A 57,671-nucleotide genomic window follows, 5' to 3' on the forward strand; every position below is an offset into this window, starting at 1 on the left:
CTGGGTTCATGACAGGATTAAAACCAGATGTGTTAGATCCGATGATTGATTTTGTAAAGGATGTAGAGCCTGGATATAGTAGTATTTTAGCGGTTTCAGAAGTAGAGGCTGCGATGCGTAAGACGAAAGTTAATAAAACAAAAACAGTTTGTACATTTTGTGGTGTCGGTTGTTCCTTCGAAGTATGGACGAAAGATCGCCATATATTAAAAGTGCAACCTGTTTCAGATGCACCGGTTAATGGTATTTCTACATGTGTAAAAGGTAAATTTGGATGGGATTTTGTAAATAGTGAAGATCGAATTACGAAGCCATTAATTCGCCAAGGAGATATGTTTGTTGAAGCTTCATGGGAAGAAGCATTAGAAGTTGTTGCTTCTAACATGCAGCATATTAAATCTGAATACGGTAGCGATGCATTTGGATTTATTTCTTCTTCAAAAGTAACAAATGAAGAGAATTACCTTATGCAAAAACTAGCTCGCCAAATATATGGCACGAATAATGTAGACAACTGTTCTCGTTATTGTCAATCTCCAGCAACAGACGGTTTATTTAAAACTGTCGGTATGGGTGGGGATGCTGGAACAGTGAAAGATATAGCTGAAGCAGGTCTTGTCATTATCGTTGGTGCGAATCCAACAGAAGGACATCCTGTACTTGCGACGAGAGTAAAACGTGCTCATAAATTACACGAGCAAAAACTGATCGTAGCAGACCTTCGTAAACATGAAATGGCAGAGCGTGCGGATTTATTTATTCATCCGCGCCAAGGTACGGATTACGTATGGCTTGCTGGTATTACGAAATATATTATTGATCAAGATTGGCACGATAAAAAGTTTTTAGCTGAAAATGTGAAGAACTTTGATGAATACAGCAAAATGTTAGAAAAGTATACGCTTGATTATACAGAAGAAATTACGGGGATTTCAAAAGAAAAACTGAAAGAAATGGCTCGTATGGTATATGAAGCTGATGGTACTTGTGTACTTTGGGGAATGGGTGTAACGCAAAATACAGGAGGAAGTACAACATCTGCAGCAATTTCAAATTTACTGCTTGTTACGGGTAACTATCGTCGTCCTGGTGCAGGTGCATATCCATTACGTGGACATAATAACGTACAAGGTGCTTGTGATATGGCAACATTACCAAACTGGCTTCCTGGTTATCAAGCAGTATCAGATGATACGCTTCGTGCGAAGTTTGAAAAAGCATACGGCACAACTATTCCGAAAGCACCAGGATTAAACAATATTGCAATGTTACTTGCGGCAGAAGAAGGAAAACTACGTGGTATGTATGTCATGGGTGAAGAAATGGCTTTAGTCGATTCAAATGCGAACCATGTGCAACATATTTTAGCAAACTTAGACTTCCTTGTTGTTCAAGATATGTTCTTATCAAAAACAGCTCGTTTCGCCGATGTTATTTTACCAGCGGCACCAAGTTTAGAAAAAGAAGGAACGTTTACGAATACAGAGCGCCGTATTCAAAGATTATATGAAGTATTGAAACCGCTTGGTGATTCAAAACCAGACTGGTGGATTTTACAAAAAGTTGCTCGTGCACTAGGCGGGGATTGGAATTACGAAAATCCAAGTGAAATTATGGACGAAATTGCGTCACTTGCACCGTTATACTCTCAAGCAACGTACGACCGTCTAGAAGGCTGGAATAGTTTATGTTGGGGTAGTCATGATGGTAGTGATACACCGCTATTATATGTAGATGGATTTAACTTCCCAGATAAACTTGCTCGTTTATCATTAGATGAATGGGTACCACCGGTTGTAGCGCCAGATGAGTATGATTTACTGTTAAATAATGGACGCATGCTAGAACATTTCCATGAAGGGAATATGACGAATAAATCAGCTGGTATTTTATCTAAAGTATCTGAAGTATTCGTTGAAATTTCACCTGAACTCGCTATAGAGCGCAATGTGAAAGATGGTGGTCTTGTAGAATTAGCATCACCATTTGGAAAAATTAAAGTACAAGCGCTTATTACTGACCGTGTAACGGGGAAAGAGCTATATTTACCGATGCATGCAACGATAAATGAAGAAGCGATTAATATTTTAACTGGGACGGCAACAGACTTGTATACGTGTACACCGGCGTATAAACAAACGATGGTGAAAATGCGTGTATTACGTGAGAAAGGAAACCGTCCGTTACCATCTTCAAACCCGCGAGATAAACAGCGTAATCCGCAAAATGGTGTTGAAATCGAGCAAAAATGGCAAAGAAAACAATACGTATCACTTGTGGACTAGGGGGCGGAGATAGTGGCGAAGGAAATTACGTTAATTAAAAAGAAAGTTGTAACAGAGGAAGAACAGAAACGGCAAGTAGCAGATGAACTTCTAAATGAGCTATCTAATAATCGTGAAGCAGTAGAAGAAACGATGCAGCTTTTAGCACAGTTGCAGAAGGCTGGTATATTAGATGCGGCGATTAGTTTACTTGCTGCGAAGGAAGATGTTTCAAAAATTGCTGTGGAGCAATTAAATCGTGAACCAGTTAAAAATGCACTCAACAACATGATGGGGGCGGGGGAAGCACTATCCGCAGTTGACCCAGAAGTAACGAAGCAAATCACATCGAGTTTAGTCACTGGATTGCAATTTGCAACAGATGAATTAAATAGTGGTAAAAAAACAAAAGTAATGGATTTCTTTAAAGTGTTAAAAGATCCAGATATCAATAGAGCCATTACATTCGGTTTTAGCTTCTTGAAAGCATTTGGACAAGGGTTAGAGAAAAAATAGAGTGAAATGAAAAAGTGATGGGAAGTAGCCATCACTTTTTTCATTGTATGTATAAGAGTGTTCATGTTAGGCGGAATATATTATTATTAAAAAGATGGATTAGAAATGGAAATATGGAATCCATCTCAAATATCGTTTTAGAATGTGGAGGAATATATGCAACACCGTAAAAGACTATCTATACCAGGAGTAATGAGACATTCCTTTCAAACTGTTAGATTTGCTTTTTGGAATGTGTTAACATTCCAACTTGCTTATAAATTGTTAGCAGCGATTGTGTTTATCCCACTTTTCGGTATTATTTTCAATAAGTTGTTGTACTTTGGTGGGTATGCAAATGCAACAAATGATGAGTTATTAGCATTTTTAAAAACACCATACGGGATTTTGGCGATTGTAATTTTATCTATATTGGCATTGTTTCTTATCTTTACAGAGTTTGCAGTACTTATTATCATTTCGTACTTCGCTCATAAAAGGCAAAAGGTGAGATTACGTCCAATTCTGTATAAAACAGTAACGTATTTACCTTCCCTGTTTACATATTGCTTACCTGGATTTGTTTTGTATGCAGTTGTACTATTACCACTATTAAGTATGGGGTATAAATCTGCATTGATTCCTGAAATTCAAATTCCTAATTTTATTACAGGTGAACTATTTAAGACAACGATGGGGCAAGTTGGGTATTATACATTCTTTGCTGTAGTTGCCTATTTAAATCTTCGTTGGATTTTTGTTTTACCTATTATTGTTTTAGAGGAAAAGCCGTTTCGCACGGCAGCACGCAAAAGCGCAAACTTAGTAAAAGAAAGCTTCTTTAAAGTATTGTTCTTTTTAGTAGGTTTTTTCATATCTGTAGGAATCGTCTTTCTTTTATGTGTAGGAATTTATTTGCTTTGTCTGTGGGGAGTATATGAATTTACAAACCCCGAAGGGACATTTGCACTACTAGCAGAGTCAACTATTTCAGTCTTCTTAACGAGTACATTGTATCTATTTAGCTTTATTATGACGCCGTTTTATATTATGGCGTTAACAAGGTTGTATTTACAAAAGGTTCCAGTTGAAGATGTTTTATTAGAAGAAGGATTAGATTATTCGAAAACAAAAGCAGATAAATGTTTCTTCCAAAAACATCGTTGGAAATTTATTGGTGTATATATTGTAGGAATTATTACGGCGGGAATGGTAGTTGCCTTCATTGTGACCTTTATTACAAACACATATAAAGAGCCAATTATTATGGCTCATCGTGGTTATATTTCAAAAGGTGTAGAGAATACGAAAGAAGCTGTGCAGGGGGCTATTGATGCGAAAGCAGATTATGCTGAAATTGATGTACTGCAAACGAAAGACGGTGAACTAGCAGTTATACATGATTTGAAGCTAAAACGTCTTGCTAATGCTAACGTTCATGTGTCAGATTTAACGATGGACGAGTTAAGGCAGCTTACTCTTAGTCAAGATGGTTTTTCAGGACAAATCAGTACACTTGATGAAATCATTAAGCTGGCAAAGGGTAAAATCAAACTCAATATTGAAGTGAAGCTTCATGGGGGCGAAAAAGACTTTGTAAACAAAGTATTAAAAGCGATTAAAGACAATGAATTTGAGAAGCAATGTGTCATTCAAACGTTACACTATCCGCTTATAAAAGAATTTAAGCGTGCAAATCCAAATATAAAAGTAGGATATATACTGTATGCAAGTAGAGCTCACTTAAAGAATGTGAAGGCTGATTTTTATGTAGCAGAAGAATATATGTTAAATAAGAAATTAGTAAAAGAAGCAAGGAAGTTAAACAAGCCAATTTACGTATGGACAGTAAATGATATGGAAAGTTTAAAGGGATATTATAAATTAAATGTAGATGGTATCATTACCGATTATCCTGAATCGGCACGTGAAACAATTAAGATGTTAAAAGAGCAAGAAGCGGAAGAAAGTGATCTGTTTGATAAAATTACTGAAACAACAGATGATTTATTTTCTAAGTTATTTATCAGTTACCCAGCTGCTGGCTAAATGCCCGCAGCTGTTTTTTTTATGAAAAGAATATATCCCTAAAGTATTGTGCAAATTAATAACTGTATATGTATACGGCATCATTGGTGTTTTTTACATTGTTACATTATTGTCGAATAATAAATGATTGAGGCGTATTTTTCAGGAGTATAATAAAAATAGAGTGATAGATAGTGAAATGTAACGAAGATGTTAATAGAATCAATGTTCCATATATTTACACTATTCTAAATATATAAACTTTAAAAAAATGATATGTTAGCGTTTTCATAACTTTTAAGTTATGCTAGAATAAGGACATAAGTTATTAATTATTACAAAAAGAAAAAAGACTTTCTTTTTTCTGTTAATTATAAGGGGGCATTTCATTATGCGTATTGGGGTACCAGCAGAAATTAAAAACAACGAAAACCGTGTGGCAATGACACCAGCAGGTGTTGTACATTTAATTCGTAACAATCACGAAGTATTCATTCAAAAGGGTGCAGGTTTAGGATCTGGTTTCACAGATGCTCAGTATGTTGAAGCAGGAGCAAAAATCGTTGATACAGCTGAAGAAGCTTGGAACATGGAAATGGTTATGAAAGTTAAGGAACCAATTGAAAGCGAATACAAACACTTCAGTGAAGGTTTAATCTTATTCACATACTTACACTTAGCTCCAGAGCCAGAATTAACAAAAGCATTAATCGAGAAGAAAGTTGTTGCAATTGCATATGAAACAGTACAATTAGAAAACCGTTCTCTACCATTACTTGCACCTATGAGTGAAGTAGCTGGTCGTATGGCTGCACAAATTGGTGCACAATTCCTTGAGAAAAACAAAGGCGGTAAAGGTATCTTACTTGCAGGTGTTCCAGGGGTTAAACGTGGTAAAGTAACAATCATCGGTGGTGGACAAGCTGGTACAAATGCTGCTAAAATTGCAGTTGGACTAGGTGCGGATGTAACAATCATCGACTTAAGTGCAGAACGTCTTCGTCAATTAGATGACATTTTCGGAAACCAAGTAAAAACTTTAATGTCTAATCCTTACAATATTGCAGAAGCTGTAAAAGAGTCTGATCTTGTAATCGGTGCAGTATTAATCCCAGGTGCAAAAGCGCCAAAACTTGTAACAGAAGAAATGATTAAATCAATGGAACCAGGTTCTGTTGTTGTAGATATCGCGATTGACCAAGGTGGTATTTTCGAAACAACTGACCGTATTACAACTCATGATAACCCAACTTACGAAAAACACGGCGTTGTTCATTATGCAGTTGCAAACATGCCAGGTGCGGTTCCACGTACATCAACTCTTGCATTAACAAACGTAACAGTACCATATGCAGTACAAATTGCTAACAAAGGCTACAAAGAAGCTTGCCTAGGCAACTCTGCGTTACTAAAAGGTATTAACACATTAGATGGCTATGTAACATTTGAAGCAGTTGCAGAAGCTCACGGTGTAGAGTACAAAGGTGCTAAAGAATTATTAGAAGCAGAAACAGTATCTTGCTAATAGAAGCATTATACAAAACAAAATCGAACAATATATAAACCAACATGATAAGAGCTAAGAGTGAATATCTCTTAGCTCTTCTTGGCAAAAGGGGGCATACATCGTGGCCAACCTATTTAAAAAGAAATCCGTTACGCAATTGTTAGGGGAAAGTAAAAGTAAAACTTTAACGAAAACGCTAGGGGCATTTGACCTAACAATGCTAGGGATTGGTGCGATAATCGGTACAGGAGTACTAGTATTAACAGGATTAGTAGCAGCAAGAGATGCTGGTCCAGCAGTTATTTTTTCATTCATGATTGCAGCGATCGTTTGTGGATTTGCAGCACTATGTTATGCAGAAGTTGCATCTACACTTCCGGTTTCAGGTAGTGTATACACATATTCATATGCGACAATTGGTGAGTTTATTGCCCACCTAATGGGATGGACATTACTATCTGTATATGTCGTAACAACTGCCGCAGTAGCTGGTGGATGGACAGGTTATTTCAATAACTTAGTGAGTGGATTTGGATTAGAAATTCCAACAGAGCTGTTAAAGATTCCATCACAAGGTGGGATTGTTAATTTACCAGCAGTCGTTATTACATTAGTTTTAACTTGGTTACTATCAAGAGGTACGAAAGAAAGTAAGCGTGTGAATAACATAATGGTATTAATTAAAATTGGTATCGTTGTTTTATTCATTGCAGTTGGTGCGTTTTACGTACAACCAGAAAACTGGACACCATTTATGCCATACGGTATTAGCGGAGTCTTTGCCGGAGGGGCAGCAGTATTCTTTGCTTTCTTAGGATTTGATGCATTAGCAACTTCTGCTGAAGAAGTAAAAAATCCACAACGTGATTTACCAATTGGTATTATTGCTTCGTTAGTTATTTGTACAATCATTTATGTTGTAGTTTGTCTTGTTATGACAGGTATGGTTTCTTATAAAGAATTAGATGTACCAGAAGCTATGGCATATGTGCTTGAGGTTGTAGGACAAGATAAAGTAGCAGGTGTAATCGCAGTTGGAGCTGTAATTGGTATTATGGCTGTAATCTTTGCTTACATTTATGCAACAACACGTGTATTCTTCGCGATGAGCCGTGATGGTTTATTACCAAAATCATTTGCGAAAATTAATAAGAAAACAGAAGCGCCAGTATTCTCAACTTGGTTAACAGGTATTGGTAGTGCTTTAATTGCTGGATTTGTCGATTTAAAAGAATTGTCAAATTTAGCGAATATTGGAGCGTTATTAACATTTGCGATGGTTGGTGTGTCAGTTATTATTCTTCGTAAAACACATCCGAATTTAAAACGTGGCTTTGTGGTACCACTTGTACCAACGCTACCGCTTATTTCAATCGCATGTTGTCTATTCTTAATGTTTAACCTACCGTTAACAACATGGATCTACTTCGGTATTTGGTTAGCAATTGGAGTAGTTGTATACTTTGTTTATTCGAAAAAACATAGTCATTTAAAAGACGATGGAAGTTCGCAGGATAATTTAGAACAAGCTAATTAAAAGCTTAATTAAAAGGGATATAAGTATAGTAAGCCTTGTGCGTCTAGGGAGCGCGCAAGGCTTTTTTCTTTTGGGTAAAATGTACATTCTTTTTTGTATGAGAATGTAATGGATGCGGAAAATATGTGTAAGCCTTATTAAAATGTGAACGAAATGTTCGAAAAAATGTATGAGATTTCATTGACACATATGAATGATCGCTCATATAATAAGAGTATAAGATATATGAATGATTGTTCATATGTTCAAATGAAGAGGTGAGCTATAATGGCTGGAAATAAAGTAGAAACACAACAAGAGACATGTTCTCAAACGATAATTCATGAAGAAGTTGTTGACCAAGTAAAACAAACAATTCCAACTGATGAAAGTTTAAGTAAAGTAGCAGAATTATTTAAAGTATTAGGCGATCGTACACGTACGAGAATATTACATGCGTTATTTGAAGCTGAAATGTGTGTTTGTGATTTGGCGTATTTATTAGGAATGACACAATCATCTATTTCACATCAGCTCCGTGTGTTAAAGCAAGCGAAACTTGTAAAGAATCGTAAAGAAGGAAAGGTCGTTTATTATTCGTTAGCTGACCAGCACGTAATTCATATCTTCGAGCAAGCGTTTGAACACGTAAACGAGGAAGAATAAAAAACGCGAGGAGGGAGAACGATGGCTGAAGCATTAGTGAAAAAGAAACTGATGTTAGAAGGTTTAGATTGTGCGAACTGTGCAATGAAAATTGAAAAAGGTGTTGGAAATATAGAAGGAGTAAATTCTTGCTCTGTAAATTTCGCGACAAAAACAATGATTTTAGAGACAGCACAAAATAAAGAAAGCGAAGTTGTTACAGAAGCAAAACAACTCGTTACAAAATTAGAACCGCACATTAAAGTACAAGAAGAAAAAAGCACAAAAGTAGCAAAAGAAGTGTTTATATTAGAAGGTTTAGATTGTGCAAACTGTGCGATGAAGATTGAAAATAAAGTGAAAGAAATGCCGACTGTTTCAGCAGCAACTGTTGATTTTGTATCAAAGAAATTACGAGTAGAAGTTGCGAATAAAAGAGAATTAGAAGCGACTGTAGCAAATATAATAAATGTCGTACAAAAGTTAGAACCAGATGTGAAAGTTGTTCGTGAAGAAAAAGGTGGTCATGACCACGGACATAGTCACGACCATGGTGAAGCTAATGTGAAAAAGATGATAGGGCGATTAGTAGTCGGTGGAATTTTGACAGGAATTGCTGCCTTAGCTGATTTACCACAAATGATAACAATTCCATTATTCGTCCTTGCGTATTTATTAATAGGTGGAGATATCGTTTGGAGAGCGATAAGAAACATAACTCGCGGCCAAGTGTTCGATGAAAACTTTTTAATGGCAATTGCAACTGTAGGAGCTTTTGCGATTCAGCAATATTCAGAAGCCGTTGCGGTAATGTTATTTTATCAAGTAGGGGAACTATTCCAAAGTATTGCGGTAAATCGTTCTCGAAAATCAATTACGTCATTAATGGATATTCGTCCTGATTATGCGAATGTGAAGATTGGGAATGAAACGAAACAAGTATCACCAGAAGATGTGCAAATCGGCGATTATATTATTGTGAAGCCAGGTGAGAAAGTACCATTAGACGGAAAAGTAGTCGAAGGAACATCGATGATGGATACTTCAGCGTTAACAGGGGAATCTGTACCACGTGAAGTAGAAGTTGGAAATGATGTATTAAGTGGTTTTGTAAATCAAAATGGTGTATTAACAATTGAAGTGACAAAAGAATTTGGTGAATCTACTGTATCAAAAATTTTAGATTTAGTACAAAATGCAAGTAGCAAAAAAGCACCAACAGAAAACTTTATTACGAAGTTTGCACGTTATTATACGCCGGTCGTAGTTATTACAGCAGCGATCATGGCGTTTATTCCACCACTTATTTTAGAAGGCGCTACATTCTCAGAGTGGATTTATAGAGCATTAGTATTCTTGGTTATCTCTTGTCCATGTGCGCTAGTTGTATCCATTCCTCTTGGTTTCTTTGGAGGAATTGGCGGGGCATCTAAAAGTGGTATTTTAGTAAAAGGAAGTAACTATTTAGAAGCATTGAATGATGTGAAGTATATCGTTTTTGATAAAACAGGAACATTAACAAAGGGTGTCTTTAAAGTTACGAAGATGCAGCCAAGTGAAGGTACTACGGCTGAAGAACTATTAGAATATGCAGCATTTGCAGAAGTGTATTCAAATCATCCGATTGCACAATCTATTCGAAATGCATACGGAAAATCAATCGATGAAAATGCTATTGAAGACTATAGTGAAATTTCTGGTCATGGTACGGTTGTAAAAGTACAAGGAAAAGAAATTTTTGCAGGTAATGCGAAATTAATGAGAAAAGAAAACATTACATTTAAGCAACCAGAAACAGTAGGTACACTTGTTCATGTTGCTGTAGATGGGAAATACGCAGGTTATATTGTTATCTCGGATGAGGTAAAAGAAGATTCAAAACAAGCAATTCAAAAGTTAAAAGAATTAGGTATTAAGAAGACAGTCATGTTAACTGGTGATGCAAAACCAGTTGGTGAAGCTGTAGGTAAAGAATTAGGTTTAGATGAAGTTCATGCAGAGTTGCTACCACAACAAAAAGTAGAAGAAATTGAAAAAATCGATGCAGCGAAGCATGGAAAAGAAAAAGTTGCTTTCGTTGGTGATGGTATTAATGATACGCCAGTATTAGCGCGTGCAGACGTCGGGATTGCGATGGGTGGTTTAGGCTCTGACGCAGCAATTGAAGCGGCAGACATCGTTATCATGACTGATGAACCTTCGAAAATCGCGACAGCTGTAAAAATTGCAAAACGTACAAGAAGCATTGTATGGCAAAATATTATATTTGCATTAGGTGTTAAAGGATTAGTTTTATTACTTGGTGCATTCGGTATTGCAACAATGTGGGAAGCGGTATTCTCAGATGTGGGTGTGACGTTAATTGCAGTATTAAATGCAATGCGTGTACTACGAGTGAAAGATTTATAAAAAAGAGGACGCAAACGCGTCCTCTTTTTTAGGTTATTTTGTTGAAATTGACTCAATAAAATAATAACAAATATTATTTTATAAATAAATAACGTAATATTAAAATTTACAAATAAAAAATATTTGTCTTATTACTTTAATATACTTTCCATAAAGATACATAAAGTATTGAAAAAACAGGGAAGAGGGAGCTTCTCTGTTTTTTCCCGCTTTAATGGGCAGTAAGACCCCCACCTCCAAATTCAGCGAAAGCAAAGAAGTTAGGTGGGGTCGGGCTGCCCATTAAAGTCCGATTGGTTCAACTAATAATCAGTGGGGGGGAAGAAAACCCCCACTGATTAAAGTTTCACTTTATTTTTGTATATTTTTTTCAACTTGTTCTCGAACAGTTTGAATGTAATTCATTTTATGATCCCAGCATTCTTGACTTAAATCGACAGGATACTCTTCGGGATTTAAAGTTCTCATATACTCTTCCCAAAATAGCGCGAGACTCTGTTCATTGTATTTTTGAATATCTAATATGTCTGGTAGTTCATATGTTCTTTCACCGTTAACGAAAATATCTTTATGCAGCTCGCGTGCTTCAAAGTTTGTTACAAATTTACTTATATACGTGTGAACAGGGTGAAACATTTTTAATCGTTCTTCTTTTCCTGGTTCTTCAGAATCTAATGCAATATAATCGCCTTCTGCATGATCATTAACTCGATTAATAATGCGATAAATTCGTTTCAGTCCTGGAGTCGTAATTTTTTCAGGGTTAGATGAAATTTTAATTGTATCATTTAACTTTCCATCAGTATCTTCAATCGCAACTAGTTTATATACAGCTCCTAACGCAGGTTGTTCAAAGGACGTAATCAATTTTGTTCCAACGCCCCATACATCAATTTTTGCTCCTTGGGATTTAAGGTGCATAATTGTGTATTCATCTAAATCGCTAGAAGCGATAATTTTTGTATTTGTAAATCCAGCATCATCAAGCAATTTTCTTGCTTTTTTTGATAAATAAGCCATATCACCACTATCAAGGCGAATACCATAAAAATCGATACGATCCCCAAACTCTTTCGCGACGCGAATCGCATTTGGAACACCTGATTTTAAAGTGTCGTATGTATCAACGAGAAAGACGCATTTTTTATGAGTTTCAGCGTACTTTTTAAACGCGATATATTCATCGCGATATGCTTGGACGAAAGAGTGGGCGTGTGTGCCGGCTACGGGTATTCCGAAGCGCTTCCCGGCCCGTACGTTACTCGTAGAGGAGAAACCGCCAATAAAGGCAGCGCGTGTGCCCCAAAGGGCTGCATCGAACTCGTGGGCACGCCGTGTGCCGAACTCTAAAAGTTCATCATTATTTGCAGCGTGCTTCATACGAGCTGCTTTTGTTGCAATTAATGTTTGGTAATTCACAATGTTTAACAGGGCAGTTTCAATAATTTGTGCTTCGCCGAGCGGTGCATCGACACGTAATAAAGGCTCGTTATTAAATACAACTTCACCTTCTTGCATACTTCGAATCGTCCCAGTGAATTTCATATTTTGTAAATACTGAAGGAATTCTTCTTCAAATTGTAATTCTGCTAAATAAGCGATATCGCTCTCTGTAAAGCTGAAGTTTTCTATGTACTCTACAATCTTTTCAAGGCCAGCAAAAACAGCATAACCGTTCTCGAATGGAAGCTTTCGAAAGTATAAATCAAACACCGAGCGGCGATTGTGAATACCATCTTTCCAATATGTATAAGCCATATTTATTTGATATAAATCTGTATGTAAGGCATAGCTATCGTCTTTATAATAAGTCATCGCGAAAACACCTCCATAATTTGGTTATAGTATACCAATTTTTCAACGCTCGTAGCAAAGAATGGATATGAAAGTATAGTCAAGAGGGAAAAAAATGAAATATTGCATATTTTTTAGAAAATTAACATTTATCAATTTATATTTCTCAAGATTTTATGTATTATTAGAGTAATGGGGGTAATGAGAATGGAGGAGGACAATGCAACAAACATTAGAAAAAATAGGCAAACAAGTCTTTTATAAACGGCTACAGCAAAAAATGACACAAGAAGAATTATGTCAGGGCATTTGTTCTGTCTCATACTTAAGTAAAATCGAAAACGGAAAGATCGAAGCATCAGAAGAAATTCTACAATTGCTCTGCACAAGGTTAGAAATTGCCGTGACGGATTTGAGAGATGTAGAGGAAGATGTGAAGGGGAAGCTGGATGAATGGCTAAATGCATTAATTCGTTTGGATAAGGCGCAGATTGAACGCATACGTAATGAATTGGAATATGATATGCAAAGTGTTCTAGATTTTGAAATCATAAATTATTATAAACTACTTAATATACGCTATTTACTGATGAAAAGAGATTTACCAGCAATCGCAGAAGAATTAGAGAAGCTTAAGAAGGCATATAAGAAATTTTCACCTTTTCAGAAGTTATTATATACGTATAGTAAGGGGTTATTATGCTGTTTACAATATAAGTGGAAAAAAGGATTAGAGGATTTACTTGAGACAGAGATCATGGCTAAAGAACTTGGATATCATGAGACAGGAATTTATTATAATATTGCACTTACTTATAGTCACTTGGAAATTCAGCATCTTACTTTACATTTTGCAAATATCGCATTAGAGGCATTTAGGAATGAGTATAAATTTCGAAATGTGATAAATTGTCAAATTCTCATTGCATTGAGTTATGCAGAGCAAGGGCAATATGAAGAAGCTTTAAAAATGTATGAGAATATATTGAGGGAAGCGGAGGCTTTTGCAGATAAAGATGTTCTGATGTCTATTACTCTAAGTAATATGGGCAATATATATTACAAAAAGAAAAAATATCAGCAAGCAAAAGAACACTATTTAAAGAGTTTACAACTTCAAAAACAAGTAGATTTAAATTATATAGATACATTATACGAAATGGCACTATCGTGTATTAAATTAGAACAATTTGAAGAAGCAAAAGAATGGATTAATAAAGGTGTTATTGCTGCTAAACGTGAAGAGCGTTTTAATACAAAATTGTATTCGATTCTTATGCTTCAACATAAGTATTTTGAAGAAGCGAAAGAGTACAAAGAATTTTTAGAATTAGAAGCGATACCTTTTTATAAATCAGCAGGAAATAAAATTGAATTAAAGAAAGTATATATAGAACTTGCAGAATATTTTTCTCAATCATTAAAATTTGAGCAAAGTAATCAATATTATAAATTAGTTATTGAAATGTTAGAAGATCATAAGGAGGATGAAAAATGAAAAAAGTAGTAGCTGGAATTTTAACATTGGCAGTAGTGCTCACAATTGTGGGTGGAGTACAATATACGAATAAACCAGATACTTATGCATTAGATGCTAATGCATCGCAAGAAGTAAATTTATAATATTGAAAAACCCCTTTCCAACCGGAAAGGGGTTTTTCAATATTTGTTCCTCAAAATTCTACAATACTTGAGAAAATAATTATTTGAATTTTTAGTATATTAATAGTGAAAACATAATGCTAATATGAAACTACTCTTTTTCAAAAAAATTTATTAGGGGGAAGGTTCATGAAAAAGAAAAGTTTAGCATTAGTGTTAGCGACAGGAATGGCAGTTACAACGTTTGGAGGGACAGGCTCTGCATTTGCGGATTCTAAAAATGTGCTCTCTACGAAGAAGTACAATGAGACAGTGCAGTCACCGGAGTTTGTTTCTGGGGATTTAACTGGAGCAACTGGCAAGAAAGCAGAATCTGTTGTGTTTGATTACTTAAACGCGGCAAAAGGTGATTACAAGCTAGGGGAAAAGAGTGCGCAAGATTCTTTCAAAGTGAAACAAGTGAAGAAAGATGCTGTAACTGATTCAACAGTATTACGTTTGCAACAAGTGTATGAAGGAGTACCTGTATGGGGTTCTACGCAAGTAGCTCACGTAAGTAAAGATGGTTCTTTAAAAGTATTGTCTGGAACAGTTGCGCCTGATTTAGACAAAAAGGACAAGTTGAAAAATAAAAATAAGATCGAAGGCGCAAAAGCAATTGAAATTGCGCAAAAAGATTTAGGGGTTACACCTAAATATGAGGTAGAACCAAAAGCGGACTTATATGTATATCAAAACGGTGAGGAAACAACATATGCATACGTTGTAAATTTAAACTTCTTAGAGCCAAGCCCAGGAAACTACTACTATTTCATTGAAGCAGATAGCGGTAAAGTATTAAATAAATATAATAAACTTGATCATGTAGCAAATGAAGATAAGTCACCAGTTAAGCAAGAGGCACCTAAACAGGAAGCAAAGCCAGCTGTAACAGGAACGAATAAAGTAGGAACTGGTAAAGGTGTATTAGGAGATACAAAGTCGCTTAATACAACGTTATCTGGATCATCTTACTACTTGCAAGATAATACGCGCGGAGCAACGATTTTTACATATGATGCGAAAAATCGTTCAACATTACCAGGAACATTATGGGTAGATGCAGATAATGTTTTCAATGCAGCGTATGATGCAGCGGCAGTAGATGCTCATTACTATGCAGGTAGAACATATGATTATTATAAAGCTACATTTAATAGAAACTCTATTAATGATGCAGGAGCACCATTAAAATCAACAGTTCATTACGGAAGTAAGTATAATAATGCGTTCTGGAATGGCTCACAAATGGTTTACGGAGATGGTGATGGTGTAACATTCACTTCATTATCTGGTGGTATCGATGTAATTGGTCACGAATTAACGCATGCTGTTACGGAATATAGTTCAGATTTAATTTATCAAAATGAATCAGGAGCATTAAATGAAGCGATTTCAGATGTTTTTGGTACATTAGTAGAGTATTATGATAATCGTAACCCAGATTGGGAGATTGGTGAAGATATTTACACGCCTGGTAAAGCAGGAGATGCGCTTCGTTCTATGAGTGATCCAACGAAGTATGGTGATCCAGACCATTATTCTAAGCGCTACACTGGTTCTGGTGATAACGGCGGCGTTCATACGAATAGCGGTATTATTAACAAAGCAGCTTATTTATTAGCGAATGGTGGTACACATTACGGTGTTACTGTAAGTGGTATTGGTAAAGACAAGGTAGGAGCGATTTATTACCGTGCAAACACGCAATATTTCACTCAATCTACTACGTTTAGTCAAGCTCGTGCTGGTTTAGTACAAGCTGCAGCTGATTTATATGGTGCTAATTCTGCAGAGGTAGCAGCAGTGAAGCAATCATATAGTGCTGTTGGTGTAAACTAAGGGTTTAAGGGAAATTATTAATAAAATACTTCAAAAATAAAGAAGGAGCCTATGCTCCTTCTTTATTTTTTTCTCCATTTTTTCCACAAATAATACAATCCAATACAACCTGCGATTGTTACAATCCACTTTGCCTCGTTTGTACCGTTTATAACATGGTATGCAGAATATACTTCAATCAATAAGGACGGTATTTTACCTATTGTACTGGCAATACTGAAGGATAGTAATGGCATTTTGCCTAGAGCCGCAAATAAAGTCACGATACTGGACGGAATGAATGGAATAAAACGAAAAGAGAGGACGAGTAGAAAGGCCTCTCTACCTTCTACGTAAAGAAGACGTTCTACCTTAGGATACTTATTTACTTTATCGTGAGTGAGTTTTTGAAGGCCTATACGATAAATATAAAACGAGATAATAGCACCTAAGGCTTCACCTATGATCGAAATAATGGTTCCGTTCGTTACGCCAAAGAGCTGTATGTTAATAGCGGTCAAAAAAATACTAGGGATAAAACCTAAAAGACTGATGATGATGTTAATTAAGATACTAAGTGGAATTGCGATTGAATAATAGTCTGTTAAGAAGTTTTGAATTGTTTCAGCCATCGTTTAAAATCCTTTATCTTTTTTTGCATTACACCATATTTCCATTGTATAGGCAAGTGCAAATTTACATAATGTAGAAAACGTCGATAAAACACCATTTATATACCTTATAAGGGTATTGGGTATATAAAATTGGGGGTATATTTTAATTTTTAATAAACCACCGAATAAACCTTTTAAATATAGGGTTTATTCGGTGGTTTTAGGGGTGGTTTAACTCGGGAAATAATTAGAAAAACATAGGGGTATATTTATGGGAAGGTCAAAAATAGTGGTTTCATGAAAATTGGTGAGGAATTTAAAAAATGTGTATGTTTTTTCGGTGTGAAATTGACTTTTAGTGGAGTTACGATAATAATCATGAAAGAGGTGATATGATGAAACGAATAAGTAGTCTTTTCTTGAGTAGTTTATTGGCACTAATGCTGATCTTAAGTGGATGTGCAGGAAAAGAACAAAAAACAGAGAAACAAACAGGGAATCAATCGACATCAGTAGAAAAAATTAGTGATAATATTTTAGATGAAATGGAAGGGCCACCTAAAAATGGTCATACGATTGAAAGACATGTAGGCAAATCAGAGGAAGATTTGAAGAATCGCTTGAAGACAGATAAAGTATCAGCGGCAAGTACATACTATGACAAGGAAACAGCAACGAAAGCTGTAAAAGATAGTTTGAAGCAGCATGATAAAGAAATTCAAGATTGGTTAAAAAATTCTAAAGAGGCTCGTCTCGTATTAAATGCAACGCATTCATTCCCGGTTGGAAAAACGGTAATAAAGAAAAATATGAATGTAAAAGACAAGTTAGTAAAAACTGTTACGGTTTTAGCGAGAGATAAGTCAGGAGATTTAGGGTATAAGATCATTACTTCTTATCCATCTGACAAATAAGAAGGGGGAGTACATATGTATACGACATTACAATACTTTCTTAAATCGTACTGTACGTTAAGTGTTCATGAGGATGAAATAGTAGGCGTGATGGAAGAGTTTATAGAGCAAGAAGACGAAGAAATTGTTTTGAAATTACGCGATGAATTACTATATATGAAGAAAAAGGATGCTTGGGAAGAGGCGTGCGTATTAGCTGCGAAGCAAGGGAATCGTATGTGGTCGTTAGAAGAAACGAAAGACCATCTTGCAAACTTTTTATTATTATTGCAAAAGAAAAAGGCGTGAGTAGATCACGCCTTTTTTGTTTTTGAATTTATCCCGCTTTAATGGGCAGTAAGACCCTCACCTCAAAATTCAGCGAGAGCAAAGAAGTTAGGTGAGGGATCAACTGCCCATTAAAGTCCGATTGGTGAGGGCTGATAATCAGTGGGGGATGAACAAAACCCCCACTGATTAAAGTTTCACTTTATCCGTTTGTTAGTGTTTTATTGTTTTGGAGCGCTTTTATATACGCTTTTTGAAATTTGTCCATTAGATATTACTTCACCGTTTTGTGTTACTTTTTTATACGTAACTGCTGTTATTTTATCGTTAGTTCTACTAATTACTTGAGAAGAAACTTCAACATTTTTACCAGTATTTGTACCGAAAATGCGTGTAGTAATACTACCTCCATTTGAAAATGCTTGAATATAAATATGATTGCCTGTATTGTTTTTAAATTTTAAATCTGGACCATAATCTGCCACTGCTGCATCTTGCCCTAGTGGTAAATAATTTACAGGCATAGAATGATTGCTTCGAGAAACAATTCCTAAATCCGCTCTTAAAGCAGCGCTATATAAAGTACTACTAACTTGGCAAACACCTCCGCCTGCACTTTGTATAACTTTACCTTGTGAAAATACAGCAGCGGATTTATAGCCATGTGCAGCATCAGTTACGCCAACGCGGCCATTAAAACTGAACGTTTCATCAGGTGCTACAATAACTCCACTTAAAGTATTAGCTGACTTATTTACGTTAAAGGATTGATTGCCATTACGGCCAGCCATTGGAGTTGAGTATTCAGCGATTACTTCTTTAATCCCCATTTTTTGTATATCTTCTGTAGAGCGTTCAGGTTTTATGAGTGTAACTGGTAATGTAACGTCTGATGTACCAGCAGTGATGGAATTTTTTGTTAATTCAGTTAATTTTCCTTTATCAATTTTTTCTCCATTTTGACTTTGGCTAATATTTACGGTAGAGCCTTCAACTTTTAATTCTGCATTAACAGGATTTTTTAATGTTTCATTATATTTATCCTTCATAAAGCTTTCGTAAGCAGTTGTATTTAATTGAGGTGTTAATTTATAGTCACGTTTTAATTCACCGTTCTCAGCTTGCTTCCGCATTTTGTAACGATTTATTGCGTTGCCTTCTTGTTCTTTAAAGATTTTGTTGATAATATCTTTTTCTTTATAATTTACCCCTAAATCTTTCCATGTGTAAGTTTGTTTATCGTTTTGGAATATGTAGGTAAGGGATTTTTGATCTAATTCAGTTATTTTTTGATTAATAATAGCTTGAATATCTTTTTTATTTTTTCCATCGAGAGAAATACCTTCAAATGTAGTATTGGGTAATGCAGTAGTATCTAATTGATTATTTAGTTTGGATACATATTGATATCCGCCAACACCGCCTACACAAAGTAATATGCCTCCAGCAATTGCAGAACCGATCAGTATTTTACTTAGCTTCATTTATTTCCCCCCAGAAATTTTGGTATAAATATATGTATTACATTTTTTGTATAAAAATGATGAAAATAACATTATGTACGTACTAGTATACTATTATTTTCACTATGTGTGTAATGTTTTTATAAAAAATGTTACACTGTTGTAATAATTGTCTCTTTTTGTCACAATGTGTACGAGAAATATGTTGAAAATTATAATAAAAAGGCTGTCTAGAAAAATCTAGCAGCCTTTTTATTATAATTTTTTATGTTCATTTTTATTCGTAACACCGAGATGTTCTTGTAGCGTTGTCGAAATATTATCGACGCTTTTTTCATTTGGAACGTAATAATAAATACCACCTATATATTTATCAGTACCTTCTACTTGCATTTTATCCATTTTTAAATTGGAATCCATTGAATTTTTTGCAATGGTCATCATATCATCAAAAGTTAAATTTGTTTTTAAGTCTTTATCGACAGCGTCTAATAGACCACCGATTTTATTAATGGAATTAAGAGATAGTGCTTTTTCAGCGATAGCTTCTAAAACAAGCTGTTGTCTTTGACCGCGCATATAATCACTATCGATATGACGAGTTCTAGCTAGTGCTAACGCCTCTTCTCCATTTAAATGTTGACGTCCTTTTTTCAGATGAATTGCATCTGGTTCGTCTTTACTATTTTGTTCTGTAAATTCAACCGGAACATCGACAGTAATACCACCAAGCGAATCAACAATTTTAATAAATGATTTAAAGTTGAATTTTACATAGTAATCAACTGGAACATCTAAAAAGTTTTCTACCGTATCAATTGTGCTATCCACACCACCGAATACGTGCGCATGTGTAATTTTATCGTATTTCTCACGTGATTTAATGTAGACACGTGAGTCACGTGGAATACTGACAAGCTTAACTGATTTATCGTTTTTATTAATTGTGGCAAGTAATAGCGCATCCGTGCGAGTTGCTTTTCCATAATTCTTGTCCCTAATTTCACTTTCATCAACACCCATAATAAGTACGGAAATATTGTCAGTCATAGGTTTCACGGCTTTTTCACGTTTGCTGGATTTATCCCCGCGGCTCAGTTCAGAATAGGCATTACTTAACACAGACTTTGCTTTACTGTATATATGGAAGGAGTAACCTCCTGCTCCAAGTGCTATAATCAGTAATGGAATAAGAAGGAACCAAAGTAGACGTTTTTTCTTTGAGCGTCCTTTTTTGGCTCGGGTATCTTTGTTCATATCGGATTTCATCATTTTTTCTCCTTTAAAACTATCAAAGTGTATACATCTAGAAGCACATTCGAACACATAAAAAATATTGTACGCTAAATAAAAGCGATTGTACATGTATAAAAAATAGATGTCTTGATTATTTATTAAGACATCTATTCGTTATTGTATACAAAAGATAGGGATAAGAAAATGATAAAATTTTACCTAATTACAACATAATGCTTACGATAATTGCAGATAAAATGCTAACGAGAGTAGCTCCGTATAGTAATTTAAGGCCAAATCTGGCAACGACGTTTCCTTGTTCTTCGTTTAATCCTTTTACCGCACCGGAAATAATGCCGATCGAAGAAAAGTTGGCAAAAGAGACGAGGAAGACAGAAATAATACCAACTGTACGAGGAGAAAGGCTATTAGAAATTTTACTAAGGTCCATCATTGCTACAAATTCATTCGTTACAAGCTTCGTTGCCATAATGCTACCAGCTGTGACAATTTCAGAACTTGGTACACCGATAAGGAATGCGACAGGTGCAAATACGTAGCCGATTAATTGCTGGAAAGTAATGCCGAATATAATGAGGAATAGGTCATTAATGCAACTAATTAATGCGACGAATCCGATGAGCATAGCGCCGACAACGATGGCTACGCGAAAGCCATCTAGAATGTATTCTCCAAGCATTTCAAAAAAGCTTTGCTTTTCGTCTTTAATTTCTAAAATATCTTCTTCATCTTTCACGTCGTAAGGGTTAATGATGAGTACGATAATAAAACCGCTAAATAAATTGAGAACGAGTGCGGTTACTACATATTTAGGTTCAATCATTGTCATATAGGCACCTACGATAGACATAGATACAGTTGACATGGCAGAAGCACAAAGTGTATAAAGACGGTGTTTTGGAATTTGAGATAATTGTTTTTTTACTGTAATAAAAACTTCGGATTGGCCGACAATGGCAGAGGCGATAGCGTTGTAAGATTCTAATTTCCCAAGACCATTTATTTTGCTAAGGAAGTAACCGATCCAATGAATAAAAAATGGTAGTATTTTGAAATGTTGTAGTATACCAATTAAGACCGAAATGAAGACAATTGGTAATAATACAGTAAGGAAAAAGGACATTTCACCTTTATTAGCAAGACCGCCAAATACGAAGTTTATACCATCAGCAGCATACTCGAGTAGCTTTGTAAACAGACTGGAAATGACACGAATAAGTATGAGGCCGATTTCTGTATTTAATAATAAATAGGTTAAAATCAACTGTATAATAAGCATGATGAAAATGGGTTTAAATTTAATATGTTTCTTATTGTTGCTAGCAATATAAGCAAGGAAGAAAACAACGATAAGTCCCACGAAAAAAGTAATAAATTTCATAGTAAGCCTCCTAGAAGAGATATTCTGCTATATATGTTTTTCATTTCAAGGGAGAATATGCATCTTTGGTAAAGAAAGGAATAGAGAGAGCATGAATATATGTAGAGTGCACCACGTTGCAATTATTTGTTCGAATTATGAAGCGGCAAAGGATTTTTATACTCGGATATTAGGCTTTAAAGCGATAAATGAAGTATATAGAAAGGAACGAGATTCTTATAAGTTAGATTTATGTGTAGGGGAAGAGTATCAAATTGAATTATTTTCATTTCCAAGTCCGCCTAATCGCCCAAGCTTCCCAGAAGCCGCTGGCCTTAGACATTTAGCATTTGCTGTTACAAATATTGAAGAGGCTGTGAAACATTTAAATCAATGTGGTGTTGAGACTGAGTTGATACGTATGGATGAAATAACCGGGAAAAAATTCGTCTTTTTCCAAGACCCTGATGGCCTACCTTTAGAATTGTATGAGGTTTGAAATTGGTGAATTTTATATAGGGTTGCTTTTGTGTAAATGAAGAAACTAAAGTGAAACTTCTTTTTAAAGGAGGTGTAACTTTAGCTAAGAAAGCTAAAGGGTATATGTGGATATTATAAAATTATTGATGGTGGCCATCCTTATTGCATTAACAGGTTTTTTTGTAGCCGTTGAGTTTGCAATTATTAAGGTGCGTAGCAGTCGTATTGACCAACTCGTTAGTGAAAAACGACGTGGAGCATTGGCAGCTAAAAAAGTAACTTCAAATTTAGATGAGTATTTATCAGCATGTCAGTTAGGTATTACAATTACTGCTTTAGGGCTTGGGTGGTTAGGAGAGCCGACTATAAAACATTTACTCGAGCCGTTGTTTTTAAAACTACATTTATCTCCTGCAATTGCAAGTACAGTTTCATTTATTATTGCCTTTGCAGTGATTACGTTTTTACATGTTGTGATTGGTGAACTTGCTCCGAAGACGCTCGCTATACAAAGGGCAGAGCAAGTTAGCTTATTATTATCGAAGCCAATTATTTACTTTTACCGAGTAATGTATCCGTTTATTTGGGCTTTAAATGGTTCAGCAAGGCTTGTGACAGGGTTATTCGGATTACATCCGGCTTCTGAACATGAAGTTGCTCATTCGGAGGAAGAGTTACGATTAATCTTATCTGAGAGTTATGAAAGTGGAGAGATTAATCAAAGAGAATTTAAATATGTAAATAATATTTTTGAATTTGATAATAGAGTCGCAAAGGAAATTATGGTACCTCGTACGGAAGTTGTAGGTTTATATGAGGACGAACCATTTGAAACGCATATTAAAATAATCGCACAAGAAAAATATACGAGGTATCCTGTATTTGGTGAAGATAAAGATGAAATCATTGGGATGGTTAATGTAAAGGATTTATTTATTCGTTATATGGATGGTAATCGAGAGAAGGAGTGCTCGATTACACCATATACAAGGCCAGTTATTGAGGTGTTAGAAAATATTCCTATCCATGATTTACTATTACAAATGCAAAGAAAACGAATTCCGTTAGCTGTATTATATGATGAATACGGCGGTACAGCAGGGATTGTTACATTAGAGGATATTTTAGAAGAAATTGTTGGAGAAATCCGAGATGAATACGATGAAGATGAACACCCGCCTATAGAGCATATAAGTGAAGGGTGTAAGATCGTAGATGGAAAAGTGCTTATTAGTGAAGTAAATGATTTATTTGGCATACACTTAATCGCTGATGATGTAGATACAATTGGTGGCTGGATTATGGTACAAAAGCAAATCGTCGCTGAAGGAGATGTTATTGAAAAATCCGGCTTTTCTTTTAAAGTTCTTGAAAAGGATATGCATCAAATTAAACGAGTGGAAATAAAGAGGGTAGAAGGATGATTTTCTATATTTTTTTATAAAAGATATATATAGAAAAATAAATGTTTGCGCTTTCAAAAAAGGTGCTATATAGTGAAGGTGGATACTGAAAAATTCTTCTGCATGATACTCGTATTTTTAGAGGGCGAATTTTTTAGATAAGGATTTAGAATGAAAAGTATAGGTGATGAAAATGATAGCAACGAAGGATATACGTATAGAAAAAGACTTTTTAGGTGAAAAGGAAGTACCAAGTGTAGCTTATTATGGTGTACAAACATTACGTGCTGTAGAAAACTTCCCGATTACAGGATATCGCATTCATCCGTCACTCATTACGGCAATGGCAATTGTGAAAAAAGCGGCGGCACTTGCAAATATGGATACTGGTTACTTAGCGAAAGACATTGGACATGAAATTGCAGAGGCGGCACAAGAAATTGTTGACGGGAAATTCCATGATCAATTTATCGTAGATCCAATCCAAGGCGGTGCTGGAACTTCTATTAATATGAATACAAATGAAGTAATCGCTAATCGAGCGTTAGAACGTATGGGATATGAAAAAGGCGAGTATGCAAAGATTAGTCCAAACACGCATGTGAATATGGCTCAATCAACGAATGATGCGTTTCCAACGGGAATTCATATTGCAACTCTTATGATGTTAGAAGAACTTCTTATTACAATGGAAGAACTTCATGCAGCTTTCCGTGCAAAAGCAAAAGAGTTCGATCACGTTATTAAAATGGGGCGTACACATTTACAAGATGCTGTTCCGATTCGTCTTGGACAAGAATTCGAAGCGTATAGCCGCGTGCTTGAGCGTGATATAAAGAGAATTAAACAGTCTCGCCAACATTTATATGAAGTGAACATGGGGGCGACAGCTGTTGGTACGGGATTAAATGCAAACCCTATGTATATTGAACAAGTGGTTAAACACTTGAGAACATTTAGCGGATTCCCACTTGTTGGTGCAGAGCATTTAGTTGATGCAACGCAAAACACAGATGCATACACAGAAGTATCTGCGGCATTAAAAGTATGTATGATGAATATGTCTAAAATCGCGAATGACCTTCGTATTATGGCATCTGGTCCCCGTGTTGGATTGGCGGAAATTCAATTGCCAGCTCGTCAACCAGGTTCATCTATTATGCCAGGGAAAGTAAACCCTGTTATGGCAGAAGTAATCAATCAAGTTGCTTTCCAAGTAATTGGTAATGATCATACTATTTGTTTAGCATCAGAAGCAGGACAATTAGAGTTAAACGTAATGGAGCCTGTACTCGTATTTAATTTAATTCAATCTATTAGTATTATGAATAACGGATTCCGTGTATTCCGTGAATATTGTATTAAAGGAATTACAGCAAATGAAGAATTGCTGAAGCAATATGTGGAGAAAAGTGTTGGAATTATTACGGCAGTTAACCCTCATATTGGTTATGAAGCAGCATCTCGTATTGCGCGTGAAGCAATTGAAACAGGAAAATCTGTTAGGGAGTTATGTTTAGAACATGGTGTACTGACAGAAGAAGAATTGGATATTATTTTAGATCCATTCGAAATGACACACCCTGAAATTGCGGGTGCTTCTTTATTAAAGAATAAGAAGATGTAATGTGAAAAAAACCCGATCCATTTGGATCGGGTTTTTATTTTTAAAAGATATTAAATACAGCGTTTAATTGAAGTAAGCTAATGATAGCTAAGAAGATTAAACTGTATTTCATTGCTGTTTTAAATAGGACAGATTCTTTACCAACTAGTCCAACTGCTGCACAAGCAACTGCTACAGATTGTGGTGAAACCATTTTTGCCATTGTACCACCTACTACGTTTAATGCAACAAGAGTAGAAGGAACGATGTTTAATTGATCTGCAGTTACTGCTTGAAGCGGTGCAAATAATGAACCACTTGATACTACTGATCCTGTAATGAATACGCCAATCCATCCTAAGATTGGAGAAAGAACAGGGAATGCATTACCAGTAGAAGAGAATGCAAGTCCAAGTGTAGATGACATACCAGAGTAGTTCTCTACGTAAGCTAAAGCGATAACGCTACAGATTGTATATACTGGAGCTTTTAGTTCTTTTATTGTTTCAACCATTAATTCTTTAACCATTTTTCCTTTTACGCGGTATACGATAAGTGAAACGATAATTGCTAATACGATTGCAGTAGTTGTAGATGAGAATACATCAAACTTGAAAACAGCTGCGAAAGGTGTATCAGCTTTTGTAATTGGTGTAGTTTTCATAACAGCATTATGAAGACCAGGGAACTGAATGTTAAATACTAAGTTTGCTAGTGCGCCATCCGGAGCAAATAAAGCTTTAATTGGTTTTAAATTAAAGATTGTTACGAATGCAGTTAAGAATACGAATGGAGACCAAGCATATAGAATTTGATTGAATGTATGAGATTCTTTTTCTTCTTGTTTTTCTTCTTTAGTAGAAGATTTTGGCTGCCAAACACGTAAGAATAATGCAAGAGAGACCATACTTACAACGGCTGCGAAAATATTAGTAAGTTCTGCACCTAAGAAATAAGTTACGACGAACTGAGTAATTGCGAAAGAAATACCACTTACAAGAATACCTTGCCAAGTTTCTTTAATACCTTTAATTCCATCCACCATTGAAACAAGTAGGAAAGGTAAAACAATACTAATGAATGGTAAAATAAGAACAGTTTGACGACCGATAGTTAATGCGTCTAGCTCAGTTAATTGCGCTGGTACTGTAACTGGGATACCCATAGCACCCATAGCACCACCAGCGATGTTTGCTACTAAACAAATACCTGCTGCTGTTAATGGATTAAAGCCCATACCTACAAGTAATGCAGCTGTAATAGCAACTGGAACCCCTAGCCCAGCTGCGCCTTCTAAGAAAGCACCGAAAGAATAAGCGATTAATAATACTTGTAAACGTTGGTCATTTGTAATGCTTGAAATACTATCACGAATGACATTGAATTGCTCTGTTTTAACAGTTAATTTATAAAGGAAAATTGCTGCGATAACGATAGTACAAATTGGATAAAATCCAGATAAAACACCGAATCCGGCAGATGCTACAGCTACAGTTGCTGGCATTTTATAAACGAATATAGCAAGAATAATAGCGACGATTACACTGTAAAGACCAGCGATATAACTTTTCATTTTTAGTCCCATTAAACAAATGATGAAGCAGAAAATTGGAAGTGCTGCGATTAGTGCAGATAACCAAATGTTGTTTAATGGGTCATAAATTTGTGTCCAAGTACTCATAATAATGACAACTCCTATCTATTTTATGTGAAGAAATTCACATTATTTGTGAAACTATTCACAATCAACTTACATGCTTAGTATATTCTCCTTCAACACTATTGTCAACGTAAAAAAGTATAATTATTCCATAATAGTGTTAAAAGAAATACTTTGTTCATAAAGTAGACAAAAAGCCCACTCAAATAGATTTGAGCGGGCTAGATACATTATTTACATATTCTTTTCTTTTATTATTGATCTTACAGCTCTATATTAGAAGCCGTCTTTGTATCGAATAGGGAAGGATACAGAGTTGCTTGGTATAGCTAGGGGACAGTGAATACATTTAATAGGAAGTATTCCGTCACAGTTCAAGCGATTAAATACAAATTAAAAAGAAATAAGTTAATTTTTAATGTTACGGTATCTTTTTTTACTGAAAATTCCTTTTAGTGTAACAAAGAGGTTAAATATACTCCAACTACTTTACGAAAGGTTATCAATTATAGATGGTATTTTACGATATTATTACTGCGCGTTGCAATGAGGTGAAAATATAACAAAAAGCCTGATAAAACAACGTTTGCAAGCAAAGTATTTACAGCCTGCTGTTTTGCTTTTTCGTTATATCATATAGTATAATATTCAAAATCAGCAAGGAATTTTTCCTGAGTTCTTTGTTGGTTAAGATGGAAAAAAATTTCGGCTTTATAAGTTGATAAAGTTATGTCGTAACAGGAAATATAAGAACAGATATATAAATAAATAAAAAGAAAATAAAAACGAAAATGAGGGGAACTTTATGAGCCAAAATCAATTCGAATGTCGTATTTCAGAAGAAGATGTACAAATGTTAAGAGCGCTAGCGCATCCGTTACGTTTACGCCTAGTAATGGAACTAATGCAACGTGGAACATGTAATGTAACACAATTACAGGAAGTGTTAGAAATTCCGCAATCAACAGTTTCGCAACATTTAACGAAATTAAAACAAAATAAAGTAGTACGCTTTGAACGACGAGGACTAGAAGTGTATTATCAAATTCATAATGATAAAGTAAGTGAAGTAGTAAAAACATTATTTTCTTAAAATTTGAATATTATGGAAAAAGACGTGTGGGATATACGTCTTTTTTTATTTGTCAGAAAGGTGATATGAGAGTAAATGTTAGTATGTAAGGAAGAATAGGCTATTAATTAACATTTTGTTTTATGGAATATATTCTAAAGGGAAAAGAAAAGATAGAAAGGAGTGTAGTAAGTAAAAGGAGGGATAGTAGAATGGATGTAAAACGTGTGAAACAAATTTTATCTTCTTCAAGTAGAATCGACGTTACATATGAAGGCGTACCAGTATGGATTGAGAGCTGTGACGAGCAGAGCGGGGTTGCTCAAGTGTATGATGTATCTAATCCCGGAGAAAGCGTTCACGTGAACGTGACGGCTTTAGAGGAGAAGTAATAAAAAAGACGCTTCTAATTTTAGAAGCGTCTTTTTTATTTGTTATTCCATCATATGTGCAATTTTCTTAGAGAACATAAGAAGTATTAATCCTAGCACGATTACGATAACACCGATGCTTGCGAATACTTCTAAGTATCCTAAAGATTGAGTGAAAGCAGCTAATTGTCCTGCTAATAAGTTTGCGAAGCCAGTACCAGCTAACCATACACCCATTAATAATGATGCTAATTTAAGAGGAGCGATTGCACTTACCATAGATAATCCGATTGGTGATAAGAATAATTCACCGATTGTATGGAACATGTAAGTGAAGATAATGAAGAATAAGTTTGCTTTCATTGCAATATTACCTTCATCGCTACCAGTTTTTAATACAGCTAAAGTTAGAACTAAATATCCAACCCCTAGTAAAATCATACCTAATGCCATTTTTGTTGGGATTTTTAAGTCACCATTTTTTGTTTTTGAAAGTTTAATCCATAATGCAGAAACCGGTAATGCTAGTAAGATAATGAACAATGGGTTTATAGATTGGAACCAAGGTGTTGGAATTGTAAATCCACCAATTGTACGATCTACGAACTTATCTGTGTAAAGTGTTAAAGAACTACCTGCTTGTTCAAATCCTGCCCAGAAGAATACAACGAAACAAGTTAAAATTAAAATTGCAGCTGTACGTTTTTTCTCTTGTGCTGTTAAAGGTTTTTTCTCAATTACTTGTGCATTTTTTTCTTTAGACTTTTTACCGACAACAGTTGTTCCGATTGATCCTAAGTAACGAGGTGCTAATGTATTAAATGCAATCTGACCAATGATCATACCGATACAAGCTGTTAAGAATCCGTATTTATAATCTGCGAAATAACCGCAAATGAATGGAGCGATAAAAGCTCCTAAGTTAATTCCCATGTAGAAGATAGTGAATGCACTATCACGACGAGAATCGTTGTCGCTATATAATTGACCTAATAAAGTCGAAATATTTGGTTTGAAGAATCCGTTACCAATAACTAATAATCCTAATCCTAAAAATAGTCCAGTTTTAGTGTTCATTGAAAATAGTACAAAGTTACCAAGTGCCATAATGATACCACCAATGGTAATGGCATGGCGTTTCGTAATGAAATGGTCAGTTAACCAGCCACCAATAATAGGTGTGAAATATACAAGCATTGTGAAAATACCGTAAATTTGTACTGCAACTGCTTTATCAAATCCTAAACCGCCGCTTACTAAGCTCGTTGTTAAATAAAGAACTAATAAGCCACGCATTCCGTAATAACTAAATCTTTCCCATGCCTCTGTAAAGAACAACAAATATAATCCTGGTGGATGTTTTTTTGGTGATTGTTGCTCTCCAGCTTTGTCTAATTTTAAAGCTGCATCCATTTTTGTTTCCCCCTAATCCTGTATAACGGATATTTATGTAATCATTTTAATTTACAAAATATTTGGAAGTCAATAGAATTATATGGAAATAGAAAGAAAATTTCTAAAAAAGTTCTATTTTTCTTCAACCGTTACTGTATTTTTCCCTGAAAACTATATAATAAGCGTTTTCAAATGTAATAATTGAATTCTAAAAGAAAATAAAATAGTGATTAATCAGAAAATTTAGATTAAAATATTTATTCCGATATAGAGAAAATATATTTTATTTACTTTTTTAATATAACATATTGGGAATAAAAATACAAAACGAAATAATATGACATTTACGTGAAATAGAAAATAACCAGCTCCATAGAAGGGGAGCTGGTTAGAAACATATTATTTAACAAATCGTTTTTCGATATCATCTAATAGTAGGTTAGCGGCCATTACACCACCAGCTGTATTCCAAATCACGTCGTCAACTTTGTATGCTTTACCATTTTTTACTGCATTTAAATTTTTAAATAGAGGATCATTGATATATTCTTTTTCTAATTCAGAACCTTTTTTCTCGTTTCCTTTATCGAATGTGAAGTAGAATAATACGTCGCCATCCATTGCAGAAATACGTTCTTTAGATACGTTACGCTCTGCGAAGTCATCTTTATTTTGATCACCAGGACGTTTAAATCCAAGTTCTTTTAAAATAACACCAGAGAATGTATCACCATGATAAATTCGAACATCACCAGGCATGAAGCGAACCATAGAGATTTCTTGATTTACTTTATCGCCTAGTTTGGCTTTTAAATCTTTCATACTTTTATCGTAATCAGCTAAAACCTTTTGACCTTCTTTTTCTTTATTTAATGCTTTCGCATAAAATTTGAAGTTGTCTTTCCATTCACCACGTAGCGTCTCAGAGAACACAGTAGGTGCAATTGCTGTTAGTTGCTCGTACACTTTTTCGTGACGCATTTTGTTACCGATAATTAAGTCTGGTTTTAAAGAAGCGATTGTTTCCACGTTCACTTGTCCTTCATCACCAACAACTTTTACATCTTTCATTTTATCTTTAATATGTGGATACCATGGATCACCAGTCCAAGATTTTACAGCCCCAACTGGTTTCACACCTAATTCAAGTAAAGCTTCAGTTCCTTCGTTTGTTAAAATAACTACACGTTTTGGATTAGCAGGAACTTCTGTTTTACCCATTGCATGTTCAACAGTAACCATTTCTTTTTTTGTATCTTCTTTTGTATCTTCTTTCGTATTTGATTTTCCACAAGCGCTTAAAAGTAGTGAAAAGGCTAGTAAAAATACAAATACTGTAAACGATTTCTTTTGAGTCAATTTCATTATGTACCCCCTACATACTGAGAAGTTTTTTCAATAGCAAGCATGATATTAAGCCTTTATCTCTTGATTGTCAATACATACGGTTGAAAATAATTCTCATTTCCGTTGACAATGAGAATTAAGTTGAAATACACTTACAACGTATCATTATACATTGAAGGGGAAACGCTGCATGTTATTAAAAACAAATCGAGCAAAATGGATTGGATTATTTGTTGGGATCATTGCAGTCATTACTTGTATTTGGGGAAGTATTATTTTCGGATATACAAATACGAGTTGGAAATTAGCGTTAGATGCTTTTTTCCATTTTAATGGTTCCAATGAACATATTATTATTCAAAATGTGCGTCTACCAAGGGCATTAATTGCAGCGAGTGTTGGTGCTAGTTTAGCCATTGCAGGTTGTCTTATGCAAACTTTAACGAAGAATCCACTTGCATCTCCAGATTTTATTGGATTAAATTCAGGTGCTGCTTTCTTCATAGTTGTAGCAATTGTTATTTTTTCCGTGACATCATTATCAGCTTTTACGTGGATTGCCTTTTTAGGGGCAGCAGTTGCAGCTGTACTTGTATTTGCTTCTAGTTCTTTAGGAAAAGAGGGGACAACGCCTCTTAAGTTAACATTAGCAGGGGTCGCAATTAGTGCATTATTTTCATCATTAACACAAGGGTTACTTGTTTTAAATGAAAAGGCGCTTGAAGAAGTATTATTTTGGCTTGCCGGATCTGTGCAAGGAAGAAAGTTAGAAATTTTACAATCTGTATTCCCGTATTTATTAGTAGGATGGGTTGCATCTATTATGATGGCAGGGAAAGTAAATACATTGATGATGGGGGAAGACGTCGCGAAAGGGCTTGGACAACGAACAATTTTAATGAAATCATTCGTGTTACTTATTATTGTCCTGTTGTCTGGTGGTTCAGTTGCGGTTGCTGGTCCAATTGGATTTATTGGTATTATTATCCCACATTTTGCTAGGTTTCTTGTTGGAGTAGATCACAGGTGGAGAGTACCATATAGCGGGTTGTTAGGTGCAATACTATTAATATTAGCAGATATAGCAGCAAGATATGTCATTATGCCACAAGAAGTACCGGTAGGGGTTATGACAGCATTTATCGGGGCCCCATTCTTTATTTATATTGCACGTAAGAGAGGGCTTAGCAAATGAAGAAGTATATTCCGTTTCGTATAGGAAAAGGTGGGCTCTCGTTTTTAATGTATAAACGAGCTTGTCTCGTCTTATTCAGTTTACTAGTTGTTTTAATAGGATTATTTTTTGCGAGTGCAGGTATGGGAGATATGAAAATAGCCCCTTATGATGTATGGCAAGCGATTACTGGAAATGGCGATGCGATGTCAAATATGGTTGTAAATAAGTTTCGTATGCCGCGTATTTTAATTGCCATCCTTGTAGGAATCGCACTTGCTGTAGCAGGATGTATTTTACAAGGTCTCGTTCGAAATCCACTGGCTTCTCCTGATATTATCGGGATTACGGGCGGGGCTAGTGTTGCAGTTGTATTATTTTTAGCTATATTTAGTGATAAAAATAATGCGCTAACCGTAAGCATTCATTATATGCCGTTAGCAGCCTTTTTAGGGGCAACGATTGTAGCTCTTTTTGTATATTTATTTGCATGGAGAAATGATGGATTATCACCAATTAGTCTTGTTTTAATTGGTGTTGGGTTCTGGGCATTAACGAAAGCGGCAACGACTTTGTTTATGTTGTTAGCGCCAATTTATCAAGCGAGTCAAGCGAATGTATGGATTACAGGTACTGTGTACGGGTCTTCATGGCAAAACGTCATGGTACTTGCGCCGTGGGTTCTCATTTTAACGGTAATATCATTTATAGCTGCTAGACATTTAAATGCGCAAGAGCTAGGGGATGATATTGCGGTAGGACTTGGTGTTCCTTTAACGAAATCGCGCGTATTCATGTTATTACTGAGTACAGCTTTAATTGGCGGTGCGGTTGCCTTTGCCGGAGGAATTGGATTTGTCGGCTTAATGGCGCCTCATATTTCACGAAGGCTAGTTGGTTCTTTATACGGTGCATTACTCCCAGTTGCGGCGATTGTTGGTGCAATTTTAGTACTTGCTGCTGATTTAATTGGGCGTACAGTTTTCACCCCACTTGAAATTCCAGCAGGGGTATTTACATCAGCAATTGGTGCACCTTATTTTATTTATTTACTTTATAAAAGTCGGAATTCATAAAGGGAGATGAATATGCAAAAAGCATTGGAGACGAAACGTTTGACGCTGTCTTATGGTGAAACAATTATTATTGATGAGTTGAATTTAGAAATTCCAAAAGGCGAAATTACAATCTTTATCGGTTCTAACGGTTGCGGGAAATCAACTTTATTACGTTCACTAGCTAGATTATTAAAACCAACAACTGGTGACATTTTGTTAGATAATCAAGCCATTCAAAGTATGCAAACGAAGCAAATTGCTCGTCAAATGGCAATTTTACCGCAAGGACCGCAAGCGCCAGAAGGCCTTACAGTATTGCAACTTGTAAAGCAAGGACGTTATCCATATCAAACATGGCTGAAACAATGGTCAGAAAAAGATGAGGAAATGGTACAGAAAGCACTTGCCGCAACAGGTATGACAGAATTTGCTGAGCGTGATGTGCATGCTCTTTCAGGTGGACAACGTCAACGTGCTTGGATTGCAATGACGCTTGCACAAGATACAGATATTATTTTACTGGATGAGCCTACTACATATTTAGATATGACTCACCAAATTGAAGTGTTAGATTTATTATTTGAATTAAATGAAACAGAACAAAGAACAATTGTTATGGTATTACACGATTTAAATTTAGCATGCCGTTATGCAGACAATATTGTAGCCATTCAAGATAAACAAATATATGCACAAGGTAAGCCGGAAGAAGTAGTGGATGAGAAGCTAGTACGTGATGTATTCCGAATGGAATGTCAAATCAGTACGGATCCGTTATTTGGGACGCCACTTTGTATTCCGCATGGAAAAGGAAGACGTGTACGTAAAGAGGTTGCTCAGGCAATAAGATAATGAAAAAGACGATGAGAGGTTCATCGTCTTTTTTATTTTCGGCAAGAGAATAAGAGAAAGAGGGGAATACGTAAACGACGTTCATATTCTTCCGCACTTTGAAAATAAGTTTGATCTGGTGTAGCTTCTTTTAAATTTGTAATTGTAAATCTAGCTTGTTGTAATAGTGTAAAATATTCTTCCGTTGTACGATGATATTTAATAACTTCTTGATCAATCCAAGGTTCAATGCGTTTTCCCGTTTTAAAATAATCATCGACGAGCCAGCTCGTTCTTTTTCCGCTCGTTTGCAAGCTTTCAAATGAAGAAGTAATAATAGGGTGTTGAACGCTAAAAGTAAATGATAGATTTCTTGTAATGAATCATATATAATCTAGAATTGTAAGCGGTTACTTTAAACTATTTTTCTATAATAAATTCTGAAAACGTGTTAAGCTAGTAGAGGGATTATTAGAACTATTAAGACAATAATTCGCTTACATGAACGATGGGAGGCTTCACGATGTCTAGTAAAACACTTGCGAAATTTTTAGAAGAAAATTTAGAGGATTTAAAATCAAAGGGGCTTTATAACGTAATTGATCCGCTTGAGAGTTCAAATGGACCGATTATTACAATTGGCGGAAAAGAATATATTAACTTATCTTCAAACAACTATCTTGGATTAGCAACAGATAGCCGTTTGCAAGAAGCAGCAATTGGTGCTATTCATAAGTACGGTGTTGGAGCAGGAGCTGTTCGTACAATTAACGGTACTTTAGATTTGCATATTAAATTAGAAGAAACAATTGCAAAGTTTAAACATACAGAAGCAGCAATTGCTTACCAATCAGGATTTAACTGTAATATGGCAGCGATTTCAGCCGTTATGGATAAAAATGATGCGATTCTTTCAGACGAATTAAACCATGCTTCTATTATTGATGGTAGTCGTCTATCAAAAGCAAAAATTATTGTTTATAAACATTCGGATATGGAAGATTTACGCCAAAAAGCAATCGCGGCGAAAGAATCAGGTCTTTACAATAAATTAATGGTAATTACAGACGGTGTTTTCTCAATGGATGGAGATGTTGCGAAATTACCAGAAATTGTTGAGATTGCAGAAGAATTAGATTTAATGACATATGTAGACGATGCACACGGTTCAGGTGTACTTGGAAAAGGTGCAGGAACTGTAAAGCATTTCGGTCTATCTGATAAAGTTGATTTCCAAATTGGTACATTATCAAAAGCAATTGGGGTAATTGGTGGATATGTAGCAGGGAAGCAAAACTTAATTGACTGGTTAAAAGTTCGTTCACGTCCATTCTTATTCTCTACAGCATTAACACCAGCTGATGCAGCTGCATGTATGCGATCAATTGAAATTTTAATGGAAAGCACAGAGTTGCACGATCGTTTATGGGAAAACGGTCGCTATTTAAAACAAGGGTTAAAAGAACTTGGCTTTAATATTGGAGAAAGTGAAACGCCAATTACGCCTTGTATTATTGGTGACGAAGTGTTAACACAAGAATTTAGTAAACGTCTAAATGAAGAAGGCGTATATGCAAAATCTATCGTGTTCCCAACTGTAGCTAAAGGAACAGGACGCGTTCGTAATATGCCTACAGCAGCTCATACGAAAGAAATGTTAGATGAAGCAATTCGTAAGTATGAAAAAGTAGGGAAAGAAATGGGCATCATTTAAGTAAGGGCATCTTTTGAATAGCTTGCAAATGAGGAGTGGGGAAAATGAAAAAAATTCTAGTAACCGGTTCTTTAGGGCAAATTGGTTCTGAACTAGTAATGAAACTTCGTGATGTATACGGTGCATCAAATGTTATTGCAACAGATATTCGTGAAACAGATAGTGAAGTAGTAACGTCTGGTCCATTTGAAACGTTAGATGTAACAGATGGACAAAAACTACATGATATCGCAAAGCGTAATGAAGTAGATACAATTATTCATTTAGCAGCTTTACTTTCAGCAACAGCAGAAAAAAATCCGTTATTTGCATGGAATTTAAATATGGGTGGACTTGTAAATGCATTAGAAGCAGCTCGTGAATTAAACTGTAAGTTTTTCACGCCAAGTTCTATCGGTGCATTCGGTCCATCAACGCCGAAAGATAATACGCCACAAGATACAATTCAGCGTCCGACTACGATGTATGGGGTAAACAAAGTAGCAGGAGAATTACTATGTGATTATTATCATCAAAAGTTTGGCGTTGATACGCGCGGTGTACGTTTTCCTGGTTTAATTTCTTACGTAGCTCCTCCAGGAGGCGGAACAACTGACTATGCAGTTGAAATTTATTATGAGGCGATTAAAAAAGGCACATACACCTCATACATTGCTGAAGGAACATACATGGATATGATGTATATGCCAGATGCTTTACAAGCAATCATTTCATTAATGGAAGCTGATCCAAGTAAGCTAGTGCATAGAAATGCATTTAATATTACAGCAATGAGCTTTGAGCCAGAGCAAATCGCGGCATCAATTCGTAAACACATCCCGACGTTTACAATGGATTACGCTGTAGATCCCGCTCGTCAAACGATTGCTGATAGCTGGCCAAACTCTATTGATGCAACAGCAGCAATGAAAGAGTGGGGCTTTAAAGCAGAATACGATTTAGACAAAATGACAACTGACATGTTGGCGAAGTTAAAAAAAAAGCTCACAGCTGAGTTAGTGATGAATTAATAGGAAGAGCCGATTCTTAGGAATTGGCTCTTCCTTATTTTTAGAGGGAGAGAAGTCTTATGCAAAGAGTGGATGTCGTATACGCACTCATACATGATGAAGAAACAGATAAAATATTAATGGTACATAATGTAGAGCAAAACGTCTGGTCATTACCAGGGGGTGCGGTTGAAAAGGGTGAAACATTGCAGGAAGCATTAGTAAGAGAAATAAAAGAAGAGACGGGTTTAACTGCTGTGGCAGGTGGGCTTGTTGCGATCAATGAAAAATTCTTTGAAGAGTCAGGGAATCATGCGTTATTGTTTACATTCCGAGCAAATGTAGTAACAGGTGAACTTATTGCAGAAGATGAAGAAGAAATTTCTGCAATAGAGTGGGTGGATCGAACAATCGCAAATGAACGATTCCCATTCTACGATGGCGGATTCGAGGCATTATTAGAAGTAGCCATTCCATACAAGTTTCAATCAGAAACAAAGTAATTGAACGAAAAAATAGGAGCCACAAGGCTCCTATTTTCTATTCAATCGTCTTCAGTAATAATTTTTTCAATAGTGGTTTAATCTTCAGACGTAAATCTTCAGCGTGATTTGCAACTAAGAAGTGATGGTTATAAATGTTCTTCATTAATTGATAAGTTGCTTCTTTCGCTTCGCCTTCTTCGATGAAGATCCCGATTACTTCCATACCACTTTTACGAGCAAGTTTGACAGCTTCGTGTGTATCTAAAATCCCGTCTTGTTGATAGTCTAGCGCAGAAGGTTCACCATCTGTGAAGACAAGTAAGAATTTATGTTTTTCTGGTCTTTTCGCGAGTTTCTCAGAAACGATACGAATAATATATCCGTCGCGATTATCTTCTTCTTCACGAAGTTGCATAATTTCTGGACCAACGTTTGGTAACGTTGAGCTTTTGTAATTTACAACTTCATGGATAACGTTCGGTTTATCTTCAGGTTTAGCACTAGAAGCATCTTCCCAAAATCCACTAATCGCGTGTGGGATTTTTAAAGATTTCAAAGCTTCATGGAATAGTACAACACTTTTTTTCGTTTCTTCCATTTTGTTATACATAGAACCAGAACAGTCAACTAATAGTTGGAATGCAACATCAAGTTCTTGTGACTCTTGTCCTTTTTTATAAAACATGCGTGGCTGCTTTTCAGTATAAATACGAAGGAATTTCTTACGAAGTCTTCCATAATATTTATCACTGTTTGCGTTTGTTTTATTTTCAATCGTTTTTTCGATAATTTTCTTTAATTCTTTTACATCTTTATTAACGACTGATTTGATAGCTTGGTAATCTTTTTTCTCGTCAGGATTTGGTTTACGTGCTTCTTTAAATGTATGAGAAGCGCCAGCGTTATACTTACCGTATGCACCGTCGTGTTGGGTAGAAGCGTGTGAAGCTCTTGCTTCTTCTGTGTCAGCACCATCAAAGTTGGATTGTGTACTTTTTTGAGAAGTACCTTGTACGGAACCTAGTGCTTGATCGCCATCTTCCGATTCGCGAGCAGTATCACCCATCATATTTGTTTTTGTTCCGCTTTCTAATTCAAAGCGTAAAAAGTTCTCGTTTTCATTGTTTTTATTTTCACGATGCCATGTTGAGAAGCTTTCGTCCATTTTGTTTTTATTTTCATCGTCATCTATGAGCTGCGTATCATCATTTGCTAAATCTTCGACGCGGCAGTTCTTTTCGTCTGCAATGACAGATAAATAAAGGGGTGCATGCCCGAAATAGTTGTTAAGCATATCACTTTCAAGAAGCTCCTCTAAGCGATAGCGAATTTTTTCAACGATATACATAATATCTTCTGTATTACGTGCTTGGAATGTTTCATGTAAAATTGATTCAATTTGCTCGAAATATTCATTATTAAACATTTCATATTTGTCGCTCGTTAATGAAAGATAACAGAGACAAAATAGGCGATCACCATGATAGTTACGAACACGGTTTATTTCATTTTGTGAGCCGAAGTAATTGCGGTACATTTCTTTTCGGCGTCTAAAAATATGCTTTGTGCCAGGGCGTAAGCTTTTTACGATTTCTTCAACGCGTAAATCTTCTAATAGAACAAATAATTGTGTTAAAAACTTTTTTAGGGGCGATTCTTGTAATTCAATCGCATAAGAACGAATTAAAGTCATGTCCGAGTAATGTTTATTACCAAGTGCTTTTAAAAACACTTCGCTTTTTAATCCGATTACTGTATCTTCTTCTTTTCGATCATCCCAAAAGTGACTAATGACAACTTTCTTTTCAATTTCGTCGTAGTATGCTTTATAGCCATATTCAAGATAGGCATCGTCTTCTTTTAGAAGGGCATACATTAAGTTTTCCATTTGTAGAAACAGCGACGCATCAATTTTTTTGTCACTAAAAATTTGTCTCATGAATTATCCCTCAAAGAAATAACTTTCTGCTAATTCACGGACAGTCATTTGTTCTGTTTCATCATTTAATTTTGCAATAATGCTTCGTTCAATAGCGCGCATAACAGGAATATATACACCTAAATCACATGCGTCGATAATACCACGGATACTTGCTGCTTCTTCACTTACACGTCCATCGTGAGCTAAAGGCATAAGGTCGCTTGCAAATGCAACGAACTTTTCAATTGTTGCAGTGTCTTTCAATTTTGATTCTGCTAATAATAATTCTTTTAATGTGTCGCCTTGGATGTAAGGAACTTCAATAATAACGAAACGGTTTTTTAGTGCTTCGTTCAGTTCGCTTGTCCCAACGTACCCTTCGTTAATTGCTGCGATTACACGATACTCGTCATCACCGTATACGACTTCTTGTGTAAAAGGATTTGTAATCATTTTACGGTAATCTAATGCACCGTGAAGAAGTGGCAACGTTTCAGGTTTTGCCATATTGATTTCATCAATATATAGGAAATGACCGTTCTGCATTGCTTTCATAAGAGGGCCATTAACGAAGGTAACTTCAGATGCACCATCCTTTGTTTGCAATGTGTTGTATCCTAAAATACCTTCTACATCTAGGTCGACAGAACAGTTAATGCTATGCATTGGTTTTTGGAATAAAGAAGAAAGAGTTTCCGCTAGTACTGTTTTCCCACTACCAGTCGGTCCTTTTAATAGAATGTTTTTTCCAAGAAGAAGAGCTGTAATAGCGTCTTCGATAATGCTGTTATCAGACGCTTTATATATTTTTTTACCGATTAAATGTGCATTTTCACCAGCTTTTTGTTTATTCTTTTCATGAATTGTAGAAAGCTGCTGTTTTAAATCAGCATGTATATGAAATTGTTCTAACATGTATTTCCCACCTAACATTATTTTCATAAAGCAATACATCTTATGATAACTTGTTTTAATATGGTATGCAAAGAAAAGGAGAGGGACAAATATAAAAGAAAAAGCAATCAATAATACATTGATTGCTTATAGTAAAGGAGAAATGAGTCGCATGAAAGACTCTAATATTCGCTTTTTTATACTTCTTTTTTGGAAAGCGTTCCATTTAATTTCAGTGGAATGCTTAAAGTCTTCTTCAAAATCACGTTTAATATCATGAACGGTTTCTGATTCATATAGTACGCTAATAAGTTCGTAATTTAATTCAAAGCTGCGTACGTCCATATTTGCTGTTCCGATTGTAGCGATTTGATCATCAACAAGTACAATTTTTGCATGCATAAAACCATCTTTATAACTGTAAATGGAGGCACCGGCTTTTAAAAGTGGAGTGAAGTAGGACTGAGATGCTTGGTCACTAATAATACTATCACTTTTACCAGGATATAAAATGCGTACATCTATACCAGATATTGCACTTAAACGTAATAATGTTAAAGTTTCTTGATCTGGGATAAAGTATGGTGTAGCAATCCAAATCGATTTTTTTGCAGATCCCATAACGGCTAATAATGTATTGCGAATGCTTTTATCATCCGAGCTCGGTCCGCTCGCTACAATTTGTACGGCACCTTCTGCACTTGAAATTTCTTTACCTGGGAAGTATTGTCTATTCATAAATTGATCCCAGGAATAAGTATTCAATCCACTAGATGCATAAAGCCAATCCTCTAGAAAGATTGCTTGTAATTTATATAGCGCTTTTCCTTCTATTTTTAAATGACTATCACGCCAAACGGGAAATTTTTTTGAACGGCCAAGATATTCATCACCGACGTTGAGTCCACCAGTAAAACCGATTTCTCCATCTACAATAACGATTTTACGATGGTTACGATAATTGACAGTTTCAAGTAACCAAGCTGAAAAAATAGGGTCAAATTCTACAATTTCAATACCAGCTTCTTTCATAGGCTGTAAAAATCGTCTTCTTAAAGTGTTACTTCCGAGTCCATCATAAAGGAAGCGTACAATAACACCGTCTTTTGCCTTTTTGATTAAAGCATCTCGAACTTTTGTACCAATTTCATCAGATTTATAAATATAGTATTGAATATGTATGTGATGTTTTGCTCGCTCGATAGCTTGCAAAATTTCTGAGAATGTTTGATCACCATTTGTTAAAAGCTTTGTAGTTGTTTTATCTGCGGCAGGTCCGCCTCCAAATTTTTGCACGACTTTTGTTAAATGTGTAGAACGTTCATGTAAGGGGACTGTGAGTGATAATTCTACTCGTCTTCCTTCTAATATTTCACGGAATAATTTTCTTTGCTCTTCTGAACGATGTAGATGTTTTTTTCTTCTCCAACGGCTACGCCCGAAAATAGAGTATAAAAGCACACCTACAACGGGAAGAAGTGCTAATACTAAAAACCATGCTAAGGTGCTTTGTGGAGATCTATTTTCGATAAAAATAACGAAAGATATTCCTATGATTGTAAGAGACCATAATACACCGAAAAAGGTATATAGTGAGAGGATAGACGTATCTAAAAGTAAGAGTACGATAGATACAATTATAAATACCAATAATAATTGAACGATAGGCTTCTTCATTGCTATAAAATTCCTCTAATCTTTCTTAAATATAGACTTTTTATATAAAAAGGTACAATCCGACATTCTTATTATAAAGTGTTTTGTTTTTTTTACAAAATATAGGCATTCTCCTCATGCTTTCCGCATTTGTCCTACATACAGTATATTGTTACGGTATTATCCCGCTAATTGCTGGTTAATAAACAGTGTAAGAGGGACAAAACCCTTTCCTCTTATATATAGGAAGAGAGATAACCATATTCTAGAATTGTAGCAGATGCATGATGAAGCCTAAGGTATGGTTATCCGTATTATACAGATTTTTCTTAATATAGGTTACCAGCTAGGTCCGTACTATTCATACAATACTTATTAAGATGAGAAAAGGGAAAAGGAGAGGGGAAACATGAATTATATAGACAATAACGGATTGTATTATCGTCATAATCATGGAGGGCACCATCATAATGGCGGACATCACCATAATGGTGGACACAATCACCATGATCATCACCACCATCATGGAGGCGGATGGGGCTGGGGTGGAGGCTCATGGGGTGGTGGATTTTTCCCTGGAAGTTTTGCTGGAGGTGTGTTAGGTGGGCTTACAGCTGGTGCATTAACGGGTGCAGCAGGTGGAGGCTACTATCCAGCACCGTATCCAGTCACTTATCCAGCGCCATACCCAGTACCATATCCAACGCCATATCCGGGTTATCAGCAAATACCATATCCGTATTAAACTAAAAAAAAAGAGGCTTTCCTCTTTTTTTTTAGTTTAATAAAGTATTTATTAAATACTTCCAAAATAAAGGTGAAAATATGTTAATATTTTGTTATTGTAATTCAAAAACATATATACTAATTTTAATTTTTATATTATTATTCGTGAATAGTTGTATAGTGTGCTCGAATTTCTATTTCGCTAGTAAAGTAAAGTGGTTAGATATAAGCAGAAATAGTAGGAAACTAGTGTTGTATAGAGCTAGTTATAAGGAAATATAAGGGGATAAATAAGGTATAATAAAGTAAGCTAATTATAGCGATAAGAAACGACTATTTATAATTGAAACGGTATTATATTGCTTTTTATTACAAATAATATTATGTTATTTTAATCGGCATATTTCAAACTGTGATTTATGTAAAGGGCGATTATTAGGAAATGAAATATCTCTATTTCTATGAAAAGAAACAATTTGTGTTTTAGTCAGATAGGAAGCAAGGAGAGATGCGCATGCTAGAACAAAGAGGTCATGCATTATATGACTCTTCATTGCGAGATTTAAAGTTAGCATTAGATGAGTCTTCAATTGTTGCGATTACAGACCGAAATGGTCGTATTACATATGTAAATGATAAGTTTTGTGAAATCTCCAAATATACACGAGAAGAGTTAATAGGGAAAGATCATCGTATTTTAAATTCAGGATATCACCCGAAAACATTTTTTCAAATTCTATGGAAGCGTATTTTGAGTGGAAAAGTATGGAGAGGTGAGATTCGAAATCGAGCAAAAGATGGAACATATTATTGGGTTAAAACAACAATTGTTCCATTTTTAAATGAAAAAGGAGAACCATATCAATTTATTGCGATCCGAAATGATATTAGTAGTAGAAAAGAAGCGGAACAGAGGCTGCGGTTAAGCGAAAGTCGTTATAGGGAACTTGCGTATCATGACGCTTTAACGAGTTTACCGAATCGATTGCAATTAATAACGACTGTAAACGAGATGATTGCAGGCAAAAAAGAATTTGGTATGATTTACTTTGATTTAGATCGTTTTAAATTAGTAAACGATACGCTAGGTCATATGATAGGGGATTTACTTTTAAGCGAAGTTGCTTCACGGTTGCATTATGTGCTAGGAGAGAAAGACGTCCTGGCTAGGCTGGGTGGCGACGAATTTGTGTTGTTAACAAAAAGTCATACACAAGATGCGATGAGGCAGCTTGCGACATCTGTGTTGTCATGTTTTCAGGCACCATTTATGCTTGAAGGTCATGAAGTATACATTTCAGCTAGTCTAGGACTGTGCGCATATCCGCAAGACGGACAAGATGTAGAAACTCTATTGAAGAATTCGGATTTAGCTATGTACAGCGCGAAAGAGCAGGGCAGAAATGCTGCTTGTTTCTTTACAGATGAATTACGTGCGAAAATAAATCGTAGAATGAAAATTGAATTCGCTTTGCAAAAGGCAATTCGTGATGAAGAGCTAGACGTGGCACTGCAGCCTATTATAGATTTGAAAACGAAGAAATATACTGGTATAGAGGCTTTAGCACGTTGTTCGACAGAAGAAGGGCCGATTTCGCCAGGCGAATTTATTCCAGTAGCTGAAGAATCTGGACTTATTATAAAATTAGGGGACTGGATATTAGAAAAGTCATGTCGCTTGTTTAAAACATTGCCAGATTACGAAGAAGGATTAAAGTTATCTGTTAATTTATCCATACAACAATTAATGCAAAAGCGTTTTATTTTATCTGTACGTAGCATTTTGAGGAGAACGGGATTTCCACCAAATCGTTTAATTTTAGAAATAACGGAAAGCATTGCTGTTCGCCATTTTGATTATATTATTGCTACATTACAAGAATTAAGAAATATGGGTATTTTAATTGCTTTAGATGACTTTGGAACGGGCTATTCTTCTTTATATTATTTAAAACAACTACCACTGGATATAGTAAAAATTGATCGTAATTTTATTCGTGAATTTCATTATGATCATGCACAGCCAGAGCGAACGATTGTAAAATCTGTTATTGAAATTGCCCATAGCTTAAATTTAGCAGTAGTTGCTGAAGGGGTAGAAACAGTAGAGCAAGAAAGTTTATTACAATCTATGGATTGTGATTACGTACAAGGATTTTATTATGCGAAACCTTTATCTGTAGGAGAGTTAAAAGAAAAGTTAATTACAGATTTTGAATAAAAAAGAGAAGCCGGTAGCTTCTCTTTTTTTAATTCGTTTTTTGTGAGTTTTTCATTAGCACTGGATAAAGAATAAGACCTAATACGAACAATCCGATTCCTAAGAAGAATGTTTTTAAATCGGCAGTTCCGGTTTTGATAACCCAAATAGAGTATACAAATGCTAATGTAGTAATGATCCCATCCTTTATTCGAGAGCCAGGCATTATATCATACGTTTCTCCTGTAATAACCAATTTGAATTGGTACAGCGTAGAAACAAGGTATGGAATTAAATAAGCTAATGTTGCTACAACGATAGCGAAATTATAAGCTTCTGATACGGTACCAGAAATCGTTGAGAATAAGAAAATTTGCGTCATCACATTTGTAATAAATAATGATTTTGAAGGACTACCTTTTTTATTTGTTTTCGCGAAAAACTTAGGGAAAAGTCCATTCTTTGCTGCCTGGTAAGGTACTTCTGAACTAACAACGATCCAGCCAACTGTAGATCCAAATAAAGATACAAGTGCAAGTAAAGCCATGATATAGGCACCTTTATTGCCGATTGCTAAATTTAATGCATCTACTAATGGTTTTTGAGACTCTTTTAAAGCATCTTGCGGGAGAGCTCCCATTGTAAGTAGAGTGATTGACATGTAAATAAGAAGAGCGATAATTAATCCGAAAATGGTAGCCTTTTTTACATCGCGCTGAGATTTTGCACGGTTAGAAAGCATAACTGCTGATTCAATACCGATAAACGCCCAAAGTGTTGCAATAGCAGCTGAGTTGATTTGTCCACCTAACGAAATTGAGTGTCCTGCTTCATTCATAAATGATTGATCGTCTCCGAAATTAGATGCATTGAAAATGAATAATGTGATTACAATAAACATTGTAAATCCAATAATCTTTGCAATGGTAGCAAGTAGATTCATATTTCCAGCTCGGTCAATATTTTGAGAAAGAATATATTGAATTCCCCATAGCATAAGGCTACATACGAGGAAAGTTAATCCTTTGCCGAGTTCTAGTGAAAATCCGTTTGTTGAAAAGAGAATTTGCTTACTTTGTAAAACTGGAAAGAATGTTGATAAATATCCAGCGAAAGAAATAATAACAGATGCTGTTGCAGCCCAGTTCGCAGCCCAATAGCCCCATGCCATACTATATCCTGCAATTTTCCCAGCTTTTTTTGAGGGGAACATCGCTTGAGCATAACTTTGTGGTCCTGCCTTTAATTCTGGTTTGCGAACTGCTAAATTTCCAAATACGAGTGCAATCATAAATACGCCAAGTCCTGTAATACTCCATGCAAGAGTAGAACCCATTGGACCTGATACTTGTGCTAAATTTGCTGGGAGCATAAATACGCCACCGCCAACCATATTTCCGATTACAAAAGCTGTTAAAATCCATAATCCCCATTTTTTCGTTTCCATTTTTGTTAACTCCTTTGTAGTAAGTTTTGCTTAAACATCATTTTTTACTAGCTTTTTGGCAATAAAAAAAGAGCCATGTAGATAAAAAATACCTACATGGCTCTTCGCCAAAGCGTAGGTACAACGGGAATAACCCTTGTACCTACGCGTAATTTTTCCGCTAGGTTTCAAGGGTTACGTATGATGATGATGTTTTTGTGCAAATGTAACTACAATTGTTGTATAAGTAAGCATAGTTCTTTGCTCCCTTTCTCCTCTGATTTTGAAGTTAGTATACTACATGTTTTTTTGAATGAAAAGAAAAATATAAAAATTTTTATAAAAATACATTTTAGAGATTAAATATTTACCTGTATTTTTCCTATACTGGAAAATAAGTGAGAGATTGGCAGAAGAGTGTAGCGTGGTATAATACATATAGAATTAGAAGGTGACAAGGGGCTATTGTAGATGATGAGTAAGTATGAACAAATTTATACAGCAATCAGCAAGTCTATTGATAATAAACAATTAAAAGAGGGATGCAAAATCCCATCAGAAACTGAATTAATGAAGCAGTATGAAGCGAGCCGCGGTACGGTAAGAAAAGCTGTAGATTTATTACAAGAGCGTGGATATGTTCAAAAAATACATGGAAAAGGTGTCTTTGTTTTAAAGCGAAAAAACATTGAATTTAACTTTGGTGGTATTGTAAGCTTCCAAGAAGAAAATGAACGTTTAGGACGCCATTGTATTACAGAAGTCGTGGAAATGGAGAAAGTAAAAGCGACAAAAGAGGTTGCAAAGCTATTAAATGTGAAAGAGAAAACAGAAATAGATCATATTAAACGCGTACGAAATATTGATGGAGAAAAAGTAATTTTGGATATTAATCATTTTGTATCGGAATATATTCCTGGATTAACGAGTGAAATTGCAGCGGAGTCTATTTATAAATACATTGAGAAAGAACTAGGTCTTCATATTAGTTACTCACAGAGGGTAATTGAAGTGCAGCCATGTACAGAGGACGATAGAAAGTATTTAGATTTAAATGGAACAGATTATGTTGTCGTTGTGAAAAACTTTACGCATTTTTATGATGGAAGTCAGTTTGAATATACAGAATCCCGCCATCGATTAGATATTTTTCATTTTTCAGATGTGGCGCGGAGAAAATAAGGAGATGGAACGTAATAACGTTTCATCTATTTTTTTATAAAAAAATACAAACTCGTATATACGAGTGTTGACTAACTTATATATACGAGTTAATATGTAATTGTAAACGGTATCAAAAAAAGAAAAGAGGGACGGGAATATGGGGAAAGACTATCGTAAAACAGCAGAGGAAGTGTTGCAGTATATTGGTGGGAAAGACAATATTGAACAAGCTGCACACTGTGTAACGAGACTCCGTATCGCTTTAAAAGACGAAAGTAAAATAGATAACGATAAATTGCAGTCTGTTTCATTAGTGAAGGGAGCGTTTCATAACGCTGGGGTATTTCAAATCGTAATTGGTCCAGGAGATGTTGATCGAGTATATGCAGAATTGATAACGCTTGCAGATATGAAGGAAGCGACAGTAGCTGACGTAAAAGATTCGGGAAATCAAAAGTTAAACCCAGCTCAAAAATTTGTAAAAGTATTTTCAGATGTATTTATGCCGATATTACCAGCAATCGTCACAGCTGGTTTACTAATGGGAATTAACAACCTATTAGGGGCGAAGGACTTATTCTTTGAAGGTAAAAATTTATTAGATGTGTATCCAAACTTAAGTGGGCTTTGGGATTTAATTAATATGATGGCGAATACAGCATTCGTATTCTTACCAGCACTTGTCGGTTGGTCAGCAACAAAACGTTTTGGTGGTAGTCCGATACTCGGGATTGTTATGGGATTAATGCTTGTGCATCCATCCTTATTAAACGCGTGGGATTATGGAAAAGCAGCAACCGGTTTAGATGGACAAAAGATTGAGTACTTTGATATTTTAGGATTATTTCAAATTGAAAAGGTAGGGTATCAAGGGCAAATCTTGCCGGTTTTAGTAGCAGCATTTGTGTTAAGTAAAGTGGAAATTTTCTTGAAGAAACATGTACCAAATGCAATTCAATTATTAGTTGTACCAATTACAACGATTGTCGTAACAGGTGTGTTAGCCTTAGGAATTATTGGTCCAGTTACACGTCATATTGGAGATTTATTAACAGCTGGATTAGTAGGTGTATATGAAACAGTACCAGTAGTTGGAGCAATATTGTTTGGAGCATTATATGCACCGCTAGTAATTACAGGTATGCATCATATGTTTATTGCTATCGACTTACAATTAATTGCACAGCACGGTGGTACATTCATTTGGCCAATGATTGCCCTTTCTAACATTGCGCAAGGTAGTGCCGCACTTGCGATGTTCTGGATTTCTAAAAATCAAAATGATAAAAGTATGGCATCTACATCAGCAATCTCAGCATATTTCGGTATTACAGAGCCAGCTATGTTTGGTGTGAACTTACGAAATAAATTCCCGTTCTATGCAGCGATTATAGGATCGGCTATTGCAGCTATATTTATTACGTCAAATGGTGTATTAGCACCTGCTATCGGAATTGGTGGATTACCAGCATTTATTTCTATCATTCCGAAATCGATTCCAATGTTTATTGTCGGAATGATTATCGCAGTTGTAATCCCATTTACGTTAACATGGTTATTTGCAAAACGAGTAAAACAGAAGTAGGAGGAAGTTAAACATGAAGGATTGGCATAAAAGTGTAGTGTATCAAATTTATCCGAAGAGCTTTAATAGCTATTACAATAAAGAAACCGGTGATATAAAAGGGGTTACAGAGAAACTAGATTATTTAAAAGAACTCGGAGTAGATTATATTTGGTTAACACCGATATACCAATCACCACAAAATGATAATGGATATGATGTAAGTGATTACTATAGCATTGATCCATCTTACGGAACGATGGAAGAGTTTGAAGAGCTTTTAGAAGAAGCAAAGGCACGTAATATTGAAATTATGCTCGATATCGTTGTAAATCATAGTTCGACGGAGCATAAGTGGTTTAAAGAAGCGAAGGAAGATAAAAATAGTCCATATCGTAATTACTATATTTGGCGTGATGAAAAAAATAATTGGCAATCTAAGTTTGGCGGGTCTGCTTGGAAATATGATGAGAAGACAAAGCAATATTTTTTACATCTATTTGATGAGACACAAGCTGATTTAAATTGGGAAAATGAAAAACTTCGTGAAGAAGTATATGATATGATGCGTTTTTGGCTGGATAAAGGAGTAACTGGATTCCGATTAGATGTAATTAACTTAATTTCAAAAGATCAAAGTTTCTTGAATGATGACGGAAGTACGGCGACAAGCGATGGGCGTAAATATTATACAGATGGCCCGCACGTTCATGAATATTTACAAGAGATGAACCGAAATGTTTTTGAAGGGAAAGATGTAATTACAGTTGGAGAAATGTCATCTACGACAATTGATAATTGTATTAAATATTCAAATCCTGAGCGTAATGAATTAAGTATGACGTTTAGTTTTCATCATTTAAAAGTAGATTATCCGAATGGGGATAAGTGGACGCAAGCTGATTTTGATTTCATTAAATTAAAAGAGATTATGTCTAATTGGCAAACTGAAATGCAAAAGGGCGGGGGATGGAACGCATTATTCTGGTGTAATCATGACCAGCCTCGTATTGTGTCACGATTTGGTGATGACGGAAAGTACCGAAATGAATCTGCAAAAATGTTAGCGACAGCTATGCATATGTTGCAGGGCACACCTTACATTTATCAAGGCGAAGAAATCGGTATGACAAATCCTAAATTCGAATTCATCGAGCAATATCGCGATGTAGAATCGTTAAATATATACGATATCAAGCGAGAAGAAGGATTATCAAAAGAAGAGATTATCGGGATTTTAAAACAAAAATCTCGTGATAATTCCCGTACTCCAATGCAGTGGAATGAAGAGGTGAACAGTGGTTTTACAACAAGTACACCGTGGATTACAGTTGCTGATAATTATAAAGAGATTAATGTAGAAAAGACATTAGAAGATAAGGATTCTGTATTTTATCATTATAAAAAACTAATCGAGCTAAGAAAAACATATGATGTTATTACAGAAGGAGAATATGCTATTTTAGATGAAAATCATGCTAAGGTTTGGGCATATACTCGTACTTTAAAGAGTGAAGTACTACTCGTTATAAGTAACTTCTACGGAGAAGGAATAACGTATTCTGTACCAGCCCATGTTCAATTAGATGGAATGAAACAAGAAGTACTACTGTCGAATTATAAAGATTCCAGCAAAGATCTTATAAAACTTAACTTAAGACCATATGAATCAATTGTATATCGATATGTAAAATAAAAGGTTGTATGCCCACGCGGCATACAACCTTTTATTTTAAGACACCACTATACAAAATGCTTACTTCTACCTCAGGTTTGAATTTTACTTTTGCATAATCTTTATTCCAATTTTTTTTCTTCCATAAGTCAGGATGATATGCGATAAGATGTCTTCCGATACCGAAAGCATCACAATTTGCTTTTTGTAAATTTTTCGTTATCTTTTTAGCTTCTTTCGTCAGCTGTTTAGATAATTCTTTATTTAGTTTTTTTCTTTCGTCCATTTTGTAAAGATTATCTCTCGGAGCTTCAAGAGCGATAACTTTTAATTGAAGCTTAATGTGAGCATAAACATTTCCTTTTTTATCTGTTGTTATTGTTAAGTCTCGTTTTAACTTTCGGTTGCTAATTTCCATTGTTAAATAATCAGATGTCTTCTCTGATTCATCGCTAGTAAGTTTTTGGGTTATACGGGCACTTGTTCCCATTTTTCCGGTTAATAATACGAATAAAACAGATTGTTTCAAAGGTAAATGCCCAGTCAATTTATCATTGTTAAATAAAGCTAACCCGTTTGTAATTACTTCTTTTCCTTTTATTTTTATAGAAGGGAGGGTAAAGTCTTTACCGGGATCTAACATTTTTGTAGCAGCTGTTTCTAAAGTTTCTTTTGGAAATACACTCATATCTTCTAAGCTTTTCACTTTTTTCTTTAGAAAATCTCCAATTAGTAAATTTCCTACTTTCTTTTTTTCTAGTATCTCCGATGTTTCACCATCTACTGCAATAAGCTTTACTAAAGCAGTTGGATTTGTTGGGTCTCGAAAACTAACATCTAAATAGGGTAGTATACCCTTTTTTAGAATTTTGGTTCCTAGTAATTGAACACCATATTTAAAATAGCGGATATTTCCAGTCACATTTTTTTTTAGGGCATCGCTTGTATCCCTTATGTTATGCCCCGTTGCTGAATGTATTTCATTCTCAAATGAAGATTGCTCTCCGTTTGAACTTTTTACGAGCTCAATTGTTTGCTGGAGTTTATTCTCTTCCGTAATATCAGATCCAATACTATAAGCTAACCTTGCTTCCCTTAATGGTTCTTGATCCCAGCAGCCAGAAAGGAATGCACTAGTACATAATACAAAAAGTAATTTAACTCTTTTTTTGAACATACTGTTCTCCTTTCTTATTTCTTATTACTGAATAAAGTAGAAATAAAAGAGGGAGGACAACGATGAAAATATAGGTGAACTTATCAGTGAAAGTTGCAATCACTTTTAATTCTTCCGGTGTATCGATAAATAAGGCTACACTAAAGGCAATAATACCAACGATTGGGACAGCTTTTTTATGATTAGCAAGATTGAATATATGTCCAATTCCTATAGAAGCAGCGCAGTAATAACTAGCGATAGAAGCAACAACAGTTATCATCCAAATTGGTATGAATAGTAAATCAGTTCGGTCTATAATCCCGATATGCAAGGAGCGTAATAAGTAAGCAACTGGTTCTGGAATAAGTTCAATTTGTTTCGGACTAAATACGATAAAGCAAATCCAAACAGTAAAAGTATAAAAAAGGGTTACAAATCCATTAGCGATAGAAATTGCCTTTAGTTTTGCAATAGAACTCCCATTTACTTTTGGGAAAGCGATAAGAATAATTTCAAAACCATACATGGCTGTAATTGTTTCCTTTGATGCTTGAATTATATTCCACCAGCCGGCTTCTGAAATGGGAAAAATATAAGAGAAATCAGCTCGGGAAAGCCCTAGGGCAATTAAAAGTGCCATTGGAATAATGAGGATAGAGGCCATGACATAAAATCGTACGATGACTTTAAAAGTGTTATAAGCTACATAACAACAAGCTATTGTAAATAGCATGAGAATGGCAGACCAAGGAGTTGCTTGTAATATCCAAACTTTAATGACATTACAAGCATTTAACATAACTGTCATACCGATAAGAGTAAAATAAAAAACATAAGCAAAGCCTAATAGTTTTCCAAACTTATTACCAAATAGCATACAAACACTTTCATACATATCTGCATCAGGAAATCGTTTTAAGAAAAGCCACATAAGTAAAATAATAAGCTGAATCGCAAGCCCGGCGATGAGCGCGGAAATCCATCCACCACCTTTTGCTATTGGATGAAGACGGTTAGGTAAAGAAAGTATACCAACCCCGATTTGGCACTGAATAACGAAAAAGGTAAATTGAACAAGCGAAATTTTACTTTGCGTGTTTGTCACCGTTCTCATCCTCTCTCGTTACATGTTGTCGTTGCATTTTTTTCGGTTTTGGATCATGTGGTCGTTCCCAAAATGACCAAATTGGTAGTCTTACGAAAGAATCTTTCATATCTTTTATCCGCATTGGTGCAACAGGAGAAAGATATGGTGTATGAAAAGAATGAAGCTGACATAGGTGAACGAAAGTTATAATGAGACCGAATGATATTCCTACATATCCAAATATGGCAGCAAGGAGCATTAATGGAAAACGAAGAATTCGAACTGCTGAACTCATATCGTTTGATGGAACGAGAAAAGATGAGATGGCAGTTAAAGCTACAACGATAATCATTGTGTAAGAAACAAGTCCAGCTTTTACAATTGCATCACCAATTACTAAACCACCTACAATACCGATTGTTTGTCCAACACGGCTAGGCAAGCGAATACCAGCTTCTCGTAATAATTCGAAAATCAATTCCATTAAGAGAGCTTCAAAAATTGGAGGGAGTGGCACTTTTTCTAATGAAGCTTTAATTGTATACACAAGTTCGAGTGGCAACACATCAGGATGAAAAGCAACGGTTGCAATATATATAGCTGGTAAGAGAAAGGCGATTAAAAAACTGACTAAGCGAATCATTCGAACGAAAGAACCGACAATCCAGCGGTTATTATAATCGTCTGGTGATTGATAGAAGGCAAATAACGTAACAGGAACGATAAGCGCTGTTGGATCTCCATCAGATAAAATAGCAACTCGTCCTTCCATTAAATTTGCTGCGACTCTATCTGGACGCTCTGTATTTAATTGCTGCGGAAATGGTGAGAAAGACGTATCCTCTATAAATTCTTGTATATATCCTGGAGGCATAAGTGCATCTGTCTTAATCGTTTCTAACCTTCTTTTTACTTCTGTAACTAAATCGTCATTGGCTATGTTTTGCATATAAGCAATAGCCACTTTCGTATGCATTTCTTCACCAAGTGTGAAATATTTAACGACGAAATTTGGGCTTTTTATGAGTTTACGAATAGAAGCTAAATTGGTTGCTAAATCTTCTACAAAACCGTTATGCGGTCCACGGACAACTCCCTCATTATCAGGTTCGGTTATATCTCTTTTTAAAGATAAAGCTGTTTCGAAAATACAAAAACTGTCGACATGTTCATGGAAATATAATGATTTACCCTGTAATAAAAGCTGTACACCATAAATTAAATTTGTTTCTTTTTTCATATTTAATGTGGAAAAAGCTTTATCTAAAGACAAATCTGACCGCGTTAATAATGGCTCAAGAGCTAATTGATGAATTAAATTTGGATCTGCTAAAGATTCGATATATAAGATTGTCCCTTTTCCATTTTGAAAAGGGATATCTAATTTTTTTATATCATCTGAGTGACAGAGCTTATTGTCAATGTAATTAATATTTTCCGGAAGTGATGGAAACATATGCTTTTGGTTTTTACTCTCTTGTTGTTCTTTTTGCTCTGTCATAATTTCCACCTCTTTTAGAATAAAGTTACTTCTGTTAATTTTTGTTGTTTGTGAGAAATTTATGCTTGGATTATTTTTGGGAAAATAGCTTGAAAGTTACGTTACGTCATCTTTTATACTGTAGAAAATAGGATATAGGGGATGATATAAATGACTTTGAGGCATATGTGGGGATGGAAAGAAATTTTATATTTATTAGTTTTCGTATTTGTTATTGTCCCAATAACAGTTGAATCTCTTTTTTATGAATATGCTTTAAAAATAATAGGGAGCTCATTATATGCTGGAGTATTAATGGGATTTATAATGGCGGTGATATTTACTACTGTAGTCTATCTTTTTTGTATAAAAAGATATCAACTGTCTTGGAAAGATATTGGAATTCGCAAGCTTTCATGGAAAGATTTTTTATGGACAGTTATAGCATTGATTACCTTAATTGTAGTTAGTATTGCTGTATTAATGATAATGGAGAAAATGGGTATTTCCTTTGAAAATAGTAAAACGGAGACAGTCCAAAATGATCAATCAATCTATTCGTTCTGTATCGCGGTAATTGGAGCAGCAGTTATATCACCAATTTATGAAGAGATTTTATATCGAGGTGTTTTTTATACATTTTTCCGTGATAAATATGGCATATGGGGTGGAGTGCTTATAAGTTCTATAATATTTACTGTTGTTCATATTCCAACATATAACACATTACCAGTGAATTTTTTAAGTGGAGTAGTATTTGCGTGGTTATATGAGAAAACAAATTCTATTTTATCAGCTATGATTGCCCACGCATTATTCAATTTCATAGCAGTACTTCTCACATTTGTGTCGAATTAAGAAGATATATAGGAGGGATACATATGGAAATAGCTGTAGAACGAGTTTTTACAAAAGAGGTTTTAAAAAGAGCGGCGAGTTTGTTTCATGTAGCAGTGGAAGAAAAGCCGCTTGGAGATTTTGAGAATTATATTTTTAAGGCGAAGGGTGATCGTGGTGAAGATTACGTATTACGTTTAACCCATTCTTCCCATCGTTCAAGAAAAGAAGTCGAAGCTGAACTAGGTTTTCTACGGTATGTTGCGGAGAATGGGGCAAAGGTAGCAGGACCTCTTTCCTCAGCGTCTCAAAATCTTGTAGAAGAAATAGGAGCGGAAGATGGCACTTTCTTTTTTGCTTCTTTATTTACATACGCAAAAGGCGAACAAGTAAAAGGAGAAGAATCGCCTTATTGGGGAGATGCTTACTTTGAAGCATGGGGAAAAGCGATTGGTCAACTGCACCGCCTAACAATGAACTATCCTAAAACAGACTATCGTGATACGTGGGAAGAGGACGAGAGTGGGATTGTGAATGAATTAGAAGATGATCAAGTGAAAGAGATTGCAGCGGTATTAATGGATGAAATAAAGGCTCTTCCAATTGAAAGAGAAACGTTCGGCCTTATGCACGGTGATATTCATCCAGGTAATTTTCATTATGATGGTAAAGAGCTAACTATCTTTGATTTTGATGATGCGGCTTATAATTACTTTATACACGATTTAGCGATGGTACTCTATTACTCTGTTCTATTTACACCGTGGACAGCGGAAGAGAAGACGGAATTTGCTCGTAAACAGCTACAAGTTTTACGAAAAGGCTATGAGTATGAGCACAGACTGGCTGATAGTTGGTATGAATCGTTACCGTTGTTCTTACGTCTACGTGATGTTGGTTTATACGGTACACTTCAAAAGAAGTTTAAGGGGAAAGATATGCCAGATAACTTCCGGAAATTATCAGAAGAATTATATGGAAGAATTATAAGGAAAGAAGCAATTGTGAATATATAATACATTTTGTTCAAAACAAAGTATACAAAATGAATGTATACTTTGTTTTTTTATACAAAAATATGTTTGCTTTATTAAAATAATATTGTCCTAGATTCGGTATACACTTATAATTTTATATATATTCTGAATATTCTTTATAAAAAAGGAGGGGGAATGTTGGAAGCTTTCGTAAATTGGTTAAATAATATTGTTTGGAGTCCAGCACTTGTTTATTTATGTTTAGGAGTAGGTTTATATTTTTCCATTCGAACGAGGTTTTTACAAGTAAGGCATGTAGGAGAAATGGTGAAGCTGACATTTCAAGGTGAAAAATCAGAGGCTGGTGTTTCTTCATTCCAAGCGTTAGCACTTTCATTATCAGGGCGCGTTGGAACAGGAAATATTGCTGGGGTAGCAACAGCGGTTGCCTTCGGTGGACCAGGAGCTGTATTTTGGATGTGGGCAGTAGCCTTTTTAGGAGCAGGATCAGCTTATGTAGAATCAACACTCGCGCAAATATATAAGACGAAACATCAAGGACAGTTTCGCGGTGGACCTGCTTATTACATTGAAAAAGGTTTAGGTGTGAAATGGTATGCATTAGTATTCGTTGCAGCGACAATTCTTGCAACGGGGCTTTTGCTGCCAGGTGTGCAAGCAAATAGTATTGCAGTCAGTTTAGAAACAGCTTTTGGAATTAATACTACAGTATCAGGGGCTTTATTGGTTATTGTATTGGCTCTTATTATTTTTGGGGGAGTAAAGCGAATCGTTAACGTAGCCCAAGTTGTCGTACCATTTATGGCAGTTGGTTATATTTTAGTAGCTTGCGTTATTGTTGCTATGAATATTGAAAAATTACCAGAAGCATTTATGTTAATTATAAGAAGTGCGTTTGCATTAGAAGCGGCTTTCGGTGGTATTATCGGTTTAGCAATTTCTTGGGGAGTAAAACGTGGTATTTATTCCAATGAAGCAGGACAAGGAACTGGACCACATGCAGCAGCTGCTGCGGAAGTATCACATCCAGCTAAGCAGGGCTTAGTGCAAGCATTTTCCGTTTACATTGATACATTATTTGTTTGTTCAGCAACAGCATTTATGATGATTATTACAGGCATGTATAACGTATTTGATGCAAGCGGAAAAAACTTTATCGTAAATAAATTAAATGGTGCTCAGCCAGGACCAGGATATACACAGGCAGCAGTAGAATCTGTTTTCCCTGGATTTGGAAACGGTTTCGTCGCAATTTCGTTATTATTCTTTGCATTTACAACAATTATGGCGTATTACTACATTGC

Annotated in this window: 46 protein-coding genes and 1 pseudogene (2 of these 47 cut by a window edge); 31 read left to right on the forward strand and 16 right to left on the reverse strand. The window is 35.4% G+C overall.

The annotated features are described in order from the left end of the window. The 7 genes from fdhF to VF726_RS25645 all read left to right on the forward strand — a co-directional run. Nucleotides 1–2,285, forward strand: the 3' portion of a protein-coding gene (gene fdhF, locus VF726_RS25615) for a formate dehydrogenase subunit alpha (protein WP_440172953.1). It extends 652 nt beyond the left edge of the window; only the last 2,285 of its 2,937 coding nucleotides appear in the window; the start codon falls outside the window, past its left edge; its stop codon occupies nucleotides 2,283–2,285. 12 nt (nucleotides 2,286–2,297) lie between these two features. Next, entirely contained in the window at nucleotides 2,298–2,780 is a 483-nt protein-coding gene (locus VF726_RS25620; protein ID WP_440172954.1) for a DUF1641 domain-containing protein, read from the forward strand. 156 nt (nucleotides 2,781–2,936) lie between these two features. Continuing rightward, complete coding sequence (locus tag VF726_RS25625) at nucleotides 2,937–4,808, forward strand: glycerophosphoryl diester phosphodiesterase membrane domain-containing protein (RefSeq protein WP_440172955.1); 1,872 nt, start codon at nucleotides 2,937–2,939, stop codon at nucleotides 4,806–4,808. 370 nt (nucleotides 4,809–5,178) lie between these two features. After that, entirely contained in the window at nucleotides 5,179–6,312 is a 1,134-nt protein-coding gene (ald, locus tag VF726_RS25630; RefSeq protein WP_001219741.1) for an alanine dehydrogenase, read from the forward strand. Nucleotides 6,313–6,415: 103 nt separating this feature from the next. Further along, the gene (locus VF726_RS25635; RefSeq protein WP_048528679.1) at nucleotides 6,416–7,831 is read left to right on the forward strand and encodes an amino acid permease; all 1,416 of its coding nucleotides are present in this window, start codon (nucleotides 6,416–6,418) and stop codon (nucleotides 7,829–7,831) included. Nucleotides 7,832–8,098: 267 nt separating this feature from the next. Further along, complete coding sequence (locus VF726_RS25640) at nucleotides 8,099–8,476, forward strand: ArsR/SmtB family transcription factor (protein WP_440172956.1); 378 nt, start codon at nucleotides 8,099–8,101, stop codon at nucleotides 8,474–8,476. Nucleotides 8,477–8,497: 21 nt separating this feature from the next. Then, entirely contained in the window at nucleotides 8,498–10,864 is a 2,367-nt protein-coding gene (locus VF726_RS25645; protein WP_440172957.1) for a heavy metal translocating P-type ATPase, read from the forward strand. Nucleotides 10,865–11,215: 351 nt separating this feature from the next. Here VF726_RS25645 and VF726_RS25650 read toward each other — a convergent pair whose 3' ends face one another. Further along, the gene (locus tag VF726_RS25650) at nucleotides 11,216–12,679 is read right to left on the reverse strand and encodes a nicotinate phosphoribosyltransferase (protein ID WP_440172958.1); all 1,464 of its coding nucleotides are present in this window, start codon (nucleotides 12,677–12,679) and stop codon (nucleotides 11,216–11,218) included. A gap of 199 nt (nucleotides 12,680–12,878) precedes the next feature. Between VF726_RS25650 and VF726_RS25655 the strand changes: the two genes are divergently transcribed. The 3 genes from VF726_RS25655 to VF726_RS25665 all read left to right on the forward strand — a co-directional run bounded on the left by VF726_RS25655 (nucleotide 12,879) and on the right by VF726_RS25665 (nucleotide 16,141). Then, nucleotides 12,879–14,156: a tetratricopeptide repeat protein gene (locus VF726_RS25655; RefSeq protein ID WP_440172959.1), complete on the forward strand. Its 1,278-nt coding sequence runs from the start codon at nucleotides 12,879–12,881 to the stop codon at nucleotides 14,154–14,156. Further along, nucleotides 14,153–14,281, forward strand: coding sequence for an NprX family peptide pheromone (locus tag VF726_RS25660; protein ID WP_087983415.1), 129 nt, complete (start codon nucleotides 14,153–14,155; stop codon nucleotides 14,279–14,281). Before VF726_RS25655 ends, VF726_RS25660 begins: the two co-directional genes overlap by 4 nt. 168 nt (nucleotides 14,282–14,449) lie before the next feature. Continuing rightward, nucleotides 14,450–16,141 (forward strand): M4 family metallopeptidase, encoded by a 1,692-nt coding sequence (locus VF726_RS25665; RefSeq protein ID WP_440172960.1) that lies wholly within the window; start codon nucleotides 14,450–14,452, stop codon nucleotides 16,139–16,141. Between the two features lie 62 nt (nucleotides 16,142–16,203). Here the strand turns inward: VF726_RS25665 and VF726_RS25670 are convergent, their stop codons facing one another. Beyond that, a complete protein-coding gene (locus VF726_RS25670; protein ID WP_440172961.1) occupies nucleotides 16,204–16,752 on the reverse strand; it encodes a TVP38/TMEM64 family protein in 549 nt (182 codons plus the stop codon). A 377-nt stretch (nucleotides 16,753–17,129) separates the two neighbouring features. Here VF726_RS25670 and VF726_RS25675 point away from each other — a divergent pair, with 377 nt between their 5' ends. After that, nucleotides 17,130–17,648, forward strand: a complete 519-nt coding sequence (locus tag VF726_RS25675) for an RNase A-like domain-containing lipoprotein (protein ID WP_440172962.1) — start codon at nucleotides 17,130–17,132, stop codon at nucleotides 17,646–17,648. Between the two features lie 15 nt (nucleotides 17,649–17,663). After that, nucleotides 17,664–17,936 (forward strand): hypothetical protein, encoded by a 273-nt coding sequence (locus VF726_RS25680; RefSeq protein WP_440172963.1) that lies wholly within the window; start codon nucleotides 17,664–17,666, stop codon nucleotides 17,934–17,936. A gap of 200 nt (nucleotides 17,937–18,136) precedes the next feature. Here VF726_RS25680 and VF726_RS25685 read toward each other — a convergent pair whose 3' ends face one another. The 3 genes from VF726_RS25685 to VF726_RS25695 all read right to left on the reverse strand — a co-directional run bounded on the left by VF726_RS25685 (nucleotide 18,137) and on the right by VF726_RS25695 (nucleotide 22,016). Beyond that, nucleotides 18,137–19,399 carry a VanW family protein gene (locus VF726_RS25685; RefSeq protein WP_440172964.1) on the reverse strand — a complete coding sequence of 421 codons (1,263 nt, stop codon included), beginning with the start codon at nucleotides 19,397–19,399 and terminating at the stop codon, nucleotides 18,137–18,139. A 234-nt stretch (nucleotides 19,400–19,633) separates the two neighbouring features. Further along, complete coding sequence (locus tag VF726_RS25690) at nucleotides 19,634–20,650, reverse strand: LCP family protein (RefSeq protein ID WP_440172965.1); 1,017 nt, start codon at nucleotides 20,648–20,650, stop codon at nucleotides 19,634–19,636. A gap of 187 nt (nucleotides 20,651–20,837) precedes the next feature. Then, nucleotides 20,838–22,016, reverse strand: coding sequence for a NupC/NupG family nucleoside CNT transporter (locus VF726_RS25695; RefSeq protein WP_440172966.1), 1,179 nt, complete (start codon nucleotides 22,014–22,016; stop codon nucleotides 20,838–20,840). Nucleotides 22,017–22,107: 91 nt separating this feature from the next. Here VF726_RS25695 and gloA2 point away from each other — a divergent pair, with 91 nt between their 5' ends. The 3 genes from gloA2 (at nucleotide 22,108) to aspA (ending at nucleotide 25,505) form a co-directional block, all read left to right on the forward strand. Next, nucleotides 22,108–22,494, forward strand: coding sequence for an SMU1112c/YaeR family gloxylase I-like metalloprotein (gloA2, locus tag VF726_RS25700; protein ID WP_440172967.1), 387 nt, complete (start codon nucleotides 22,108–22,110; stop codon nucleotides 22,492–22,494). 106 nt (nucleotides 22,495–22,600) lie between these two features. Further along, nucleotides 22,601–23,899 (forward strand): hemolysin family protein, encoded by a 1,299-nt coding sequence (locus VF726_RS25705; protein ID WP_440172968.1) that lies wholly within the window; start codon nucleotides 22,601–22,603, stop codon nucleotides 23,897–23,899. 172 nt (nucleotides 23,900–24,071) lie between these two features. Beyond that, nucleotides 24,072–25,505 carry an aspartate ammonia-lyase gene (gene aspA, locus VF726_RS25710; RefSeq protein ID WP_088028480.1) on the forward strand — a complete coding sequence of 478 codons (1,434 nt, stop codon included), beginning with the start codon at nucleotides 24,072–24,074 and terminating at the stop codon, nucleotides 25,503–25,505. A gap of 40 nt (nucleotides 25,506–25,545) precedes the next feature. On the opposite strand, the gene VF726_RS25715 is transcribed toward aspA, so the two are convergent. Beyond that, the gene (locus VF726_RS25715; RefSeq protein ID WP_440172969.1) at nucleotides 25,546–27,165 is read right to left on the reverse strand and encodes an L-lactate permease; all 1,620 of its coding nucleotides are present in this window, start codon (nucleotides 27,163–27,165) and stop codon (nucleotides 25,546–25,548) included. A 784-nt stretch (nucleotides 27,166–27,949) separates the two neighbouring features. Between VF726_RS25715 and VF726_RS25720 the strand changes: the two genes are divergently transcribed. Together VF726_RS25720 and VF726_RS25725 are read left to right on the forward strand one after the other, a co-directional pair. After that, nucleotides 27,950–28,237 carry an ArsR/SmtB family transcription factor gene (locus VF726_RS25720; RefSeq protein ID WP_000081429.1) on the forward strand — a complete coding sequence of 96 codons (288 nt, stop codon included), beginning with the start codon at nucleotides 27,950–27,952 and terminating at the stop codon, nucleotides 28,235–28,237. Between the two features lie 191 nt (nucleotides 28,238–28,428). Next, a complete protein-coding gene (locus VF726_RS25725; RefSeq protein ID WP_000382683.1) occupies nucleotides 28,429–28,608 on the forward strand; it encodes an acid-soluble spore protein H in 180 nt (59 codons plus the stop codon). 42 nt (nucleotides 28,609–28,650) lie between these two features. Here VF726_RS25725 and VF726_RS25730 read toward each other — a convergent pair whose 3' ends face one another. Together VF726_RS25730 and VF726_RS25735 are read right to left on the reverse strand one after the other, a co-directional pair. After that, on the reverse strand, nucleotides 28,651–30,000 hold the full coding sequence (locus VF726_RS25730) for a peptide MFS transporter (protein WP_312504609.1): 1,350 nt from the start codon (nucleotides 29,998–30,000) through the stop codon (nucleotides 28,651–28,653). 381 nt (nucleotides 30,001–30,381) lie between these two features. After that, nucleotides 30,382–31,347, reverse strand: coding sequence for an ABC transporter substrate-binding protein (locus tag VF726_RS25735; RefSeq protein WP_440172970.1), 966 nt, complete (start codon nucleotides 31,345–31,347; stop codon nucleotides 30,382–30,384). A 172-nt stretch (nucleotides 31,348–31,519) separates the two neighbouring features. Here VF726_RS25735 and VF726_RS25740 point away from each other — a divergent pair, with 172 nt between their 5' ends. The 3 genes from VF726_RS25740 to VF726_RS25750 are packed head-to-tail and all read left to right on the forward strand — an operon-like array spanning nucleotide 31,520 to nucleotide 34,413. Further along, entirely contained in the window at nucleotides 31,520–32,524 is a 1,005-nt protein-coding gene (locus VF726_RS25740; RefSeq protein ID WP_440172971.1) for a FecCD family ABC transporter permease, read from the forward strand. After that, nucleotides 32,521–33,579 (forward strand): FecCD family ABC transporter permease, encoded by a 1,059-nt coding sequence (locus VF726_RS25745; protein ID WP_440172972.1) that lies wholly within the window; start codon nucleotides 32,521–32,523, stop codon nucleotides 33,577–33,579. Before VF726_RS25740 ends, VF726_RS25745 begins: the two co-directional genes overlap by 4 nt. Before the next feature lie 12 nt (nucleotides 33,580–33,591). Continuing rightward, nucleotides 33,592–34,413, forward strand: coding sequence for an ABC transporter ATP-binding protein (locus VF726_RS25750; protein WP_046951909.1), 822 nt, complete (start codon nucleotides 33,592–33,594; stop codon nucleotides 34,411–34,413). Nucleotides 34,414–34,445: 32 nt separating this feature from the next. Here VF726_RS25750 and VF726_RS25755 read toward each other — a convergent pair. Next, nucleotides 34,446–34,763 (reverse strand): annotated as a pseudogene (locus VF726_RS25755) (SAM-dependent methyltransferase); the annotation flags it as partial. Between the two features lie 152 nt (nucleotides 34,764–34,915). Here VF726_RS25755 and VF726_RS25760 point away from each other — a divergent pair. The 3 genes from VF726_RS25760 to VF726_RS25770 are packed head-to-tail and all read left to right on the forward strand — an operon-like array spanning nucleotide 34,916 to nucleotide 37,598. Next, nucleotides 34,916–36,106 (forward strand): glycine C-acetyltransferase, encoded by a 1,191-nt coding sequence (locus VF726_RS25760; protein WP_000095906.1) that lies wholly within the window; start codon nucleotides 34,916–34,918, stop codon nucleotides 36,104–36,106. Between the two features lie 44 nt (nucleotides 36,107–36,150). Further along, nucleotides 36,151–37,116 (forward strand): L-threonine 3-dehydrogenase, encoded by a 966-nt coding sequence (locus tag VF726_RS25765; protein ID WP_000723139.1) that lies wholly within the window; start codon nucleotides 36,151–36,153, stop codon nucleotides 37,114–37,116. A 59-nt stretch (nucleotides 37,117–37,175) separates the two neighbouring features. Then, nucleotides 37,176–37,598, forward strand: coding sequence for an NUDIX hydrolase (locus VF726_RS25770; RefSeq protein ID WP_440172973.1), 423 nt, complete (start codon nucleotides 37,176–37,178; stop codon nucleotides 37,596–37,598). A gap of 37 nt (nucleotides 37,599–37,635) precedes the next feature. On the opposite strand, the gene VF726_RS25775 is transcribed toward VF726_RS25770, so the two are convergent. The 3 genes from VF726_RS25775 to VF726_RS25785 all read right to left on the reverse strand — a co-directional run bounded on the left by VF726_RS25775 (nucleotide 37,636) and on the right by VF726_RS25785 (nucleotide 42,072). Next, a complete protein-coding gene (locus tag VF726_RS25775; RefSeq protein WP_440172974.1) occupies nucleotides 37,636–39,519 on the reverse strand; it encodes a vWA domain-containing protein in 1,884 nt (627 codons plus the stop codon). A gap of 3 nt (nucleotides 39,520–39,522) precedes the next feature. Beyond that, the gene (locus VF726_RS25780; protein ID WP_440172975.1) at nucleotides 39,523–40,416 is read right to left on the reverse strand and encodes an ATP-binding protein; all 894 of its coding nucleotides are present in this window, start codon (nucleotides 40,414–40,416) and stop codon (nucleotides 39,523–39,525) included. A gap of 126 nt (nucleotides 40,417–40,542) precedes the next feature. After that, complete coding sequence (locus VF726_RS25785; protein WP_440172976.1) at nucleotides 40,543–42,072, reverse strand: cardiolipin synthase; 1,530 nt, start codon at nucleotides 42,070–42,072, stop codon at nucleotides 40,543–40,545. A 388-nt stretch (nucleotides 42,073–42,460) separates the two neighbouring features. Here VF726_RS25785 and VF726_RS25790 point away from each other — a divergent pair, with 388 nt between their 5' ends. Together VF726_RS25790 and VF726_RS25795 are read left to right on the forward strand one after the other, a co-directional pair. Then, nucleotides 42,461–42,796 (forward strand): cobalt transporter, encoded by a 336-nt coding sequence (locus tag VF726_RS25790; RefSeq protein WP_440172977.1) that lies wholly within the window; start codon nucleotides 42,461–42,463, stop codon nucleotides 42,794–42,796. Nucleotides 42,797–43,291: 495 nt separating this feature from the next. Beyond that, nucleotides 43,292–44,998 (forward strand): putative bifunctional diguanylate cyclase/phosphodiesterase, encoded by a 1,707-nt coding sequence (locus VF726_RS25795; protein ID WP_440172978.1) that lies wholly within the window; start codon nucleotides 43,292–43,294, stop codon nucleotides 44,996–44,998. 28 nt (nucleotides 44,999–45,026) lie between these two features. On the opposite strand, the gene VF726_RS25800 is transcribed toward VF726_RS25795, so the two are convergent. Then, complete coding sequence (locus tag VF726_RS25800; RefSeq protein WP_440172979.1) at nucleotides 45,027–46,424, reverse strand: amino acid permease; 1,398 nt, start codon at nucleotides 46,422–46,424, stop codon at nucleotides 45,027–45,029. Nucleotides 46,425–46,874: 450 nt separating this feature from the next. Between VF726_RS25800 and treR the strand changes: the two genes are divergently transcribed. From treR to treC, 3 genes are all read left to right on the forward strand, one after another. After that, a complete protein-coding gene (treR, locus tag VF726_RS25805; RefSeq protein WP_025149797.1) occupies nucleotides 46,875–47,585 on the forward strand; it encodes a trehalose operon repressor in 711 nt (236 codons plus the stop codon). Nucleotides 47,586–47,724: 139 nt separating this feature from the next. Beyond that, complete coding sequence (gene treP / locus VF726_RS25810; RefSeq protein ID WP_440172980.1) at nucleotides 47,725–49,152, forward strand: PTS system trehalose-specific EIIBC component; 1,428 nt, start codon at nucleotides 47,725–47,727, stop codon at nucleotides 49,150–49,152. Nucleotides 49,153–49,165: 13 nt separating this feature from the next. Continuing rightward, on the forward strand, nucleotides 49,166–50,827 hold the full coding sequence (gene treC, locus VF726_RS25815) for an alpha,alpha-phosphotrehalase (protein ID WP_440172981.1): 1,662 nt from the start codon (nucleotides 49,166–49,168) through the stop codon (nucleotides 50,825–50,827). Nucleotides 50,828–50,858: 31 nt separating this feature from the next. On the opposite strand, the gene gerKC is transcribed toward treC, so the two are convergent. From gerKC to gerKA, 3 genes are read right to left on the reverse strand one after another with little or no spacing between them, the layout of a single operon-like run. Beyond that, complete coding sequence (gerKC, locus tag VF726_RS25820) at nucleotides 50,859–51,983, reverse strand: spore germination protein GerKC (protein WP_440172983.1); 1,125 nt, start codon at nucleotides 51,981–51,983, stop codon at nucleotides 50,859–50,861. Continuing rightward, nucleotides 51,964–53,070, reverse strand: coding sequence for a GerAB/ArcD/ProY family transporter (locus tag VF726_RS25825; RefSeq protein ID WP_440172985.1), 1,107 nt, complete (start codon nucleotides 53,068–53,070; stop codon nucleotides 51,964–51,966). Before VF726_RS25825 ends, gerKC begins: the two co-directional genes overlap by 20 nt. Then, nucleotides 53,051–54,553: a spore germination protein GerKA gene (gene gerKA, locus VF726_RS25830; RefSeq protein ID WP_440172987.1), complete on the reverse strand. Its 1,503-nt coding sequence runs from the start codon at nucleotides 54,551–54,553 to the stop codon at nucleotides 53,051–53,053. The genes VF726_RS25825 and gerKA overlap by 20 nt, the downstream gene beginning before the upstream one ends. Before the next feature lie 150 nt (nucleotides 54,554–54,703). Here gerKA and VF726_RS25835 point away from each other — a divergent pair, with 150 nt between their 5' ends. The 3 genes from VF726_RS25835 to VF726_RS25845 all read left to right on the forward strand — a co-directional run. Next, complete coding sequence (locus VF726_RS25835; protein WP_440172989.1) at nucleotides 54,704–55,390, forward strand: lysostaphin resistance A-like protein; 687 nt, start codon at nucleotides 54,704–54,706, stop codon at nucleotides 55,388–55,390. 23 nt (nucleotides 55,391–55,413) lie between these two features. Then, a complete protein-coding gene (locus VF726_RS25840; protein ID WP_440172990.1) occupies nucleotides 55,414–56,385 on the forward strand; it encodes a phosphotransferase enzyme family protein in 972 nt (323 codons plus the stop codon). Between the two features lie 159 nt (nucleotides 56,386–56,544). After that, a protein-coding gene (locus VF726_RS25845) for an alanine/glycine:cation symporter family protein (protein ID WP_440172992.1) crosses the window boundary here: on the forward strand, nucleotides 56,545–57,671 show its 5' portion. The gene runs 334 nt beyond the window's last position; only the first 1,127 of its 1,461 coding nucleotides appear in the window; it begins with the start codon at nucleotides 56,545–56,547; its stop codon lies off the right edge, out of view.

Origin of the sequence: Bacillus sp. Brlt_9, from assembly GCF_051948935.1 — a bacterium.
In the GTDB taxonomy this organism is placed as follows: domain Bacteria; phylum Bacillota; class Bacilli; order Bacillales; family Bacillaceae_G; genus Bacillus_A.

What these genes read in the sequence shown, in the direction of transcription:
- VF726_RS25745 (WP_440172972.1), top strand. Translation starts at nt 32,521, where the DNA reads ATGAAGAAGTATATTCCGTTTCGTATAGGAAAAGGTGGGCTCTCGTTT.
- VF726_RS25775 (WP_440172974.1), bottom strand. Translation starts at nt 39,519, where the DNA reads ATGAGACAAATTTTTAGTGACAAAAAAATTGATGCGTCGCTGTTTCTA.
- VF726_RS25740 (WP_440172971.1), top strand. Translation starts at nt 31,520, where the DNA reads ATGTTATTAAAAACAAATCGAGCAAAATGGATTGGATTATTTGTTGGG.
- gloA2 (WP_440172967.1), top strand. Translation starts at nt 22,108, where the DNA reads ATGAATATATGTAGAGTGCACCACGTTGCAATTATTTGTTCGAATTAT.
- VF726_RS25770 (WP_440172973.1), top strand. Translation starts at nt 37,176, where the DNA reads ATGCAAAGAGTGGATGTCGTATACGCACTCATACATGATGAAGAAACA.
- VF726_RS25800 (WP_440172979.1), bottom strand. Translation starts at nt 46,424, where the DNA reads ATGGAAACGAAAAAATGGGGATTATGGATTTTAACAGCTTTTGTAATC.
- VF726_RS25670 (WP_440172961.1), bottom strand. Translation starts at nt 16,752, where the DNA reads ATGGCTGAAACAATTCAAAACTTCTTAACAGACTATTATTCAATCGCA.
- VF726_RS25730 (WP_312504609.1), bottom strand. Translation starts at nt 30,000, where the DNA reads ATGGATGCAGCTTTAAAATTAGACAAAGCTGGAGAGCAACAATCACCA.
- VF726_RS25840 (WP_440172990.1), top strand. Translation starts at nt 55,414, where the DNA reads ATGGAAATAGCTGTAGAACGAGTTTTTACAAAAGAGGTTTTAAAAAGA.
- VF726_RS25725 (WP_000382683.1), top strand. Translation starts at nt 28,429, where the DNA reads ATGGATGTAAAACGTGTGAAACAAATTTTATCTTCTTCAAGTAGAATC.
- VF726_RS25750 (WP_046951909.1), top strand. Translation starts at nt 33,592, where the DNA reads ATGCAAAAAGCATTGGAGACGAAACGTTTGACGCTGTCTTATGGTGAA.
- VF726_RS25660 (WP_087983415.1), top strand. Translation starts at nt 14,153, where the DNA reads ATGAAAAAAGTAGTAGCTGGAATTTTAACATTGGCAGTAGTGCTCACA.
- VF726_RS25765 (WP_000723139.1), top strand. Translation starts at nt 36,151, where the DNA reads ATGAAAAAAATTCTAGTAACCGGTTCTTTAGGGCAAATTGGTTCTGAA.
- VF726_RS25645 (WP_440172957.1), top strand. Translation starts at nt 8,498, where the DNA reads ATGGCTGAAGCATTAGTGAAAAAGAAACTGATGTTAGAAGGTTTAGAT.
- VF726_RS25665 (WP_440172960.1), top strand. Translation starts at nt 14,450, where the DNA reads ATGAAAAAGAAAAGTTTAGCATTAGTGTTAGCGACAGGAATGGCAGTT.
- VF726_RS25790 (WP_440172977.1), top strand. Translation starts at nt 42,461, where the DNA reads ATGAATTATATAGACAATAACGGATTGTATTATCGTCATAATCATGGA.
- VF726_RS25675 (WP_440172962.1), top strand. Translation starts at nt 17,130, where the DNA reads ATGAAACGAATAAGTAGTCTTTTCTTGAGTAGTTTATTGGCACTAATG.
- VF726_RS25785 (WP_440172976.1), bottom strand. Translation starts at nt 42,072, where the DNA reads ATGAAGAAGCCTATCGTTCAATTATTATTGGTATTTATAATTGTATCT.
- ald (WP_001219741.1), top strand. Translation starts at nt 5,179, where the DNA reads ATGCGTATTGGGGTACCAGCAGAAATTAAAAACAACGAAAACCGTGTG.
- VF726_RS25780 (WP_440172975.1), bottom strand. Translation starts at nt 40,416, where the DNA reads ATGTTAGAACAATTTCATATACATGCTGATTTAAAACAGCAGCTTTCT.
- gerKA (WP_440172987.1), bottom strand. Translation starts at nt 54,553, where the DNA reads ATGACAGAGCAAAAAGAACAACAAGAGAGTAAAAACCAAAAGCATATG.
- VF726_RS25655 (WP_440172959.1), top strand. Translation starts at nt 12,879, where the DNA reads ATGCAACAAACATTAGAAAAAATAGGCAAACAAGTCTTTTATAAACGG.
- VF726_RS25680 (WP_440172963.1), top strand. Translation starts at nt 17,664, where the DNA reads ATGTATACGACATTACAATACTTTCTTAAATCGTACTGTACGTTAAGT.
- VF726_RS25795 (WP_440172978.1), top strand. Translation starts at nt 43,292, where the DNA reads ATGCTAGAACAAAGAGGTCATGCATTATATGACTCTTCATTGCGAGAT.
- gerKC (WP_440172983.1), bottom strand. Translation starts at nt 51,983, where the DNA reads ATGTTCAAAAAAAGAGTTAAATTACTTTTTGTATTATGTACTAGTGCA.
- VF726_RS25690 (WP_440172965.1), bottom strand. Translation starts at nt 20,650, where the DNA reads ATGATGAAATCCGATATGAACAAAGATACCCGAGCCAAAAAAGGACGC.
- treP (WP_440172980.1), top strand. Translation starts at nt 47,725, where the DNA reads ATGGGGAAAGACTATCGTAAAACAGCAGAGGAAGTGTTGCAGTATATT.
- VF726_RS25685 (WP_440172964.1), bottom strand. Translation starts at nt 19,399, where the DNA reads ATGAAGCTAAGTAAAATACTGATCGGTTCTGCAATTGCTGGAGGCATA.
- VF726_RS25625 (WP_440172955.1), top strand. Translation starts at nt 2,937, where the DNA reads ATGCAACACCGTAAAAGACTATCTATACCAGGAGTAATGAGACATTCC.
- VF726_RS25695 (WP_440172966.1), bottom strand. Translation starts at nt 22,016, where the DNA reads ATGAAATTTATTACTTTTTTCGTGGGACTTATCGTTGTTTTCTTCCTT.
- VF726_RS25720 (WP_000081429.1), top strand. Translation starts at nt 27,950, where the DNA reads ATGAGCCAAAATCAATTCGAATGTCGTATTTCAGAAGAAGATGTACAA.
- aspA (WP_088028480.1), top strand. Translation starts at nt 24,072, where the DNA reads ATGATAGCAACGAAGGATATACGTATAGAAAAAGACTTTTTAGGTGAA.
- VF726_RS25640 (WP_440172956.1), top strand. Translation starts at nt 8,099, where the DNA reads ATGGCTGGAAATAAAGTAGAAACACAACAAGAGACATGTTCTCAAACG.
- treC (WP_440172981.1), top strand. Translation starts at nt 49,166, where the DNA reads ATGAAGGATTGGCATAAAAGTGTAGTGTATCAAATTTATCCGAAGAGC.
- VF726_RS25650 (WP_440172958.1), bottom strand. Translation starts at nt 12,679, where the DNA reads ATGACTTATTATAAAGACGATAGCTATGCCTTACATACAGATTTATAT.
- VF726_RS25735 (WP_440172970.1), bottom strand. Translation starts at nt 31,347, where the DNA reads ATGAAATTGACTCAAAAGAAATCGTTTACAGTATTTGTATTTTTACTA.
- VF726_RS25760 (WP_000095906.1), top strand. Translation starts at nt 34,916, where the DNA reads ATGTCTAGTAAAACACTTGCGAAATTTTTAGAAGAAAATTTAGAGGAT.
- treR (WP_025149797.1), top strand. Translation starts at nt 46,875, where the DNA reads ATGATGAGTAAGTATGAACAAATTTATACAGCAATCAGCAAGTCTATT.
- VF726_RS25835 (WP_440172989.1), top strand. Translation starts at nt 54,704, where the DNA reads ATGACTTTGAGGCATATGTGGGGATGGAAAGAAATTTTATATTTATTA.
- VF726_RS25715 (WP_440172969.1), bottom strand. Translation starts at nt 27,165, where the DNA reads ATGAGTACTTGGACACAAATTTATGACCCATTAAACAACATTTGGTTA.